Source organism: Pseudomonas spelaei, from assembly GCF_009724245.1.
Classification (GTDB): domain Bacteria; phylum Pseudomonadota; class Gammaproteobacteria; order Pseudomonadales; family Pseudomonadaceae; genus Aquipseudomonas; species Aquipseudomonas spelaei.
In genome coordinates this window covers 1-56,563 of sequence record NZ_WNNK01000016.1, presented here as the reverse complement: position 1 = coordinate 56,563, position 56,563 = coordinate 1, and the positions used below count along the sequence as shown (strand labels likewise).

General features: G+C 60.9%; 50 protein-coding genes (1 of these 50 cut by a window edge). 15 read left to right on the top strand and 35 right to left on the bottom strand.

Annotated features, from left to right (window positions below):
- The 6 genes from GNF76_RS18700 to GNF76_RS18675 form a co-directional block, all read right to left on the bottom strand.
- A protein-coding gene (locus tag GNF76_RS18700; RefSeq protein WP_155584606.1) for a hypothetical protein crosses the window boundary here: on the bottom strand, positions 1-232 show its 5' portion. It extends 98 nt beyond the left edge of the window; only the first 232 of its 330 coding nucleotides appear in the window; the start codon lies at positions 230-232; its stop codon lies off the left edge, out of view.
- A 549-nt stretch (positions 233-781) separates the two neighbouring features.
- A complete protein-coding gene (locus GNF76_RS18695) occupies positions 782-1,627 on the bottom strand; it encodes an NAD-dependent protein deacetylase (RefSeq protein ID WP_155584605.1) in 846 nt (281 codons plus the stop codon).
- Between the two features lie 7 nt (positions 1,628-1,634).
- Positions 1,635-2,075: a CBS domain-containing protein gene (locus GNF76_RS18690; protein WP_155584604.1), complete on the bottom strand. Its 441-nt coding sequence runs from the start codon at positions 2,073-2,075 to the stop codon at positions 1,635-1,637.
- A gap of 134 nt (positions 2,076-2,209) precedes the next feature.
- The gene (locus tag GNF76_RS18685; RefSeq protein ID WP_155584603.1) at positions 2,210-4,159 is read right to left on the bottom strand and encodes a DNA topoisomerase III; all 1,950 of its coding nucleotides are present in this window, start codon (positions 4,157-4,159) and stop codon (positions 2,210-2,212) included.
- A gap of 236 nt (positions 4,160-4,395) precedes the next feature.
- Complete coding sequence (locus GNF76_RS18680) at positions 4,396-6,018, bottom strand: MFS transporter (protein WP_155584602.1); 1,623 nt, start codon at positions 6,016-6,018, stop codon at positions 4,396-4,398.
- A gap of 64 nt (positions 6,019-6,082) precedes the next feature.
- Positions 6,083-7,729, bottom strand: coding sequence for a GMC family oxidoreductase (locus GNF76_RS18675; RefSeq protein ID WP_155584601.1), 1,647 nt, complete (start codon positions 7,727-7,729; stop codon positions 6,083-6,085).
- 129 nt (positions 7,730-7,858) lie between these two features.
- On the opposite strand from GNF76_RS18675, the gene GNF76_RS18670 reads away from it, so the two are divergent.
- Entirely contained in the window at positions 7,859-8,749 is an 891-nt protein-coding gene (locus tag GNF76_RS18670; RefSeq protein ID WP_155584600.1) for a LysR family transcriptional regulator, read from the top strand.
- Between the two features lie 129 nt (positions 8,750-8,878).
- Here GNF76_RS18670 and GNF76_RS18665 read toward each other — a convergent pair whose 3' ends face one another.
- From GNF76_RS18665 to GNF76_RS18635, 7 genes are all read right to left on the bottom strand, one after another.
- On the bottom strand, positions 8,879-10,738 hold the full coding sequence (locus GNF76_RS18665; RefSeq protein ID WP_155584599.1) for a DUF3857 domain-containing transglutaminase family protein: 1,860 nt from the start codon (positions 10,736-10,738) through the stop codon (positions 8,879-8,881).
- Between the two features lie 145 nt (positions 10,739-10,883).
- Positions 10,884-11,987 carry a DNA alkylation repair protein gene (locus GNF76_RS18660; RefSeq protein ID WP_155584598.1) on the bottom strand — a complete coding sequence of 368 codons (1,104 nt, stop codon included), beginning with the start codon at positions 11,985-11,987 and terminating at the stop codon, positions 10,884-10,886.
- Positions 11,988-12,117: 130 nt separating this feature from the next.
- Positions 12,118-13,464 (bottom strand): type I glutamate--ammonia ligase, encoded by a 1,347-nt coding sequence (locus GNF76_RS18655; RefSeq protein WP_178123402.1) that lies wholly within the window; start codon positions 13,462-13,464, stop codon positions 12,118-12,120.
- Between the two features lie 33 nt (positions 13,465-13,497).
- The gene (locus GNF76_RS18650; protein WP_155584597.1) at positions 13,498-14,055 is read right to left on the bottom strand and encodes a helix-turn-helix domain-containing protein; all 558 of its coding nucleotides are present in this window, start codon (positions 14,053-14,055) and stop codon (positions 13,498-13,500) included.
- A gap of 240 nt (positions 14,056-14,295) precedes the next feature.
- Entirely contained in the window at positions 14,296-16,464 is a 2,169-nt protein-coding gene (locus GNF76_RS18645; protein WP_246211938.1) for a WG repeat-containing protein, read from the bottom strand.
- Positions 16,465-16,501: 37 nt separating this feature from the next.
- Positions 16,502-18,403, bottom strand: coding sequence for a M48 family metallopeptidase (locus GNF76_RS18640; RefSeq protein WP_155584595.1), 1,902 nt, complete (start codon positions 18,401-18,403; stop codon positions 16,502-16,504).
- 21 nt (positions 18,404-18,424) lie between these two features.
- Entirely contained in the window at positions 18,425-19,024 is a 600-nt protein-coding gene (locus GNF76_RS18635; RefSeq protein WP_155584594.1) for a LemA family protein, read from the bottom strand.
- Between the two features lie 176 nt (positions 19,025-19,200).
- Here GNF76_RS18635 and GNF76_RS18630 point away from each other — a divergent pair, with 176 nt between their 5' ends.
- Positions 19,201-20,385: an MFS transporter gene (locus GNF76_RS18630; RefSeq protein WP_155584593.1), complete on the top strand. Its 1,185-nt coding sequence runs from the start codon at positions 19,201-19,203 to the stop codon at positions 20,383-20,385.
- A 101-nt stretch (positions 20,386-20,486) separates the two neighbouring features.
- Here the strand turns inward: GNF76_RS18630 and GNF76_RS18625 are convergent, their stop codons facing one another.
- The 3 genes from GNF76_RS18625 to GNF76_RS18615 form a co-directional block, all read right to left on the bottom strand.
- On the bottom strand, positions 20,487-20,756 hold the full coding sequence (locus tag GNF76_RS18625; protein WP_155584592.1) for a DUF1652 domain-containing protein: 270 nt from the start codon (positions 20,754-20,756) through the stop codon (positions 20,487-20,489).
- 10 nt (positions 20,757-20,766) lie between these two features.
- Positions 20,767-21,018 (bottom strand): CsbD family protein, encoded by a 252-nt coding sequence (locus GNF76_RS18620; protein ID WP_155584591.1) that lies wholly within the window; start codon positions 21,016-21,018, stop codon positions 20,767-20,769.
- Positions 21,019-21,147: 129 nt separating this feature from the next.
- Entirely contained in the window at positions 21,148-22,644 is a 1,497-nt protein-coding gene (locus tag GNF76_RS18615; RefSeq protein ID WP_155584590.1) for a PAS domain S-box protein, read from the bottom strand.
- A gap of 181 nt (positions 22,645-22,825) precedes the next feature.
- Here GNF76_RS18615 and GNF76_RS18610 point away from each other — a divergent pair, with 181 nt between their 5' ends.
- The 4 genes from GNF76_RS18610 (at position 22,826) to GNF76_RS18595 (ending at position 25,516) form a co-directional block, all read left to right on the top strand.
- A complete protein-coding gene (locus GNF76_RS18610) occupies positions 22,826-23,794 on the top strand; it encodes a hypothetical protein (RefSeq protein WP_155584589.1) in 969 nt (322 codons plus the stop codon).
- 129 nt (positions 23,795-23,923) lie between these two features.
- Positions 23,924-24,544 carry a transglycosylase SLT domain-containing protein gene (locus GNF76_RS18605; protein WP_155584588.1) on the top strand — a complete coding sequence of 207 codons (621 nt, stop codon included), beginning with the start codon at positions 23,924-23,926 and terminating at the stop codon, positions 24,542-24,544.
- A 15-nt stretch (positions 24,545-24,559) separates the two neighbouring features.
- Positions 24,560-24,901 carry an FKBP-type peptidyl-prolyl cis-trans isomerase gene (locus tag GNF76_RS18600; protein ID WP_155584587.1) on the top strand — a complete coding sequence of 114 codons (342 nt, stop codon included), beginning with the start codon at positions 24,560-24,562 and terminating at the stop codon, positions 24,899-24,901.
- A 12-nt stretch (positions 24,902-24,913) separates the two neighbouring features.
- The gene (locus GNF76_RS18595) at positions 24,914-25,516 is read left to right on the top strand and encodes a GNAT family N-acetyltransferase (RefSeq protein ID WP_155584586.1); all 603 of its coding nucleotides are present in this window, start codon (positions 24,914-24,916) and stop codon (positions 25,514-25,516) included.
- 138 nt (positions 25,517-25,654) lie between these two features.
- On the opposite strand, the gene GNF76_RS18590 is transcribed toward GNF76_RS18595, so the two are convergent.
- The 7 genes from GNF76_RS18590 to ctlX all read right to left on the bottom strand — a co-directional run bounded on the left by GNF76_RS18590 (position 25,655) and on the right by ctlX (position 31,588).
- A complete protein-coding gene (locus GNF76_RS18590) occupies positions 25,655-26,152 on the bottom strand; it encodes an Lrp/AsnC family transcriptional regulator (protein WP_038441855.1) in 498 nt (165 codons plus the stop codon).
- A 14-nt stretch (positions 26,153-26,166) separates the two neighbouring features.
- Positions 26,167-27,021, bottom strand: coding sequence for an ABC transporter ATP-binding protein (locus GNF76_RS18585; RefSeq protein ID WP_218585300.1), 855 nt, complete (start codon positions 27,019-27,021; stop codon positions 26,167-26,169).
- A 3-nt stretch (positions 27,022-27,024) separates the two neighbouring features.
- Positions 27,025-27,738, bottom strand: a complete 714-nt coding sequence (locus GNF76_RS18580; RefSeq protein ID WP_155584585.1) for an ABC transporter permease — start codon at positions 27,736-27,738, stop codon at positions 27,025-27,027.
- Positions 27,735-28,436 (bottom strand): ABC transporter permease, encoded by a 702-nt coding sequence (locus tag GNF76_RS18575; RefSeq protein ID WP_155584584.1) that lies wholly within the window; start codon positions 28,434-28,436, stop codon positions 27,735-27,737. Before GNF76_RS18575 ends, GNF76_RS18580 begins: the two co-directional genes overlap by 4 nt.
- Before the next feature lie 131 nt (positions 28,437-28,567).
- Positions 28,568-29,347: an ABC transporter substrate-binding protein gene (locus GNF76_RS18570; RefSeq protein WP_155584583.1), complete on the bottom strand. Its 780-nt coding sequence runs from the start codon at positions 29,345-29,347 to the stop codon at positions 28,568-28,570.
- Between the two features lie 254 nt (positions 29,348-29,601).
- A complete protein-coding gene (locus tag GNF76_RS18565) occupies positions 29,602-30,648 on the bottom strand; it encodes an ornithine cyclodeaminase (RefSeq protein ID WP_155584582.1) in 1,047 nt (348 codons plus the stop codon).
- A gap of 13 nt (positions 30,649-30,661) precedes the next feature.
- On the bottom strand, positions 30,662-31,588 hold the full coding sequence (ctlX, locus tag GNF76_RS18560; protein WP_155584581.1) for a citrulline utilization hydrolase CtlX: 927 nt from the start codon (positions 31,586-31,588) through the stop codon (positions 30,662-30,664).
- A 158-nt stretch (positions 31,589-31,746) separates the two neighbouring features.
- Here ctlX and GNF76_RS18555 point away from each other — a divergent pair, with 158 nt between their 5' ends.
- Entirely contained in the window at positions 31,747-32,640 is an 894-nt protein-coding gene (locus tag GNF76_RS18555; protein ID WP_155584580.1) for a GNAT family acetyltransferase, read from the top strand.
- A 135-nt stretch (positions 32,641-32,775) separates the two neighbouring features.
- On the opposite strand, the gene GNF76_RS18550 is transcribed toward GNF76_RS18555, so the two are convergent.
- The 5 genes from GNF76_RS18550 to GNF76_RS18530 form a co-directional block, all read right to left on the bottom strand.
- The gene (locus tag GNF76_RS18550; RefSeq protein WP_155584579.1) at positions 32,776-33,795 is read right to left on the bottom strand and encodes a branched-chain amino acid aminotransferase; all 1,020 of its coding nucleotides are present in this window, start codon (positions 33,793-33,795) and stop codon (positions 32,776-32,778) included.
- Between the two features lie 244 nt (positions 33,796-34,039).
- A complete protein-coding gene (gene lpdA, locus GNF76_RS18545) occupies positions 34,040-35,419 on the bottom strand; it encodes a dihydrolipoyl dehydrogenase (protein WP_155584578.1) in 1,380 nt (459 codons plus the stop codon).
- A gap of 3 nt (positions 35,420-35,422) precedes the next feature.
- Positions 35,423-36,691: a dihydrolipoamide acetyltransferase family protein gene (locus GNF76_RS18540; protein WP_155584577.1), complete on the bottom strand. Its 1,269-nt coding sequence runs from the start codon at positions 36,689-36,691 to the stop codon at positions 35,423-35,425.
- The gene (locus GNF76_RS18535; RefSeq protein WP_155584576.1) at positions 36,692-37,750 is read right to left on the bottom strand and encodes an alpha-ketoacid dehydrogenase subunit beta; all 1,059 of its coding nucleotides are present in this window, start codon (positions 37,748-37,750) and stop codon (positions 36,692-36,694) included. It lies immediately after the preceding gene.
- A gap of 1 nt (position 37,751) precedes the next feature.
- Positions 37,752-38,987: a 3-methyl-2-oxobutanoate dehydrogenase (2-methylpropanoyl-transferring) subunit alpha gene (locus GNF76_RS18530; protein ID WP_155584575.1), complete on the bottom strand. Its 1,236-nt coding sequence runs from the start codon at positions 38,985-38,987 to the stop codon at positions 37,752-37,754.
- A gap of 195 nt (positions 38,988-39,182) precedes the next feature.
- On the opposite strand from GNF76_RS18530, the gene GNF76_RS18525 reads away from it, so the two are divergent.
- A complete protein-coding gene (locus GNF76_RS18525) occupies positions 39,183-39,668 on the top strand; it encodes an Lrp/AsnC family transcriptional regulator (protein WP_155584574.1) in 486 nt (161 codons plus the stop codon).
- Positions 39,669-39,783: 115 nt separating this feature from the next.
- On the opposite strand, the gene GNF76_RS18520 is transcribed toward GNF76_RS18525, so the two are convergent.
- A complete protein-coding gene (locus GNF76_RS18520; protein WP_155584573.1) occupies positions 39,784-40,647 on the bottom strand; it encodes an MBL fold metallo-hydrolase in 864 nt (287 codons plus the stop codon).
- A gap of 95 nt (positions 40,648-40,742) precedes the next feature.
- Between GNF76_RS18520 and GNF76_RS18515 the strand changes: the two genes are divergently transcribed.
- From GNF76_RS18515 to GNF76_RS18505, 3 genes are read left to right on the top strand one after another with little or no spacing between them, the layout of a single operon-like run.
- Positions 40,743-41,078, top strand: coding sequence for an ArsR/SmtB family transcription factor (locus tag GNF76_RS18515; RefSeq protein WP_010166774.1), 336 nt, complete (start codon positions 40,743-40,745; stop codon positions 41,076-41,078).
- A 52-nt stretch (positions 41,079-41,130) separates the two neighbouring features.
- Entirely contained in the window at positions 41,131-42,375 is a 1,245-nt protein-coding gene (locus GNF76_RS18510) for an NAD(P)/FAD-dependent oxidoreductase (protein ID WP_155584572.1), read from the top strand.
- A 9-nt stretch (positions 42,376-42,384) separates the two neighbouring features.
- Positions 42,385-43,191 (top strand): sulfite exporter TauE/SafE family protein, encoded by an 807-nt coding sequence (locus GNF76_RS18505; protein ID WP_155584571.1) that lies wholly within the window; start codon positions 42,385-42,387, stop codon positions 43,189-43,191.
- A 144-nt stretch (positions 43,192-43,335) separates the two neighbouring features.
- Here GNF76_RS18505 and pvdO read toward each other — a convergent pair whose 3' ends face one another.
- From pvdO to pvdM, 3 genes are all read right to left on the bottom strand, one after another.
- A complete protein-coding gene (gene pvdO, locus GNF76_RS18500) occupies positions 43,336-44,163 on the bottom strand; it encodes a dihydropyoverdine dehydrogenase (protein ID WP_246211941.1) in 828 nt (275 codons plus the stop codon).
- Positions 44,164-44,237: 74 nt separating this feature from the next.
- A complete protein-coding gene (gene pvdN / locus GNF76_RS18495) occupies positions 44,238-45,515 on the bottom strand; it encodes a pyoverdine-tailoring periplasmic protein PvdN (RefSeq protein ID WP_155584569.1) in 1,278 nt (425 codons plus the stop codon).
- Positions 45,516-45,535: 20 nt separating this feature from the next.
- Complete coding sequence (gene pvdM, locus GNF76_RS18490; protein WP_155584568.1) at positions 45,536-46,888, bottom strand: pyoverdine-tailoring dipeptidase-like protein PvdM; 1,353 nt, start codon at positions 46,886-46,888, stop codon at positions 45,536-45,538.
- Positions 46,889-47,062: 174 nt separating this feature from the next.
- On the opposite strand from pvdM, the gene pvdP reads away from it, so the two are divergent.
- Both pvdP and GNF76_RS18480 read left to right on the top strand, forming a co-directional pair.
- Positions 47,063-48,667 (top strand): pyoverdine maturation tyrosinase PvdP, encoded by a 1,605-nt coding sequence (gene pvdP, locus GNF76_RS18485; RefSeq protein WP_155584567.1) that lies wholly within the window; start codon positions 47,063-47,065, stop codon positions 48,665-48,667.
- A 129-nt stretch (positions 48,668-48,796) separates the two neighbouring features.
- Entirely contained in the window at positions 48,797-49,831 is a 1,035-nt protein-coding gene (locus tag GNF76_RS18480) for a hypothetical protein (RefSeq protein ID WP_155584566.1), read from the top strand.
- Between the two features lie 39 nt (positions 49,832-49,870).
- Here the strand turns inward: GNF76_RS18480 and GNF76_RS18475 are convergent, their stop codons facing one another.
- Genes GNF76_RS18475 through GNF76_RS18465 form a run of 3 tightly spaced genes read right to left on the bottom strand, consistent with a single transcriptional unit; the run spans position 49,871 to position 54,413 of the window.
- Complete coding sequence (locus tag GNF76_RS18475; protein ID WP_155584692.1) at positions 49,871-51,259, bottom strand: efflux transporter outer membrane subunit; 1,389 nt, start codon at positions 51,257-51,259, stop codon at positions 49,871-49,873.
- A 7-nt stretch (positions 51,260-51,266) separates the two neighbouring features.
- Positions 51,267-53,240: a MacB family efflux pump subunit gene (locus GNF76_RS18470; RefSeq protein ID WP_155584565.1), complete on the bottom strand. Its 1,974-nt coding sequence runs from the start codon at positions 53,238-53,240 to the stop codon at positions 51,267-51,269.
- Entirely contained in the window at positions 53,241-54,413 is a 1,173-nt protein-coding gene (locus tag GNF76_RS18465; protein ID WP_155584564.1) for an efflux RND transporter periplasmic adaptor subunit, read from the bottom strand.
- Positions 54,414-54,682: 269 nt separating this feature from the next.
- Here GNF76_RS18465 and GNF76_RS18460 point away from each other — a divergent pair, with 269 nt between their 5' ends.
- Together GNF76_RS18460 and GNF76_RS18455 are read left to right on the top strand one after the other, a co-directional pair.
- The gene (locus tag GNF76_RS18460; RefSeq protein WP_155584563.1) at positions 54,683-55,165 is read left to right on the top strand and encodes a sigma-70 family RNA polymerase sigma factor; all 483 of its coding nucleotides are present in this window, start codon (positions 54,683-54,685) and stop codon (positions 55,163-55,165) included.
- A 126-nt stretch (positions 55,166-55,291) separates the two neighbouring features.
- On the top strand, positions 55,292-56,563 hold a 1,272-nt coding region (locus GNF76_RS18455), incomplete at its 3' end, for a lysine N(6)-hydroxylase/L-ornithine N(5)-oxygenase family protein (protein ID WP_155584562.1).

Here is a 56,563-nt window from a genome sequence, read left to right as displayed (position 1 = left end):
CGGCGGCGGCCTTCTTGCCGACATAACCCTGGCCACGGCGGTACATCTTCAGGCGTGCGGCCAGTTCGCGGTTATTCTTGTCGAACTCTTCTTCCACGGTATGGGGCGCCAGGCAGTCAATATGGACCTGGCCCGATTTACCAATCCAGAGGATATGGTCGTCGAGCTTGTCTTTCTGCGCTGCGAACATCTCAGCCAATTCTTCGATAGTTGGTTGGTTGTTCAGATTCATGTGTAAGCCCCTTGACCAGTTGGCGATCTTTAGTTGATTCGTTAAAACGTTTCAGTTGTCTCCGGTTCCGAAAACCGGGCGTCAGCGACTGTCTGCCGAATACGGGCAGGGTCTTGAACCTGATGCATGTAGTCTTGCTGATGAACTGCTACGCAATGGTTTCATAACGAAGACAAGCAGCGTTTGAGCTCCTTGTACCGATCCTTTCGGGCCGGTCAGCTTCATCAATCTGCCTTGTGGGCAGTGCACATCCGGAAAAAACAGCTCGGCGGTCAGACGAGCTTGTTCAAAACGCGTGTTACCAACGCTCCCGATCCGGGAGACGCTTGAATCATGCAATTACAAAATGGTTACGTCAACGGTTATGTAGTGATTATTTTTGAGCACTACATAAATGGCTGTGGGGACGGGAGAATGCGCGAAAAGGTGACTTGTGCGTCATCTTCTGGCCCTGTAGCCGCTGCCGAGGAACGAGGCTGCGATGGGTTTGATGCGGCATCCCGACGCAGCGGCTGCGGACTGCATCGCAGCCTCGTTCCTCGGCAGTGGCTACAGGCGTTCGGCCAGCAGCGGTAGCAAATGCTCACAGTAGGCTTCGATCTTTACTTGTAGCAGATCGTCGCCCCGGGTTTTACCCAGGTTGATGGCGATGACGGGTTTGCCCTGGTCAACCATCGCCTTGCACAGGCGAAACGCCGAGTAAGCCATCAGTGACGACCCGACCACCAACAACCCTTCGGCGTGTTCCACGGCGGCCATCGCTTTGGCTGCGGTGGCTTGGGCGACGTTCTCACCAAAAAACACCACGTCCGGTTTCAGCCGTTGGCCATTGCAATGAGGGCAGTGGGGCACCTGAAAACGCTCTTCGAAGGCTGGGTCCAGCAACGTGTCGCCGTCGGGGGCCTGGATGGCGTCGACACCGGCCAGGTAGGGGTTCTCGGTCTCCATCAGGTGCTGGATCAGACCCCGCTCGCTGCGCAGATGGCAGTCGAGGCAGAGCACTCGGTGCAAGCTGCCATGCAATTCGATCACGTCATGGCTGCCGGCCTGGTCGTGCAGGGTGTCGACGTTCTGCGTGATCAGCCCGGTGATGAGCTGGCGTTCCTGCAAGGTTGCCAGCGCGATATGGGCCTTGTTCGGCTGCGCGAGGCGCACCCTCGGCCAACCGAGCATCGCCCGTGCCCAGTAACGTCGTCGCGCCTGTGCGGTGGCCAGGAAATCCTGGTACATCATTGGCGCCTTGCCCCGGCGCACACCTTCGCTGTCGCGATAATCGGGAATCCCCGAAGACGTGCTGATACCCGCACCGGTCAGGACCAGAAACCGCCGTTCGGCCATGGCCCGGTGCAGGATGTCGAGGTGAATATCGGTTTGATGGTCCAGGGTATCGAGCATGAAGCCCTCATTCGCCGCGAATGTACTGTTCCAATTGTTTGATCAGGTCAGCCTGTTCGGCGATGGCTTCCTTGACCAGGTCACCGATGGACAGCAGGCCAAGGAGCTCTCCGTTCTCTACCACAGGCAGGTGCCGCAGATGTCGGTCGGTCATGATATTCATGCAGGTCTCGACACTCTGGTGAGTGTCGACGGTGATCACCGGTGAGTTCATGATCTCGTGGGCCTTGGTCGTCACAGAGGACAAGCCATGGAGGATCACCTTACGGGCGTAGTCACGCTCACTGATTATCCCGGCTACCTTCCCATCCTTCATGACCGGCAAGGCCCCGACGTTTTTCGACGCCATCACGATCAGCGCCTCAAACACCGTATGGTCATGGGGGATGGTGTGGACTTGCTGGTTTTGCTGGTCTTTGGACTTGAGCAGTTGCGCAACGGTTTTCATCGAGGCCACTCCGGTGTTGTTATCGTTAGGAGGTTAGCAGTCCCTACAGAATCCTAGACCGCCCACGGCAGGGCAAGGTCCAAAGCGGCGTATATCTGGTCGAAAAACGTCATTGTCCCAAATTTTCCTCCCTTTTATACCTTGTTTGCCGGCTTTGCCGTCCGTTTAGGGCTGGCGGTTGCCTTGCGCTTGGCCGGTTTGCGTTTGTTTTTCCATGGAGTGGCGCCACGCCCCGCCGGGCTGGCCGGACCGCTGATGGTCAAGCGCATGCCGGTGCAGCGCGTCACCTGCTTGCTCATCCAGGCTGCCTGTTTGGCGACGAATTCCTCCAGGCTCATCTCCCCGCTCTGGACCATGTCCAGGGCTTGTTCCCAGATGGCCGTAGTGCCGGGGTCGGCAATCGCCCGTGGCACCGCATCGATCAGGCTGAACGCCGCCGGTGTCGCCGACAGGGCCTTGCCGTTTTTCACCAGATAACCCCGGTCCAGCAAGCCCTGGATAATCCCGGCGCGGGTGGCTTCGGTGCCAATCCCGGTGGTGTCCTTGAGTTTCTGCTTGAGCAGCGGGTCTTCCACCAGTTTGGCGACGTTTTTCATCGCCTTGATCAGGTCACCTTCGGTGAAGGGCTTGGGCGGCTGGGTCCACAAGTCCTTGAGGTTGACCTTGGCCACGGCGTAATCATTGCCCTGTACCAGCATCGGCAAGGACTGCGGCGCAGGCGCTTCACGCCCTTTGGTCGGTGCCAGGGCTTCGGGCAATGCGCGTTTCCAACCCGGTTCGACGATGACTTTGCCTACTGCTCGCAAGGCTTCTCCCGCGCAGTCGAAGTCAGCCTGGGTACGGTCGTATTCGTGGTTGGGCAGGAACTGCGCCAGGTAGCGGGCGCGAATCAGGGTGTAGACCGCCCGGTGTTTACCCGCCAGTTGCCCGAGGTCCTTGCCGGCGCCGGTGGGGATGATGCCGTGGTGGGCGCTGACCTTGGCGTCGTTCCAGGCCCGGGAGCGACGTTGCGGCTCGATATGCGGCATCAACGTCTGGACCGTCTGATCAGCCCGGCCCAGCGCCGCAAGAATGCCCGGCGCGTCGCTGTGCTGGCTCAGGGGCAAGTAGCCGCAATCGCTGCGCGGGTAGGTGATGACCTTGTGGGTTTCGTAGAGCGACTGGGCAATATCCAGGGTTTCCTGGGCGCCCAGGCCGAGTTTTTTCGAGCAGATTTCCTGCAGCGTGCCGAGGTCGAAGGGCAGGGGCGCCACTTCGCGCATGCGCTCGGTGCGCAGCTTGATCAACCGCGCGGTAGCGGCGTTGCTCATGGCGGCTGCCGCATCCCGGGCCAGTTGCGGGTTCAGGCAACGGCCCTGGTCGTCACAGGCGTCTTCGGTGGCGCGCCATTGGGCGGTGAAGGTGATGGCGTCGTGGAGCAAATCGACATCGATGACCCAGTAGGCCACGGGCACGAAGTCGGCGATGCTGCGATCGCGGTCGACCACCAGGCGCAGGGTCGGGGTTTGCACCCGGCCGACCGGCAATACGCCTTGATAGCCGGATTGGCGACCCAGCAGGGTAAACAGACGGCTCATGTTCATGCCGATCAGCCAGTCGGCCCGGGATCGTCCGAGGGCCGAGTGATAGAGGCTGAAGGTTTCAGCGCCGGGCTTGAGGGCCGCGAGGGCCTTGCGGATCGAGGCATCGTCCAGCGCCGAGAGCCACAGACGCTGGATCGGCCCGCGATAACGGCAATGCTCTACCAGCTCCCGGGCGATCATCTCGCCCTCACGGTCGGCGTCGGTGGCGATCACCAACTCCTGTGCCTCCCCGAGCAGACGCTTGACCGTCTTGAACTGGCTGGCGGTCTTGGGCTTGACCAGCATCTTCCATTTTTCCGGAACAATGGGCAGGTCGGCCAGCACCCAGCGTTTGTATTTGGCGTCGTAGGCATCGGGTGGGGCGGTTTCCAGCAGATGGCCGATGCACCAGGTCACTGTGACGCCCGGCCCCAGCCAGCAACCGTCACCACGGCGGGTCGCGCCGAGCACGGCGGCGATATCCTTGGCCTGGGATGGTTTTTCACAGAGGAACAGCCGCATGGTCACCCCATTCGAATCGGATTGATGGTGTGCAGGATGCTCAGTACAGCGTGTTTCAGCAACTGTTATCTGTATGGATGTACAGCAATTTATGTGTTCAACCCAAAAACCAAATGTGGGAGCTGGCTTGCCTGCGATGCAGGCGCCTCGGTGTATCAGTTACACCGAGGTGATGCTATCGCGGGCAAGCCCGGCTCCCACACAAGTCCACACATTGGATCTCCCTGGATCATTCCTCAGTTATTGTCGATATCCACATTCCTGGTTTCTTTCAGGCAAATCAGCCCGACAATCAAACTCACCCCGGTAATCACCACCGGGTACCACAAGCCGTAGAAGATATCGCCGGTGTACACCACCAAGGCAAACGACACCGTCGGCAGGAAGCCACCGAACCAGCCGTTGCCGATGTGGTAGGGCAGGGACATCGAGGTGTAGCGGATGCGGGTGGGGAACAGTTCCACCATCAACGCCGCCAGCGGCCCGTAGCACATCGCCGCGATGAGGATCAGCGCGACGATCAGTACCACCACCATGGTTTTGTTGACCTGTGCCACGTCGGCCGATTGCGGGTAGCCCGCCAGCGTCACTGCGCCTTTCAGTGCGGCCTCGTCATAGCCATCGATACGCACGTCACCCACGCTTACCTGAACCGCGCTACCCGCCGGGGCCGCAGCGCTGTGGTAGGGCAGGCCCTGTTTCACCAGGAAGGTCTTGACCTTGTCGCAGGGGCTGTCGAAACGCGCCTTGCCCACCGGGTCGAACTGGAAGGTGCAAGTGGCCGGGTCCGCCAGTACGGTGATGGGCGCCTGGTTTCTGGCCTGGTCCATCGCCGGGTTGGTGTAGTGGGCCAGGCCCTTGAAGATCGGAAAGTACAGCGCCGTGGCCAGCAGCAGGCCGACCATCAGCACCGGCTTGCGCCCCAGCTTGTCCGACAGCCAGCCGAAGAAGATAAAGAACGGCGCACCGATCACCACGCTGATGATCAGCAGCATATTGGCCAGGGCCGGGTCCATCTTCAGGAACTGAGTGAGGAAGAACAGCACATAGAACTGCGCGGCATAAAAGGTCACGGCTTGCCCGGCGTTAATGCTGAACAGGGCGATCAGAACCACCTTGAGGTTTTCCCACTTGCCGAAGGACTCGCGGATCGGCGCCTTGCTCGCCTTGCCTTCTTCTTTCATTTTCAGAAAGGCCGGCGACTCATGCAGGCTCATGCGGATCCAGGTGGAAATCCCCAGCAGCACGATCGACAGCAGGAACGGCAGGCGCCAGCCCCAGACTTCGAATTGGTCACCGGTGAAGTAACGGCAGGCCAGCACGACCAGTAGGGACAGCAGCAGGCCGAGGGTGGCGGTGGACTGAATCCAACTGGTGTGGAACCCGCGCTTGCCGGCCGGGGCGTGCTCCGCCACGTAAGTGGCCGCGCCGCCATACTCGCCGCCCAGCGCCAGGCCCTGGAGCATGCGCAGCGCCACCAGAATGATCGGCGCGGCGATGCCGATGCTCGAATAGGTGGGCAGCAGGCCGACGCAAAAGGTCGCCAGCCCCATCAGGATGATGGTGGCGAGAAAGGTGTATTTGCGTCCGATCATGTCCCCCAGTCGACCGAACACCAGCGCGCCAAACGGGCGCACCACAAAGCCGGCCGCAAAGGCCATCAGCGCAAAGATGAACGCCGTGGTGTCGTTGACCCCGGCAAAGAACTGCTTGCTGATCACCGCCGCCAGGGCGCCATACAGGAAAAAGTCATACCACTCGAACACCGTCCCCAGGGAGGAGGCGAAGATGACCTTCTGCGTATCATTACTGGATCGCACACCGATAACGGGGTCCAGCGGTTGAGCATGTTCTGACATTGGGTAGTCCTCACAGTGATTATTTATTGTTGTTCCACTGTCGACGCCGGATCGGCATCGCTGTTCAGATTGCAGTAACGAGTTCTTTCTCCTGGGCGAGGCTCCTTGTGTTCGGCGAAAGGATCAGTTGCGCGGCTTTTTCCGCGATCATCAGCGTCGGTGAGCAGGTGTTGCCGGAAGTGATGCGCGGCATGATCGACGCGTCGGCGATGCGCAGGCCGGGGATGCCATGAACCCGCAACTGCGCGTCGACCACGGCGTCTTTGTCACTGCCCATGCGGCAGGTGCCTACCGGGTGGAAAATGGTGGTGCCAATCCGCGCGGCGGCTTCGTGCAGCTGTTCTTCGGTTTGCAGGGCAGCGCCGGGCAGGTATTCCACCGGATTGAATGATTTCAAGGCCGGTGCGGCAACGATACGCCGGGTCAGGCGAATGGCGTCGGCGGCCACCCGCAAGTCTTCGGGATGGCTCAAGTAGTTGGGCCGGATCAGCGGTGCATCCTGGGGATCGGCCGAGCGAATATCAATGCGCCCACGGCTTTGCGGGCGCAGGTCACAGACCGACGCGGTAAAGGCCGGGAAGGCGTGCAAGGGTTCGCCGAAGCGCTCCAGAGACAGCGGCTGCACGTGATATTCGAGGTTGGCCGAGGTCTGCTCCGGCCCCGAGCGCGCGAACGCGCCAAGCTGGCTGGGCGCCATGGACAATGGGCCGCTGCGGTCGTAGAGGTAGCGCAAACCCATGCCCATCTTGCCCCACAACGTGCCGGCGACCTGGTTCAGGGTGCGGGCGTTTTCCAGCTTGTAGATCAGCCGCAATTGCAGGTGATCCTGCAGGTTGCCGCCGACACCGGGCAATTCATGAAGTACCTCTATGCCCAACGGCTTGAGCACGCTGGCTGGGCCAATGCCGGAGCGTTGCAGGATGCCGGGCGAGCCGACAGCGCCGGCGCACAGGACGATTTCCTTGCGCGCTCGCCAGGTGATCTGCTGGCCTTGCTGACGCCCGATCACGGCGGCGGCGCGGCCGTTTTCCAGCTGCACACGGTCGACTTCAACGCCAGTCAACACCGTGAGGTTGGGGCGCTGGCGAATCGGCTTGAGAAACGCCTTGGCTGCGTTCCAGCGCACCCCGGATTTCTGGTTGACCTGGAAGTAACCGCAGCCTTCGTTATCGCCCTGGTTGAAGTCGCTGATGTTCTCGATACCGCTTTGCTGGGCTGCGTCGCGAAAGGCATCGAGGATTGGCCAGTGCAGGCGCTGCTGTTCCACGCGCCATTCGCCGCCGTCACCGTGAAACGGCGAGTCGCCGGCAAAATGGTTTTCGCTCTGCTTGAACAGCGGCAGCACGTCATCCCAGGCCCAGCCGGGGTTGCCTTCAGCCGCCCAGCCGTCGTAGTCCCGGGCTTGGCCACGCATATAAATCATGCCGTTGATCGAGGAGCAGCCGCCCAGCACCTTGCCACGTGGGTAGCTCAGGGCACGGCCTTGCAGACCCTCCTGGGCTTCGGTCTTGAAGCACCAGTCGGTGCGCGGGTTGCCGATGCAGAAGAGGTAGCCGACGGGGATATGAATCCAGGGATAGTTATCACGACCGCCGGCTTCAAGCAGCAGCACGCGATGGGCAGGGTTGGCAGAGAGTCGATTGGCCAGCAGGCAGCCCGCAGGGCCGGCGCCTACCACCACGTAATCGTATTGCGCAGCTGCAATGGGCATCTGAGGTCTCGCTTGTTTTTCTTATTGGCTCCATCCTAGTTGTTAGTTTTCGTCTTAAAAATGTTAGTTTTTACCCACCTGCTGTGCGTTTTTAGACAGCGCTGCGCTTATGGAGTGAGGGGAGGCGAGATGTTCGACTGGAATGATCTGCGGTTCTTTCTTGAGTTACAGCGTAGCGGACGCTTGCTCACTGCCGCGCAACGCCTGAAAACCACCCACGCCACGGTGGCGCGGCACATCGAGGCCATCGAAAAAAGCCTCGGCACCGCGCTGTTTGTACAGCACGCCCAAGGCTATGAGTTGACGCCCTCCGGCGAAGCGCTGCTCAAACACGCCGAGGCCATGGAAAACGTCGCGCTGCTGGCCGAGGAAGAACTGACTCATTCCGCCGCACCCCTGGGCAAGATTCGCCTTGGCGTTGCCGAAGGGTTGGGCGTGATGTTTCTGGCCGGACGCATGGGCGGCTTGTTCGAGCGCTATCCGGGGCTGGAAGTGGAACTGGTGGCGGTGCCACGCTTTGTCAGCATCCTCAACCGCGAGGCGGAAATCAGCATCCACCTGGAACGGCCCAGCGTCGACCAACTGGTGACCCGCAAACTCACCGACTACCGCCTGGCTCTCTACGCCAGCCGCAGCTACCTGGACCGAACGCCACCGATTGAAAAGCGCGAAGACCTGGCGGTACATGCCTGGATCGATTACGTCGATGACCTGCTGTTCAGCCAGGAACTGAAATTCCTCAGCAGTTTTTGCCGCAACCCAAAGGTGGTATTCCACAGCACCAGCGTCATCGCCCAGCACCAGGCGGCGCGCTCGGGGTTGGGGATTGCCGTGTTGCCATGTTTTATGGCGGCGGGAGATCCGGACCTGGTGCCGTTGTTGCCGGGGGAAAGTATCCAGCGCAGTTACTGGATCAGTTCCCGGCGCGAGCTGCACAAGTCGGTGCGGTTGCGGGTGTTGTGGGATTACGTGGTGGAGTTGTGCGCGCGGGAGCAGGGGTTGTTGTTGGGTGAGACGTAGCTGGCGAAACCGGATCCATAGGTGGGAGCTGGTTTGCCTGCGATAGCGGTCTGACGGTCAACATTGATGTCGCCTGAGACTCCGCCATCGCAGGCAAGCCAGCTCCCACACTGGATTTGTGGCGAGGCTTTAGAGCTTCACCACCTGACGCACCTGCTCCCCACAGGCGCGGGCCTCATTGAGCATTTTCTCAAACGGTGCACTGACGATTTCATCATGGATCAACCAGCGTTTTTTCTGCACGAGCGTGTAGTGATAGCGCCAATCGCCTTTGACTCGCTCACCTGTCAGGTCGAGGTCATACCACGGTGAGCGCACTTGGCAGCCCGGGATATCCTTGTCGATTCGGCCACCGGAAAGGCTGATGGTGTAGTCGAGGGTTTCGGGATTGCCCATGTATAGATCCCCCAGCTGAGCATTACGCCGGTAGTTGAGCAGTCCATCCCAATTGTCTTGCAGCAGGCTGTCGGTGTAGAGGTGGTCGCCGCCCAGCGGCTCCATCGGACGCAGGTCGGTCAGGGTTGCGCTGACTTTGTAGGTGGCCGGGACCGCAAACGCGGTGACGGGTCGTTTGACCTGGCAGTCGGTGATCTGCTTGCCGAAGTTGTCGCAGATGTTCTGGTCAGTGGCTGTGGTGCCTTGCTGGCGGTCGGCGACGCTCAGTTGCATCAGTGGCAGGCCGCGGAAGTCGATGGTGGCCGAGACGCGGGCGTTGCCTTTGGCATCAAAGCGTTCATGTTTGTCGAGGATCAGCGTGGTGTCGGCGGCTTGCAGCGGGATGTGTTCTTCACGCACCTGGCCCTGGGCGTCGCTCACCAGTACCCAGCGGTCCTGGATGTCGGGCAGGGTCTGGCCGGGGGCGAAGACCGGGTTGGTCGGGTCCAGCCACCACACCTGGCCGTCGATTTCGGCACGGACGATCGCATGGTTCGGCGCATGGGTGCCCGGAATCAGCAGGGACTCGACCACATCGCCACGGCTGACCCAGGCGGTTTCGGCCTTGATTCCGCTGGCCCTGAGCATCGCTGCGAGCAAGGTCGACAGGTCTTTGCAGTCGCCGTAGCCGTGCTGTTCGATCTGCGCCAGGCTGAAGGGTATATAACCGCGATCCGACGCGCGCCAGTCGCCCAGGTAACGGTAGTGGTCGTTGATGTGCTGCATCAACACCGAGACTATTTGCGCGGGCGGCAAGTCGCGAGTGCTGGCCACGGCGGCGGCGCTCTGGGGCGGCAAGCTCGCGCCGAGGATTTCGTTGTAGCGCTGGGCAAAAGGGCCAAAGTACTGCTGACGGTCCAGGGAACTGCCCACTTCGATACGCGGGTTCACGCGGATGTAGGCGTTAGCGGACTCGTTGATGTAGTTGACGTAGGTCGGGGCTTTTTGCACCACGTCCAGGGTCTTGCGGTTGGCCGACGGCGTGATGGTGAAGCCATCCATCAACTCGCTGCGCCACTCGATGGGGCGTTCGGCGGTGAAGCGTATCTTGAACCGGTCACGGCGTGCGGCGCTGGGGCCGAACTGCAAGGCGTAGTGGAACTCGGTTACCAAGGGCTTGGCGGCGTGATGCTCGCGCACTGTGTAGCGTACTTGCGTGCCGACCCGCAGGTTGGGGAAGGCCAGGGACGTTTGTTTCTCCCGGGAAAAGCCCTGGTCCGGGTTGGGAGCGGTGCGGGTATCGATCTGTGTCTTGTCCAGGGGAACCGGCTTGCCGCCGGGCGCTATGGATTCAGCCTTGATCAGTTCGACCCCGTCGCCTTCCGGATAGCTGAAATCGATCCGCGAGAGCATTTCCCGGCCGTTGGGTTTGAGAATCGTGTAGTGGTAGGTGGTGGTGCAGTCACTGCTGGCGTCGCGGTTGAAGTGGCAATGCACTTCGGTGTCACTGGCTACCGGCGCTTCGGCCACGGGTTGCAGTGCGGCGAAAACAGAATGGCTGACAAGCCCCAGACTGGCGCAAATCAAAGGGCGGTAAAACGGGAAACGGTGCATGGGCGCCTCAAGTGGAACATTGTCACAAGTACCTTGCCGGTACCGAGAAGGCACTAGATGATAATGGCTCGCAAATGATAATGCCAGCATTGTCCGACAATTTATTGCACTGAAAGGCCCGAGATAGAGCCTTTTGTTACGTAGGCTAAGTTTGATTTTGCAGTTCGAACTCAGTGCTGGCCAGCTTTTCGCCATTAACCAGTACATGCACCGCATGTTTGCCGGGGTAGTGCTTGCGGGTGGTCAACTCTCGTAGGTGTTGGGCTCGGGTAATCGCGTGGTGCTCACCGCTGCCTAAGGTGAAGGTCTTGAGCTTGAACACTTTGGCGGAGCTATGGCCGGCGCTTTTCACGTAGTCGATGGCGTAATCCACCACCAGTTTCTGTGGGGCGTTGGCGATCGACTCCAGGGTGAAGGACAGGTTGATTCGCTCACCCAGTTTGACCACCGCCGGCGTCACCTTCAGGTGCCGGATGTTCACCTCGGCCTTGGCTCCCGCGCCCATGATCGTCAGCGCCCGGGTGTTGCCTTGCTTGATCAAACTGCGCAGGGCATGGCGGGCGATCCAGGCGGTGTGGGGATTATCCAGCGACCAACCTTCGATCAGGCTCAGCACCCAGTCCGGATGGTCCTTGGTGATGTCGTTGAGGTGATTGGCCACTGATTTGCGTACGTAAAGGCTGCTGTCGGCCTTGAGGTTGTCGAGGATCGAGGCGCAAAGCGCTGGGTCTGCCTGCACCTGGGCCAGGCGAAACGACCAGGGCAACCTCGGCCTGGAACCTTCACTGGCCAAGCGTCGCACGTGTTCGTTGGCATCCAGCGACCACTGTTGCATCACCGCCAGGGTGCGTTCGAAGTCCCGTAGCAGGAAATGCCGCACGGCAAATTCGGCGGAACCAAAGGTGGTGAAATACTTGAGGGCCGCCATGGAGCGCTTGAAGTCATCGGCGCCGTAGCTCGCCACGAAGTGAGGCAGGAACAGGCTGACAAAGCTGCTGTTGATCCGCGGCGCGAGGGCATACAACAGTTTTAGCGTCTGCGGGTAATCCAGCGGGATCACCGCGTGCAGGCTTTCGCTGACCCGGGCCATGCGCTGCATGACCGACAACTCAGCCAGCCCGGCCTTGGCGTACTTGAGGAAGCCCTTGGCGTTGAACGCCGGGTACACCGCGGTCATCTCAGTGGCGATGTGTTGCAGGCGTTCGACGTTGAAGATTTCCTTGAGGGCCGGGGCGCTTTGGTCGGTCATGGGCAAGTCCTTATTGTGTAGCCGCTGACGAGGCACGAGGCTGCGATGGGTTGCGCAGCGACCCCCGAGGGCGGTCCTGCGGACACGCATCGTAGCCTCGTACCTCGTCAGCGGCTACAGGTTCACAGGTTTACAGATACCAGCGATATTCCCGCGCATGGATCTCCTGCTGGAAGGCCAGATGATCCTGGCGTTTGTTTTCGCAATAGACGTCGACAAACTCCGCTCCCAACCCTTCGCGCAACACCGGTTGATGCTGCATGGCACGCACCGCTTCGAGCATTTCCAGAGGGAAATCCGCACCGCTGTTACGGTCTTCATTCAACGGCGCGATGGGCTCGCGACCGGCGTCCAGGCCGTGCTCCAGGCCCACCAGAATGGCCGCGAGCACCAGGTAGGGGTTGGCGTCGGCACTGGCCAGCCGATGTTCGATCCGCAGGTTGCGCGGGTCGGACTCAGGGATACGCACACACGCATCACGATCCTCAAAACCCCAGCAAGCACGGGTCGCGGCGTTAACCGTACCGCCCAGGCGGCGGAACGCGTTGTGGTTGGGCGAGAAAATCGGCATGCAATGGGGGAGCAGCTCCAGGCAACCGGCCACCGCGTGACGCAACGGTTGCTGCTGATGGGCCGCCAACAGGTTGTTACCCACCGGGTCATACAGGCTGACATGCACATGCATGCCACTGCCCGGATGCTGCAAATACGGCTTGGCCATGAAGCTGGCGCGGTAGCCGTGCTTGAGGGCCACCCCACGGGTGCTGCGACAGAACAGGGCGGCCCAGTCGGCAGCGCGCAGACCGTCGTCCAGGTGGCCGAAATTGATTTCAAACTGGCCCGGGCCCAGTTCGGCGGTGATCACCGTGATGTCGATACCCTGGGCCTTGGCGGTTTGCGCCATGTCGTCCAGCACCGTGCCAAAGCGCGACAGGCGCTCGATGTGCAGGTTGGGTTGGTCGTCGCTGTCATCGCTCAACGGATCACGGGCAAATTGTGGCAGGCCATCTTCGAGTTTTTTATCGAACAGATAAAACTCCAGCTCGAAGGCCACCACCGGGTGAATGCCTTTGCGGTGCAGGCGTTCCAGGACCTTGGCCAGCACCTCGCGAGGTTCGAACTCGATGGGCGCCTCGGTGCCGTCCGAGGTGATCAGCATCTGCCCCAGGGGTTGCGCCTCCCAGCTCACCGGCTTGAGAGTGCCGGGTACCAGGCGGCGATTGGCATCCGGGTCGCCGTCGTTGAAGCAATAATCGCCAATCTTGAACAACCCGCCCTGGGCGCCGAGCAGCACGGCGTTCTGTGGCAGCTTCAGGGGGCTGCCGGCGGCAACTTTTTCCAGCATCTCCACCGGGTAGCGCTTGCCGTAGAAGTGCCCGGGAATGTCCAGGGCGATCAGGTCGACGTAGCGCACGTCGGGATGGTTCTGGCGAAACGTCCGGACTTCAGCCAACAGTGTGGAAGACTTGCTTTGCACGGGTGACGCTCCTTTGTGTGCCGTGATCGGCGCTCAGTTATAGACCCACAGGACGCGGGCGGGCAGATCGGTCAGGTTGCCGTAGCGGCAGTGGGCGAAGGCGGCCAGGTGAAAGCTGTCGCCGGGGCCCAGGGTCACCGAATCGGTTTCGCCCTCGACCCACAGCGTCAACTCACCCTCCAGCACGTAGCCGGCTTGTTCGGCACGGTCGCTCATGGTTTGTTCGCCACTGTTGGCGCCGGGTGCCAGCAAACTGTCGAGGATCGAGAACGCCCCCTGCATGCTCGGCGAGACCAGAATGTCGGTGATACCGTTGGCGTAATACACCGTGCGCCGTTCGTTGGGCCGGGTGATCCACTCCACTGCCTTGGGTTTGGACAGGCTGTAGAAATAGGTGGTGGGCACATCGAGGGCATGGCTGATGGCGGTCAAGTCGGCCACCGTCGGCCGGGACAGGCCGCGCTCGACCTGGGACAGGAAACCCACCGACCGGTCGATTTTTTGCGCCAGTTGGGTCAGGGTGAGTTTCTTGTGCTTGCGCAGGTCGTGGATCAGGATCGCCAGGGCGGCCAGTTCTTCTTGTTTGTCCATGGGGTGGTTTCGTGAAATTTTTATCAAGAAATTTCATGAAAAATTACACGATTAATTTCACGAGCGCAATAATTGGAGAAAGTGGGTGGTGGATTGGCTTTTCTGTGGGAGCTGGCTTGCCTGCGATGAGGGCGGCACATCCTGCACCTCAACGTCTGATCTGCCGCTATCGCAGGCAAGCCAGCTCCTACACGTAAACGGGGCTCTTTTCAGAGAACAGGTCGGCTGACACCCGCTCCCTCACTCGCGCACATAACTATCCGTCTGTTTACCCTCGGCATCAAACACATTGATCCGGTTTTCCTCCTTGGCATCCCAGACCTGATAGCTCGCATCATTGCTGTTGGCGCCGACATGGGCGGAGAGTTCGTGGCCCAGTTTTTTTACCAGCGTGTTGTCCTTGTCGATCAGCACCAGGCCATCGAACCCTTCCATTTCGGCAGCAGCGAGGTTCTTTTGAAAAGCATTGATCGATTTATAGGTGGGCGGTACCCGCACCTTGCCGGTCAGGTCAATGGCGCCGTAACGCTCATCCTTCCGGATCACCGCCATGCCATTGGAAAAGCTCTCGACGTTATCGTACGGCAGGCTGATGGGCAGGGTTTTGCCCTGGGTGTCGATGAAGGCGAACTGGCGGGTCTTGCGCTCCTGTATCAGCAGCGGCTGGTCGTTGTCGAAGACGCCGAGTGCAGTGAAACCTGGCGGGGTGATCTTTTTCAGGGCCAGGTCGTAGACATCATTCTGATCCCTGTCGGTGGAGGTGGTGTAGATAAACCCATCCTTGGCACTGATGGAACGATAGCGCGGTGGCAGCAGTTCCTTGCCCGAGAGGGACCAGATGCCGTAGTTGGCCTCGGTCTTGTAGGTCTTGGTACCAGGCCGGGCAATGAACAGTGAGCCCACCACCTCTGGATTGACGTATTTCATCGGCACCACGATCTGCTGCTGCTTGATGTCGAAGACACCGTAGGGGCCATTGGTGATCTGTTCGACGACGATCAGGTCGTCGTTGATCTGTTGCTCGATAATGTCGAACGGCAGTTGCTTGAGGGTGTTGGTGCCGGGCGTGAACATGAAGTATTGGGTGATGAGTTGCCGCCACCCGTCATCGTCACCGTCACCGAGGGGTTTTGCACCCACCACCATGTTGTAGATGCCCGGCACCTGGCTGTAGTCGACCCGTTCAAAGCGTGGTTTCACCACCCAAACGCCATTCTTGTCGATGAAACCACTCTTTTCGGTCTTGTTGTCGTAGGCGATGTAGCGCTCCTGGGCCGCCACGCTGTTGTTCATGTCCAGCGTCAGCGTCTGGGGTTGGGCCGGGTCCAGCAGGTAGATCACGATGCTTTCGGGGGTGTCTTCAAAGCGGTAATGAGCCTGGATGTTGTTCAGGTCGCTGTCGGTACTCGGCAGGTTCTTGGCGAACTGCTCCAGGTGATCCTGCACGGCTGCGGCACTCTTGAAGCTCGAAAAGTTGTCTTCCATACGCAGCAACTCGTCGTAGTACTTGCGCAGGTTGGCCTTTTGTCCGGTGGTAGGCGAGGAATTGGAGCTGTTGCCCCCACTGAACAGAGGCTTGCCGTCGGCGCTCAAGCCTTGGATCACATAGGTTTTACCCTTGGGCGTGGCCAGCAGCAGGGACGCGCTGGCGTCGGCCAGGGCGGTCAGTTGATACACTTCGCCACCGTCAGCGGTGACTTTCGGATGGGCCTTGTCCAGCACCACCTTCTTGAAACCGGGGTAGCTCTGGTAAGTGAGTGCGACGCTGATGCGCTCCACCGGTTTATTCAGCGAGAGCTCCACTTTGGTGGTGTCCTGTTCTTGCTCGTCAGCGCTGCTGTCCTTGACCGCTACCTCGGCGAAGGGCTGTTGCGTGCCGTCGCGAAAATAAACGGTCTGGACCTGATAGCGATCCTCTACCCGCTGATCCGGCAACGCGCCGCGTTTGAGCACATCGCGAATGGGCTCGACCGCCAGTTTCAGCCCGGACTGGTTGTCGAAAAACAGTTGCTGGAACTGCACCGGGGTTTGCTTGAGGGACACCAGTGCGGTTTGTAGATCTTGAGTGGGGAAGGGCACAAATGGCTGCTCGTATTGCAGCTCTTTTTTCTCCTGGGGATCCGCTGGCGTGGCTTTAGCCGAGGAAATCTCCAGGCGCATGCCCTCGATCATCGCGATACGGTTAATGCTGTCGCGCACGTCGAGGACCAGGTAGTTGAGGCGTTTTTTCGCTTCCGGCAGCGACAGTGCCTTGAGGTCCTCGACGCCGCCTTCGTTGAGCTGTTCCTCACTGTACTCAACCCCGGTAAGCAGGCCATTGTCCGCACGCCTTTCCATCAGGTAATACGCCGAGCCGCCGATCACGGCGATGACGATCAGGGAGCTGGCGAGAAGCTTGGTTCGGGTCATGGCTGTTTTCATTGTTATCAGACTCGATGATGGGCGGTCAGGGGGTTGCCAATAATGGCGGCATCGGGCAATCCAGTACATCGGCCACGGCGCGCATCAACTCGGCTTCTGCCGGCGTGATCTGGCCGTCCTGCTCGATACACACGGCCATGGCTTTGAGCAGGGTGGGCTTTTCCAGGGGCTTGAGTTGGCGCAGGCGGTTGAGGGCGGTTTCAAGGTCTTGCCATTCGTTGGCTCCGGCGGCATTCAGCGTCAATGCCGGCAATGGCAGGCTGGCGCTGGCCTGATCGAAGGCCTGGCGGACCAGAGCAGGTTCGCTGTTGCCGGCACGTGCGAGTGAACCGAGCAGCAAGGCGATGTCGTTCGCCACCTGGTCGAGGCTGTATTTGGCGCTGACCTTGGGCGCGCCCAATACGTTGCGTTCAACGATGCGCAGCAGGGTCCACTCCAGCAGGTCGATGCGGTCATCCGCCAGGATCAACAGGGCCAGCTGGCTTCTGAAGGTCTTGAACTGTTCGACGCTCAGTTGCTTGAGGGCAGGGATCGCCAAGTCGATAAGCGGCAGGCGCAGGTGCTGATCCAGGTTGGCCAGGGCAGGGCGCAGGGCTTCCAGGGCCTGGGCGATATCCGGTGCAAGCTTGGGCAGCAAGCGCTCCAGTTGCTGGGTCTGTAAGAACGCAACCGGATCCAGTAGCAGTCCGCAGATCAAGGCCTGGGCACCGTTACTGCTATGGGCGGCGTCTCGCAAGGCGTCGGGCAGGTTGTTCAGGGCCGACTGTGCGTGGTCCAGATGTGCAGGACCAGGCTCACCAATGGCGGCGATGGATTGCTGGATGGCCAACAGGTCGAACACCAATTCCTTGGCGGGGGCAGGTTCATTCAAGCCGGCCTGGAAACCGGTGCTGGGCGGTGGTGCCTCTCCCAGGAACTCCACGGCGGGAAACTGCCCATCCCACTGCGGGTCGACCCGCTGGATACGCACTTCCAGTGGCGGGTGGGTCGCCATCATGCCGCTCATGGCGGCCTTCACCCCGGCACCAAAATACAGATGGCTGAACTCAGCCGCGTGGGCCGCCTGCAATTGTGAACCCTGGGCGTGACCGCCTATCTTCTTCAGCGCGCCGGCGATGCTCTGGGGGTTACGGGTGAATTGCACCGCCGACGCATCGGCGAGGAATTCCCGCTCGCGACTGACGGCCGCCTTGATCAGGTTGCCGAAAAACGTCCCGGTATACCCCAGCACCCACAGCGCGCCGCCGACGGCCATGATTGCCATCGCCCCATTATTACCGCTCTTGTTGCTGCTTGAAGATGAACCGCGATAGGACACCCCGCGCAGAATCAGCGCGCCAATCAACCCCAGTAGCAACAGCCCGTGGATCACCGCCGTCAGACGGGTATTGAGGCGCATGTCACCGTTGTAGATATGGCTGAACTCGTGGGCGATCACCCCTTGCAGCTCTTCGCGATTGAGCAGGGCCACGGCACCGCGAGTGACGCCGATCACCGCGTCCTGGGGCGTTAATCCGGCGGCGAAGGCATTGATCGAATTGTCATCCAGCACGTACACCGCCGGCACCGGGGTGCCCGAGGCGATGGCCATTTCTTCGACGATGTTGAGCACTCGGCGTTCGTCCAGGCCTTGCGGGTCGAGGTTGATCAGCCGGCCACCCAGGCGTTCGGCAATCACCTTGCCGCCCGCCCGCAACTGGATGGTTTTGTAGAGGCTGCCCAGCAACACCACGGCGAACACCACAATGGAGACGTCCAGCAGCAGTTGCCCGTTGGAGAAGTTCACCGACAGGTCTTTCTGGCTGCGCAGGATCACGATCAGCACCCCGCTGGTGACCACGATCAGGCTCAGCACCGCCGCACCCATCAACAGCACCAGGCGCCCGGTGTGGCGCCGGGCGCGGTCTTGGTGTTCGAAAAAGTTCATCGGGCCATCCGTGGGCGAAGGTTAGTTGAACGACACCTTGGGCGCGTCCTGGATCTGTGCGCTGTCGGCAAATTCCAGCAGGCTGGCATCGGCGCTGTGCCCGAACAGGTTGGCGAACAGCACTGGCGGAAACGTCTGCTTGTAGGTGTTGTAGGCCATGACCGAGTCGTTGAACGCCTGGCGCGAGAAGGCCACCTTGTTTTCGGTGCTGGTCAGTTCTTCGCTCAATTGCTGCATGTTCTGCGAGGCCTTGAGGTCCGGGTAGGCTTCCATGGTCACGTTAAGGCGGCCCATGGCGCTGGTGAGCGCACCTTCTGCCTGGCCCAACTGAGCCATCGCCTGCGGGTTGCCCGGTTGGGCCGCCGCTGCCTTGAGGCCGGCCAGTGCGGTATTACGCGCCGCGACTACCGCTTCGAGGGTTTCGCGCTCATGACTCAGGTAGGCCTTGGCGGTTTCCACCAGATTGGGGATCAGGTCGTAGCGACGCTTGAGCTGCACTTCGATCTGGGCGAAGGCGTTCTTGAAGCGATTACGCAGGGTCACCAGCTTGTTGTAGATCCCGATGGCGTAGAACACCAGCAGGGCGACGATGACCAGAATCACGATAGTGGTGACAGACATGGGGATATCCTTATCAGCGGCGAGGGAGTGAGCGATCTTAGCTTATAAATAGTGCATTTTATTTTTGCATAAATGCATAAGTCAGCCTTTTTTGTCTTTCATCTTGGGTTAAGGTACATCCGCCCGTCGGCCGCACCAGCGTCCTTGAGCGGCGCCCTTGAAAGAATGAGAGCAGGATGCTGAAGACAATAAAAAACTACCCCCGTGCCGTGAATCTGTTGCTGTCGGCCACGTTGATCCTGACGTTGGCCAGGGCGATTACCTTTCCGTACCTGGTGATTTACCTGACCGACCAGTTTGCCCTGAGCATCAGCCAGGTTGGCCTGGTGATTGGCAGTTCCTTGATCGTCGGCTCTCTGCTCAGTGTGTACGGCGGTTTCCTGGTGGACCGGATCAGCAGTTATCGGCTGTTGCTCGGTTTGAGCCTGGTGTTTGCCATGGGATTTTTCGGGACGGTACTGGTACGGGGAATCGAATCGTTCTATGCCTGCCTGATCCTGATTAACCTGGCTTACTCAGTGATCGACATCGCAGTCAAAGCCGGCTTTGCCAGCCTGCTGCCTGAAGACGCACGCAGTGAAGTGTTTTCCATCAAATACACCCTGACCAATATCGGCTACGCGGTGGGGCCGTTTTTTGGGGCGATGGTGGCTAAGGTCGATATCAGCCTGCCATTTATGATCTCGGCAGGCCTGGGGGTGGTTTTTTTCCTGCTGTATTGGCGCTGGGGCGACAAGACCCTGGCCACCGTTGAGGTTGCGCAAAAGCCGGTGCCATTCCTGGCCGTTCTGCGGGTGTTGCTGCGGGACCATCGGTTGGTGTGCTTCACCCTGGGCTGCTTGCTCAGTGCGGTGGTTTTTGGCCAGTTCACGGCGTACCTGTCTCAGTACCTTGTAACCACCAGCACGGCGGACTACGCCTACAGCGTCATCAGCGCGGTGCTCACCACCAACGCATTGGTGGTGATTGGCTTGCAGTACGTGATTGGCCGGCGCATCTCCCATCGTCACCTGAGCCGCTGGCTGATCCTGGGCCTGGGCATGTTCATGCTGGGAGTGATCGGATTCGCGTTGTCCACCCACCTGTGGTGGTGGGTGGCGGCGATGGCGATTTTCACGGTGGGGGAGATCATCGTGATTCCGGCCGAGTACATGTTTATCGACCGGATTGCCCCGGACCACCTGCGGGGCATGTATTACGGGGCGCAAAACCTGTCCAACCTGGGTGCCGCCCTGGGGCCGGTGTTGTGCGGGCTGGTGCTGGCCAGCCTGCCGGCCCACTACATGTTCTACATGCTGGTGGCGTTTATTGTCGGTGGCGGGGTGTTCTACTTTATCGGGGCGTCACTGAAGGCCCGCTGACCTGTAGCCGCTGCCGAGGCACGAGGCTGCGATGGCCTGCGCAGCAGGCCCCCAAGGGCGGTCCTGCGGACACGCATCGCAGCCTCGTGCCTCGGCAGCGGCTACACAGGGGCGAGGGGCAAGTCATCCAGATTGACCCGGCCTACCGTGTTGCTTTGCAGCTCGTAACGCAGCTCCTCGACCATCGTTTCCACGTCTTGCGGGGTTTTCAGTTTGTTGACGCTGATCCCCGTCACCACCAGGTCCACTCGGCCGGTTTCGGCATCGAAGACCTTCAGGGTCAATGACGCGTCCCTGCACAGGGTGAACTCGCAGGTCAGGGGCAGCAAGGCTTCCTCGATGCAGTTGCGCAGTTGCGAGAGGCTAAACATTCAGGCCCCCTCAGCGCCGACGCAGCAACAGGCCCAGCAACAGACCGACGCCGGCCACAATGGCCACGGTAGCCAGGGGTTTGTTTTTGGCAAAGTCACCGACGGTGTCCAGTGCATCGCCGTAGGTTTGTTGCAATTGGCCGGCCGCCTGACGGGCCATACCTTCGGCTTGCAACTGTTCATCGCCGGTCAGGTCACCGATAAAACCCTGAGCCTTGCCGGCCACTTTTTCGACGGCGCCTTTGACGTGTTCGCTTTTCATGGTGAATTCCTTAAAGGGCAAAAACGCTTTGGCACGGGATTCAATCCCTGTGCCCACCCTTCAAGGTTAAGGAGTGCATCCTCACCGGATAAGGCGAATTTGCACCGGTCGTACTAGTGCATTTGCACTCTATTTCTTCGGCTTCACCCGGTGCTCGCCGGCGAATAAACCTCGTTCCCGTGCCCAGACAATGGCCGCACTGCGGCTATGCACCCCAAGTTTGGAATACACCGTCGCCACATGGTTACGCACAGTGTTCGGCGCCAGTTTCAGGCGTGAGGCGATCTCTTTGTCGGCCAGGCCTTCGCAGATCAAACCCAGCACATCGCGCTCCCTCGCGGTGAGATCGGTGAAGGAAACGCTGGGCAGGTTGGGGCTGTTGACGCTCTTGGCGTTGGCCAGTTTCTCAATCAGTGTCTGGCTGAACCAGGAGGCGTCCTGCATGACCTCTTCAATGGCTGCCACCAGTTCCAGCTCCGAGCGCTTGCGTTCGGTGATGTTCATCAACACCAGCAGGTAGCAGGGCACGTCCTGGATGCTGACGGTGTCGGCGGACAAGACGCAGTCGATCACTTCGTTGCCTTTCTTGCGGATCTTCAGGTCCAGGTTGTCGACATTGCCGGCCTTCTCCAGAGCGGCGAACACCCGGGTGCAGTTCTGGGCACCGTCGATAAAGTCGATCTCGGCCACGGATTTACCAATCAGTTCTTCACTGGTGTAGCCGGTGGTGCTCATGAAGGCTTCGTTGATGTCCACCACTTGCTGGTTGTCGGCGCTGCACACGAGGGTGGGCACCGGCGTCAGGCGAAAGGACTTGGCAAACCGTTCTTCGCTCTGGCGCAACGCGGTTTCAGCTTTGCGCCGGGGTTCAAGGTCGGTGAAGGAAAACAGCATGCAGTCTTCCTCGTTCATGTCCAACGGTTGGCCGGCGACGATCACCAGTTTGCTGCCACCTTCGGGCAGCTTCAGTTCCGCCTGCATCTGCGGGATGGTCGCGCCTTCCCCCAGGCGCTGGATCGCCAGGTCCTTGCGTTCGGCCTGTTCCAGTACATCCAGCTCATACACCGAGCGGCCGATCACTTGGTCGCGGTTGTAGCCGGTCATCTCCAGGAAACCCTGATTGACCTTGATATAACGCAGGTCACTCAGGCGGCAGATCACCGCAGGCGCCGGGTTGGCGTTGAACGTCTTCTCGAAACGCTGCTCGGCGCTGGCCCATTCGGTGGCATCGCTGAGGATCAATACCAGCAATTCCGGTTCGCCGGACGCGTCGTTGAGCACCAGGCTGCGCAGGCGGTGAACCCAGGTTTTTTCGTCGTCGCCAGTGGGTGTGACTTCCACGACCACGTCGCTGAATTCTTCCCCGTCCGCTACCCGGCTCAGCGGGTAATTCTCCAGTGGCAACGGGTGATTGTTGCGGTAGCGCAAGGCAAAGCGGGTCGCGTATTCCTTGGTGTTGGCACCCAGGGCTTCGATGTGGTCGACCCCGTGCATGGTCAGCGCGGCTTCGTTGGCCCACAGGATCGTCTGGTCGATCTCGGCAAGAATCACCCCGTCGGATAGCCCGGAGATGATCTGCTGCAGTTGGCGGCGGTTGGTTTCTTTGGCGAGGACGGCCTGGCTCATGGTTTCTCCGGGGGAAGGTCGCGTGAGAAGTACGACACCTGGGGCTCAGGATAGTGCAGGGAAAGTCCCGGGCGCGGGGTGCGAATGCACCAGTGCGCCTGGTGCAATTGTGCCGAGACCGCAGAACGCGGGCTCGACACACTGAGCTGGTCTGTACTTACTCACTGTCAAAGGATCGATCATGACCACTGTCTATGAAAGCAACCGTTCACTGTTTCGCGTGTCCTGGAGCTCGGTGTTGGCCGGTAGTGCAATTGCCCTGGTGACCTACCTGGTACTGAGTGTGTTGGGCACCGCCATTGGCGCGAGTGCCGTCAACCCGATGGCGGCCGGTAACCCGTTGAGCGGGTTCGGCACCGGCGCGGGGATCTGGCTGTTTGTCTCGACCTTGCTGGCCATCGGCGTCGGCGCATTCGTGGCCGGGCGCACCGCGCCGGATCGCGGCGGCTTGCATGGCGTCCTGAGCTGGACCATCACCACGTTACTGACCACCTGGTTGCTGGCGGCGCTGGCCACCAGTGTGGTGGGCGCTGCCGGGAATGTGCTCGGTAAAGGCCTGTCGGCTGCCGGCAGCGGGATTGCCGCCGTGGCACCGGGCATCAGCGACAGCGTCAAGCAGCAACTGGACGAGAAGGGCATCAGCCTGGATTGGAACAGCCTGCAAGGCCAGTTGGACACCTTGCTCAAGCAAACCGGCAAGCCTGAGCTGGACCCGGCCAATGTCGGGCATAAAGCCGACCAGGCTGCAGCGGATGGCAAGCAAGCGGCCAGCGACGCCGCCACAAACCCGGCCCAGGCCACCGAAGAGCTGAAACAGTGGTTCGAGCGGGTCAAGGCATCCGGTGAGCCCGCCTTGAATGCGGCGGACAAAGAAGCGCTGGTCAACATCGTCGCCGCCCGTACCGGCAAGAGCCAGGCCGAAGCCACTCAGATCGTCGACAACTATGCCCAGGCCTATCAGCAGGCGGTGCAGAAAGTTGAAGCGCTGAAGAAGCAAGCCGAACAGAAGGCGCGTGAAGCCGGCGAAGTGGCCGCCAAGCAATTGTCCCGTGCCGCGTGGAGCACCTTGCTCATGTTGCTGCTGGGTGCAGCGCTGAGCTTCGGTGTCGGCCGGATGGCGATTTCCACCCGCAAAGTGCCGTTGGCCTGATGCACCACCGTGCAGGCGCCGGCCTGGTTCCTGCACGGTGAACAAGGCAAATTGATGTCTTATCGGCATCACCTTCCGTGAACGCGTAAACTGTCGACTTTTTTACGCGCATCACGCGAAGGTGAGCTTTTGAATCTGGCAAAAACCATAGCCCTCTTACTACTGACCTCCCTGCTGGCAGCCTGCGGTACTTCGCCGCCACGCACCCCCGATGACCTCTGCGGCATCTTCCGGGAAAAAGACGATTGGTACGACGCGGCCAAGGTCACCCAGAAGCGCTGGGGTGTACCGATCCAAGTGCCGTTCGCCATCATGTACCAGGAATCGGGCTTCCGGCAGAACGCCAAGACCCCGCGCAAATACCTGTTGTGGATCATCCCCTGGGGCCGCGTCACCACCGCTGCCGGCTACGCCCAGGCCAAGGATGAAGTGTGGAGCGACTACCGCAAAAGCACCGGCCGTAGCTGGGCCAGCCGCCAGGACTTCGACGACGCCATCGACTTTGTCGGCTGGTACATGGACAAGACCACCACCATCAATGGCGTGTACAAATACGACGCCTACGGCCAGTACCTGAACTACCACGAAGGCTGGGGCGGTTATCGTCAAAGAACCTATGCCAGTAAAGCGTGGCTGTTGCCGGTTGCCGGGAAGGTCAAGGCACGCTCGGATATGTATGCGCGGCAATATGCGGGGTGTAAGGCGGACTTGGATCGGGGCTTCTGGAGCCGGTTTTGGCATTGGTTGTGAGTGAGGTCTAAAGGTATGAACAACGAACTACACATCACCGACACCCGCCTGGGCGACGGCAAAGCCGTGGTCAAGGGGGCGCTGATCACCACGCAATACACCGGCACCCTGGAAGACGGCACGGTATTCGATTCTTCCTGGGAGCGAGGCAAGCCGTTCCAGTGTGTCATCGGTACCGGTCGCGTGATCAAGGGCTGGGACCAAGGCCTGATGGGCATGAAAGTCGGCGGGATTCGGACGCTGTTTGTGCCGGCGCACCTGGCTTATGGCGAGCGCAGTATGGGGGCGCATATAAAGCCCAACAGCGATTTGCGTTTTGAGATTGAGTTGTTGGAAGTGTTGACGCGGGACGAGTGAGGCGTGGCAAACATGGAGGTTTCGACAATATTGCACCTGCCCATCAGTTCCGTCGCCGGCATTCGCGTGGTCGAGCTGACAATCCGTGACGAGGCTGAGCTGCAGCAGTTGTTTGAAGACAGTCCGGGCTATTTTCTGGCGGTCAATGGCGAGCCCGCCAGGCCGTTGGAGGCTCGTGAAGAGCTGAGTTTCCAACTGCCCGATGATTGGCCGCATACACGCATGTATTGGTTGGGCTATCGCGACACCGAGGGCGTACTGGTAGCCGTGGTGAATGTGGCATCAGACTTGTTGGCGACCGGGGTTTGGCATATCGGGTTGTTGTTGGTGGCCACCTCGCTGCATGGCACTGGGCTGGCCAATCGGTTGCATGCTGATCTTCAGGACTGGGCAATGAACCTGGGAGCTCGCTGGCTGCGGCTGACGGTGGTAGAGGGCAACACCAAGGCCGAGCGATTCTGGCCCAAGCTTGGGTATGTGTCGGTGCGGGCCCGGGAGGGAATCAAGATGGGGCGGCAGGTGAATCGGGTGTTTATCCAGGTCAAGCCGTTGGATGGTGCGGATATTGAAGGTTATCTGTGTTTGGTCTCGCGGGATCGCCCGGATGCTCCGTGAATCTGAACACGGTTAAAATGTGGGAGCTGGCTTGCCTGCGATAGGGGTGGACCAGTCAAATCAATGTTGTCTGACCCACCGCTATCGCAGGCAAGCCAGCTCCCACATTTGATCTTCTTTGTCTCAGCGAATGGGGGGTTAAGCCAGTTCAGTCGCGGTGTTTTTCACCACCGCCAACTCCGGATGCGCCACCAATTTATCAATGTGCAACTCGTCATTGTTCAACCAGGTTTCCGTCAGTACCCGGTAGTGTTCCATGTCTCGGCAGCGCATGCGCAGGCTGTAGTCGAACGGCCCGCTGATCAGTTGGCATTCGAACACCTGGGGGCAGGTTTTGACGCAGGCTTCGAAGGCTTTTTGCGCCGAGCGTCCGCTCTGGTTGGAGAGGGCCACCAGCACCAGCAGTGACAGCCCCGGCGAGACCATCTGTACATCGATGATCGCGCCATAACCGCGGATCACCCCCCGGCGTTCCAGTTTGCGCACCCGTTCCAGGCAGGGCCTGGGGGTCAGGTGCACCAGTGACGAGAGTTTCTCGTAGGTGATACGCCCCTGATGACGCAGCACATCAATGATGGCCTCGTCGATGCGATCCAGCGCAGGGGAGGAATGGGGTCCGTTGGCCTTGGTATCCATGGTTGGCTTCGTGTTCACTTCAAACGGTTGGAAAGAAATTGCTGCAGGCGTTCGCTGTTGGGGTGGTCAAGGATCTCGGCGCCGCCGTGTTCCTCGACTCGACCCTGATGCAGGAACAGCACCTGGCTGGACACCTGTCGGGCAAAGCCCATTTCGTGGGTGACCATGAGCATGGTACGACCTTCCTCAGCCAACGTCTGTATGACTTTGAGCACTTCTCCTACAAGTTCAGGGTCGAGCGCCGAGGTGGGTTCGTCGAACAGGATAATCTCCGGTTCCATGGCCAGCGCCCGGGCAATCGCCACCCGCTGTTGCTGGCCGCCGGAGAGAAACGCCGGGTATTGATCGGCCACCCGGCCCGGCAGGCCGACCTTGTCCAGGTACATCCGCGCGCGTTTTTCCGCCTCGGCGGCGCTCACGCCGAGCACGCGTCGGGGCGCCATGCAGATGTTTTCCAGCACGGTCATGTGGCTCCACAGGTTGAAGTGCTGGAAGACCATGGCCAGGCGTGTACGCAGGTTTTGCAGTTGGGCCTGGTGCGGCGCCTGGACGCCGGAGCGGCCCTGGCGCATTTCAATACTGATGCCATCCAGGGTGATCACCCCGGCGTCCGGCTGCTCAAGGAAGTTGATGCAGCGCAGCATCGTGCTTTTTCCGGAACCGCTGGCGCCGATCAGGCTGATCACATCCCCATTGCGTGCATTCAGCGAAACGCCTTTGAGCACCTCGTGTTCGCCATAGCGTTTGTGCAGGCCTTCGACCTGGAGTTTGACGTTGGCATTTTCCGCCACCACGGTGGGCCGGGGAGCGGAGCGGGTGTCGATGACGCAAGTGGGATGTGCGGCCAGGGCCTGCGCGGACTGATTCATGGGTTAGCCTCGGGTAGGAACAAGAAAACGCATCCAGCGACGTTCGGCCAGTCGGAACAGGCCCACCAGTGCAAAGGACAGCAGCATGTACAGCAGGGCCGCAATGCCGAAGGCCTGGAAGGTCAGGAAGGTCTCGGCATTCGCATCGCGGGCCACTTTGAGGATGTCGGCGATGGTGGCGGTAAACGCCAGGGACGTAGCGTGGAGCATCAGGATCATTTCGTTGCTGTAGGCCGGCAGCGCACGGCGCAAGGCGGCGGGCACTACCACAAACAGGTTCAACCGCCAGCCGTGCAAACCATAGGCCCGCGCCGCTTCGATCTCGCCGTGGGGGATGTTGCGAATCGCCCCGGCGAAGATTTCCACGGTGTAGGCGCAGGTGTTCAGTACGAAGGCCAGCAGCGTGCAGTTCAGCGCGTTACGGAAAAACTGGTTGAGCAGGGCGTTGTCTTGCACCACGTCCAGGCCGTAGAGCCCGGTGTAGCAAATCAGCAGTTGGATATACAGCGGCGTGCCGCGAAACAGGTAGGTGTAGACCTCCACCGGCCAGCGAATCCAGAAGTGCTCCGACACCCGCGCAATCGCCAGCGGGATCGACAGGAAGAAGCCCAGCACCACCGAGATAATGAACAACCACAGGGTCATCGCCACACCGGAAAAGCCGTTACCGTCGGTGAACAGGTAGGCCAGGCCGTATTGCTGGATCAGTTCGATCATCGCGCCATCCCCTTGATACCGATGTTGTAGCGCCGCTCCAGGCGTTTGAATACACGGTTGGAGAGGGTGGTGATCACCAGGTACACCAGGCCCGCGAGGATCAGGAAATACAGCGGGTTGTTGGTGGTCTTGCCGGCGTTCTGCGCGGCCTTGACCAGGTCCGACAGGCCGATGATCGACACCAGCGCCGTGGACTTGAGCAGCACCAGCCAGTTATTGCCCAGGCCCGGCAAGGCAAAGCGCATCAACTGCGGGAACAGCACCAGACGAAAGCGTTGCCAGCGGCTCAGGCCGTAGGCGGTCGCGGCTTCGAGTTGGCCTGCCGGTACGCTGAGAATCGCCCCACGAAAGTTCTCGGTGAAATACGCACCGTAGATAAAACCGAGGGTCAGCACGCCGGCGGTGAACGGGTCGATTTCGAAGTAGTCCCAGCCGAGCATTTCGCTCAGATCGTTCAGCCACAGTTGCAGGCTGTAGAAAATCAGCAGGATCAGTACCAGGTCCGGCACGCTGCGAATCAGCGTGGTGTAGAGCGTGGCCGGGACCCGCAGCAGCTTGACGCTGGAGAGCTTGGCACCGGCGGCGATCAGCCCCAGGGACAGGCTCAGCACCAGCGCCAGGAACGCCAGCTTGACCGTCATCCAGGCACCCTGCGCCAGCAGCGGGCCGAAGCCCTGCAAGTTGAGGAATTCATTCATGGGGAGATCTCGATGGGGCGCAGACATTTACTGTGGGAGCTGGCTTGCCTGCGATGAGGCCATTGGGTTCAGCGCAATGCTTTAGGCCGCCATCGCAGGCAAGCCAGCTCCCACAGGGGCGATGATGGATATCATTCGTGGTAGATATCCTGATCGCCGAAGTACTTCTTCTGGATCTGCGCGTAGGTGCCATCGGCCTGCACGGCGGCGATGCCTTTGTTGATCAGCGCCAGCAATTGCTGGTCGTTCTTGCGCAGGCCCATGGCGATGTCGAGCGGCAGGGTCGGGTCCTTGAAGGCCGGCCCGGTCTTGAAGTCGGCGCCTTCGGGCTTGGACAGGAAGTTGAGCTGGGCTTCGAGCTTGTCGGTCAGGGTGGCGTCGAGGCGACCGTTTTGCAGGTCGGCGTAGTTCTGCTCCTGGGACTGGTAAGCCTTGATCTGCGCGCCGAGCTTGGCCAGGTGCGCACGGGCGTAGGCTTCTTGCAGCGAGCCTTGCAGCACGCCGACCTGTTTGCCTTTCAGCGATTCAGGGGTGTCGCCGAAGTCGGCGTTTTTGCGGGTGATCACCGAGGTCGGGCTGAGGAACAGGCGGTCGCTGAAGTCGATGACTTTCTGGCGGGCCGGGGTCACGGCCATGGAGGACATGATGGCGTCGAACTTGCGAGCACGCAGGGCCGGGATCATGCCGTCGAATTCGTTGTGGACCCACACGCACTTGACCTCAAGCTTGGTGCAGATCGCGTTGCCTAGCTCGATATCGAAACCTTGCAGACTGCCGTCGGCGGCGACTGATTCAAAGGGTGGGTATTCGGGGAAGACCCCAAAGCGGATTTCTTTCCATTCCTGGGCCTGGGCGGCGCAGGCGCACAACGGCAGGAGCAGCGCAGCGAAAAGTGATCGGAGCGGAGTCATGTGTATTCCCTATATTTTGTAATTGATGTCAGGGCAGTAAAAGGTGAAGCACGCATTCATTTGCTGACTCTTTGGTCGCGCTCAGAATGCTTCATGAAGGTGCGTTTTTTGTGTCGTTTACCCCTGTTGTGGCGCTCGGAATGTGCTGTTAAAACGCGGATGTCAGCGGAATCGGCTGCATCACCCGCAAAATCGGCTTTTTGCACGCTGGTGTCTGGCCCGCCCTGTGTTCAAAGCGGCAGGCCAGAGCGGTCTCAGGCGCGCTTTTTGTGCTGTGCGGCAGGCCGTTGCGCAAGACGGGCAAACAGGTCCTTCGGGTTCGCCAGCTCGGGTACCAGTTCCAGGGTGCTGCCAATGTCCAGCACCTTGGCCACGTCCAACACGTAACGCAGGGCCGAGTAGTCTTCGATGGCAAAACCCACCGAATCGAACAGGGTCACCTGGCGCGCATTTTCCCGGCCGGCCACCTGGCCGTTGATGACTTGCCACAGTTCGGTGACAGGGGAATCTTCCGGCATGTGCTGGATTTCGCCTTCGATACGGCTTTGCGGCTCGTATTCGACGATCACCCGGGCGCGTTCGACGATGCGCCGGTCCAGTTCGGTCTTGCCCGGGCAGTCGCCGCCCACGGCATTGAGGTGCATGCCGGGTTCAATCATTTCGTCCGTGAGGATGGTGGCGTAGGCCTTGTCGGCGGTGACGGTGGTGACGATGTCGGCACCGCGCACCGCCTCGGCGACGCTGCCGGCCAGGATCACCTTGATCGCCGGGAACGCCTTGAGGTTGGCCGCGAGCTTGGCGGTGGCCTTGGCGTCGATGTCGAACAGGCGGATTTCGTTGATACCCAACATGGCGTGGAAGGCCAGGGCCTGGAACTCGCTTTGCGAGCCGTTGCCGATCAGCGCCATGCTGCGGCTGTTTTCACGGGCCAGGTAGCGGGCGACCAGCGCCGAGGTGGCGGCGGTGCGGATCGCGGTGGTCAGGGTCATTTCGCTGAGTAGCACCGGCTCGCCCGTGTCGACATCCCCCAAGGCGCCGAATGCCATGACCGTGAGCATGCCGCTTTGGGTGTTTTTCGGGTGGCCGTTGACGTACTTGAAGGCGTACAGCGCGGCGTCCGATACGGGCATCAGTTCGATCACGCCTTCCGGCGAGTGGTTGGCCAAACGTGCGCACTTTTCAAAGTCCTGCCAGCGCAGGTAGTCGGCGCGGATGTACTCGGCCATCTCGCTGATGCAGGTTTGCAGACCTTTTTGCGACACCAGGTAGCTGAGGTCGTTGACGTCGATATAACGGGTCATGGCAAGACTCCTTTTATTGGAATGAAGGGCGGGCGGGCAAATGCACTTCCGCCAACATGCAGCGGGCACTACCGCCGCCGATGCGTTCGATGTGCTCGATGTTCACCACCACAGGCCGCGTGTGGCGTTCCACGTGCTGGCGCTGGGCAGGCTTGAGGGATTGCCAGGCACTGGCGGACATCACCAGCAGCGGCTGGCCGTCGCGGTCGTGGACTTCCAGCATGTTGCCGGCGAAAGCCTCCAACTGGCCGAAGTCCAGGGCGAGGATGTCTTTACCGGTGTCCCGCAGGGAGCGCTCCAGGGCCAGGCGTTCCTGGTCCTCGGGCAGCGCTTGCAGGCACACCACGGACAGGTCGCGGCCGACGCTCATCATTACGTTGCTGTGGTAGATCGGCGCGTGGTGACGGTCGACGGCGTGGAACACGCAGACCTGATAGTCGAGGCGCTCGGCAAATTGGCGCAGGGCATCTTGATGGGTACGCCCGGAGTGGCAGGCGTAGCTGATGCGGTGCTGACGGTCGAGGACCATGCTGCCGGTGCCTTCGAGGAAAATGTTCTGTTGTTCCAGGTGACTGAGGTCGATGGTGTCGCGGATCGCGAAGCGCTGCTCCAGGACTTGCAGCACGCCTTTATTGCGCTCCAGTCGTCGGTTCTGGCCTTCCATCGGGTACAGCACCAGGCTGCCGTCGGCGTGGCTGCTCCACCAGTTGTTGGGGAAAATCGAATCCGGGGTGTGAGGTGCCGGGGTGTCCTGTACCACCAACACTTCAACGCCGTGCTTGCGCAGGGTGTCGACATAGCCGTCGAACTCTTCCAGCGCTTTCTGCTGCGCGCCGAGCGGGTCCAGGGGCGGGCGCTGGAAGCGGTTGTTGATCGCGGTGTCCGGGTTGAAGGCAAAGCGCGCCGGGCGGATCATCAGGACGGTGTTGGTGGTTTGCATGGGGGCACGGGTCCATGGAGTTGGGCATTGAGGCTATTTTGTGCGCTGTAGCGGAAGAATCCCGGCTGAAACAGGGGGGTGGTTCAGCCGGGAAAGCTGAAAAGTGGGGTATAACAGCGCAATCGGCTGCAATTTCGATTCTGGAGGAATGAGTGCCTATGCCCACTGAAGTCCGTCTCGCCCAAACCACCGATGCCGAAGGCATCAGCCAGGTAATTCTGGCGGCTCTGCATGACAGCAACGCCCGGGATTACCCGGCCGACGTCATCGCCCGAGTGGCGAGCAACTTCACCCCCGACGCCGTACTGGCGTTGCTCCAGCGCCGAACGGTGCTGGTGGCGGTCCTCCAGGACGAAGGAATCGTCGCTACCGCCGCCCTTGATGGCAACGTGGTGCGCTCGGTATTCGTCAATCCGGTGTTGCAAGGGCAGGGCATCGGTCGCCTGCTGATGATCGAAATCGAACTGCGCGCCCGGGAGGCCGGCGTCACGGTACTTAATGTGCCGTCCTCGCTGACCGCCGAGCCGTTCTATACCAAGCTGGGTTTCCATACGGTACGCGACGTCTACCACGGCAACGAACGCACGCTGGTCATGGAAAAGGCCCTGTCGTCACGCCATCCCATCGGTCTGTATCGCGACCGTCAGCACCGTGGCCAAGTGATAGCGTTGTGGCAGGCGGCCTTTGGTTATGACACCGCACACAATATGCCGGCCTTGGCGATTGATAAGAAACTGGCGGTCAACGATGCCTTGTTCTTTGTCGCCACGGACAAGAAAGCCGTGATTGGCACCATCCTCGCCGGTTATGACGGCCATCGTGGCTGGTTGTATTCGGTGGCAGTGCATGCCGACTATCGCCGCCAGGGCCTGGGCGCCTCGCTGGTGCGGCATGCAGAGCAGGCCTTGATTGCCTTGGGCTGCATGAAGATCAACCTGCAGGTCACCAGCGGCAACGAAGCGGTGGTGGGGTTTTATGAGGCGTTGGGGTATGGAGCGGAGCCGAGAATCAGCATGGGCAAGAAGATTGTGGAGAATATTTCGAAAGACTGAGCGCTGTTCTTCAGACACCGGAAATGAATGTGGGAGCTGGCTTGCCTGCGATGACGGTGCGTCAGTCAAATAGCTGTTGACTGACACTCCGCTATCGCGGGCAAGCCCGCTCCCACATTTGTGCAGCGGTGTTGGTCAGACCTTGACGATCCAACCTTCAGGCGCTTCAACGTCACCGGACTGCACACCTGTCAGCTCTTTATAGAGCTTCTGGGTGACGGGGCCGACGTCTTTCTCGCTGTAGAACACGTGCAGCTTGTCCTTGTACTCGATACCACCGATTGGCGTGATCACCGCAGCAGTACCGCAGGCACCGGCTTCCTTGAAGTCCGACAGCTTGTCGACGAACACATCACCTTCAACCACTTTCAGGCCCAGGCGGGACTTGGCCAGCTCGATCAACGACAGGCGAGTGATGCCTGGCAACACCGACGGCGAGTTCGGGGTGACGAACGTGTTGTCGTGGGTGATCCCGAAGAAGTTGGCCGAACCGACTTCCTCGATTTTCGAGTGAGTTTGTGGATCCAGGTAGATGCAATCGGCGAAGTTGGCTTTTTTCGCCAGGGAGCCCGGCATCAGGCTCGCGGCGTAGTTGCCACCAACCTTGGCCGCGCCGGTGCCGTTGGGCGCGGCACGGTCGTAGCCGGAGATCAGGAAGTTGTGCGGGGTCAGGCCGCCCTTGAAGTAGGCGCCGACCGGGATGCAGAAGATCGAGAAGATGAACTCGGGTGCAGTGCGCACGCCGATGTTGTCACCGGTACCGATGACGAACGGACGCAGGTACAGCGCGCCGCCAGTGCCGTACGGCGGGATGAACCGCTCGTTGGCGCGGACCACGGCCTTGCAGGCTTCGATGAAGGCTTCGGTCGGCACTTGCGGCATCAGCAGGCGTGCGCAGCTGCGCTGCATGCGCAGGGCATTCTGGTCCGGGCGGAACAGGTTGATCGAGCCGTCCTTGCAGCGGTAGGCCTTCATGCCTTCGAAGCATTGCTGGCCGTAGTGCAGGGCGGTGGAGCCTTCACTGATGTGCAGCACGTTATCTTCGGTCAGGGTGCCTTCTTGCCAAGCACCATCCTTCCAGGTCTGGAGAAAACGCTTGTCGGTCTTGATGTAGTCAAAACCCAGCTTGTCCCAATTGATGCTTTCGTTACCCATGACACCCTCTATCTCTTGTCAACCGCCTGGTCGAAGGCAGGCGTGTGGTTTATTTCTGGATGGGCGCAACAATACTTCATTCCGAGGCGAATTCGCAGCCTTGGCGTGCGCAATCTGACGTGATCCTCTGTAGCCGCTGCCGAAGGCTGCGATAAGGGCCGCAGGACCTTCAGCAGTTTAAGACCCTGACGCCTGCTTCGCAGTCGATCGCAGGCTGCGCCAGCGGCTACAGAGTTGGTGCACGTTACAGGTGCAACGCATGCCCCAACGCCCGCAGTGCTGCTTCCTGCACCGCTTCACCCAGGGTCGGATGGGCGTGAATGGTGCCCGCCACATCTTCCAGGCGCGAGCCCATTTCCAGGGACAGGCCAAATGCCGTGGACAACTCCGACACGCCAGCCCCCACCGCCTGCCAGCCGACGATCAGATGATTGTCACGCCGTGCCACCACCCGCACGAAGCCGGTTTTCGACTCCAGGGTCATGGCTCGGCCATTGGCGGCGAACGGGAAGCTGGACACGATGCAGTCCAGACCGGCCGCTTTCGCTTCATCCGGGGTCTTGCCGACCACCACCAGTTCCGGGTCGGTAAAGCACACCGCCGGGATCGCCGCCGGGTTGAATTCGCGGTGTTTGCCGCTGATCAGCTCCGCCACCATTTCACCTTGGGCCATGGCGCGATGCGCCAGCATGGGCTCGCCGCTCAGGTCGCCGATGGCCCAGACATTGCGCATGCTGGTCTGGCAGCGGCTGTCGATCTTGATCGCCGAGCCATTCATGTCCAGGTTCAGCGCTTCCAGGTTCCAGCCTTGGGTGTTGGGTTTGCGACCGACGGCCACCAGCACCTGGTCGGTTTCCAGGGACAAGGTGTCGCCGTTGGGATCGCGCACTTGCAGGGTGTTGTTTTCAAAACCGGTGACACTGTGTTTCAGGTACAGCTTCACCCCCAATTGTTTGAGGGATTCAGCCACCGGTTGCGTCAGTTCAGCGTCATAGGCCGGCAGGATGCGATCCTGAGCCTCGACCACACTCACTTCGGCACCGAGCTTGCGATAAGCGATGCCCAACTCCAGGCCGATATAGCCGCCACCCACCACGATCAGCCGCTTGGGCACGCTTTTCGGCGCCAGGGCTTCGGTGGACGAGATGATCGGGCCGCCAATCGGCAGCATCGGCAGGTTGACGCTTTTCGAGCCGGTGGCCAGCAATAGGTGCTCGCACTGGATACGTTGCTCGCCGACTTCCACGGTCTTGCCATCGATGACCTTGGCCCAGCCGTGGATCACCTGCACCTTGTGTTTCTTCAGCAGCGCCGCGACGCCGGTGGTCAGGCGATCGACGATGCCGTCTTTCCATTCCACACTTTTGCCGATGTCCAGGGTCGGTGCGGCGACCTTGATCCCCAGGTTCGAACCCTGGCTGTGGTGCACGGTTTGCTGGAACTGCTCGGCAACGTGAATCAGCGCCTTGGACGGAATGCAGCCGATATTCAGGCAGGTACCGCCCAACGATTGACCTTCCACCAGAACGGTCGGGATGCCCAGTTGGCCGGCACGAATCGCCGCCACGTAACCGCCAGGGCCGCCGCCGATAATCAGCAGCGTGGTATTCAATGTCTGCGACATGACTTACTCCAGAAACAGGCTGGCGGGTTGTTCGAGCAGGCCACGGATGGCCTGGATGAATTGCGCCGCGTCCATGCCATCGACCACCCGGTGATCGAAGGAGCTGGAGAGGTTCATCATCTTGCGGATCACGATCTGCCCCTTGATCACCATTGGCCGCTCAACGATGCGGTTGACGCCGACGATGGCCACTTCCGGCAAGTTCAGCACCGGTGTGCTGACAATCCCGCCGAGCGCGCCAAGGCTGGTCAGGGTGATGGTCGAGCCCGACAGTTCATCGCGGCTGGCCTTGCCATTACGTGCGGCGTTGGCCAGGCGGGTGATTTCTTCGGCCGTGCCCCACAGGTTGCGGGCCTCGGCGTGACGCACCACGGGCACCATCAGGCCGATATCGCTTTGGGTCGCGACGCCGACATGCACTGCGCCAAGGCGGGTGATGACTTGGGCTTCGTCGTCGTAGCGCGCGTTGATTTGCGGGAAGTCCCGCACGGCCACCACCATGGCCCGCACCAGGAACGGCAGCAAGGTCAGCTTGCCGCGCGTGGCGCCGTGTTTTTCATTGAGGTGTACCCGCAACTCTTCGAGGGCGGTGACGTCGATTTCTTCCACGTAGCTGAAATGCGCGGCACGCTGGGTGGCGTCCTGCATGCGCTGGGCGATCTTGCGGCGCATGCCGATCACCGGGATTTGCTGCTCGTCGTTGCGCTCGGCGTAGGGGCTGGCCGAGGTAGAACTTTTTACGCTGCCTTGCTGCAAATAGGCCTCAAGGTCTTCATGCAAAACGCGACCGGCGGGGCCGCTGCCCTGGACCAGACGCAGTTGGATGCCGGCATCCAGCGCATGCTTGCGCACGGCCGGGGAGGCCAGCGGACGCTCATCGGCGTCGCGTGCTACCGGTGCCTGAGCCACAACCGGCTTGGTGGCTGGCTTGCTTTCGACGACCGGCGCCTTGGCTTCAACCTTCGGCGCAGGTGCAGGCGCCGCCTCTTCGACCACGGCCGACAACGCCGACTCCTTGGTATTGCCCGCGCCTTCCACTTCAATGCTGATCAAAATACTGCCGACCGCCATGACTTCGCCCGGCTCGCCACCGAGGGAGATCACCTTGCCATGCACCGGCGAAGGAATATCCACCATGGCCTTGTCGGTCATCACATCCGCCAGCACCTGATCCTCTACCACCAGGTCGCCGACCTTGACGTGCCACACCGACAATTCAACTTCCGCGATGCCTTCGCCAATGTCCGGCATCTTGATAACGTGCGTGCCCATTCAGACCTCCATAACCCGATGCAAAGCCGCGCCCACTCGGGACGGGCCAGGGAAATACGCCCACTCTTGCGCGTGGGGATACGGCGTATCCCAACCGGTGACGCGCTCGATCGGCGCTTCCAGGTAGTGGAAGCAATGCTCTTGCACCAGCGCCACCAGCTCGGCGCCGAAGCCGCAGGTGCGTGTGGCTTCGTGGACGATCACGCAGCGGCGGGTTTTCTTCACGGAGTTGACGATGGTTTCCAGGTCCAGCGGCCACAGGCTGCGCAGGTCGATGACTTCGGCATCAATGCCGGTCTCTTCGGCGGCCACTTGCGACACATACACGGTGGTGCCGTAGGTGAGGATGGTCACGTCCTTGCCCGGGCGGGCGATGGCGGCGACATCCAGCGGCACGGTGTAGTAACCGTCCGGCACTTGTGCCTGCGGGTGTTTCGACCACGGGGTTACCGGGCGGTCGTGGTGGCCGTCGAACGGGCCGTTGTACAGGCGCTTGGGCTCCAGAAAGATCACCGGGTCATCGTTTTCGATGGAGGCAATCAGCAGGCCCTTGGCGTCGTAGGGATTGGACGGCATCACCGTGCGCAGGCCGCAGACCTGGGTGAACACCGCTTCAATACTCTGGCTGTGGGTCTGGCCGCCGTAGATGCCACCGCCGCAAGGCATGCGCATGGTCAATGGGGCGGTGAACTGGCCGGCGGAGCGATAACGCAGGCGTGCGGCTTCGGAAATGATCTGGTCGGTGGCCGGGTACACGTAGTCGGCGAACTGAATCTCGGCAACCGGGCGCAGGCCATAGGCGCCCATGCCCACGGCGACACCGATGATCCCGCTTTCGGAGATCGGTGCGTCGAACACCCGCGAGGTACCGTACTTGGTCTGCAAGCCTTCGGTGCACCGGAACACGCCGCCGAAGTAACCGACGTCCTGGCCGAACACCACGACGTTGTCGTCGCGCTCAAGCATCACATCCATGGCCGAGCGCAAGGCCTGGATCATGGTCATGGTGGTCGTGGTCATGGCGGTTTCCAACTGGATATTGTTGTTGTGATCGTTCATGTCAGATTCCCAGTTGCTGGCGTTGGCGCTTCAGGTGCTCGGGCATTTCCTTGTACACATCCTCGAAGATCGAGGCGGCGCTAGGGATCTGGCCACCGGCGAGGGTGCCGTACTGCTCGGCTTCTTTCTGGGCCTTGATGACGTCGGCTTCAAGCTCGGCACTGACTGCGGAGTGTTCCTCTTCGGACCACTGGCCGATACGGATCAGGTGCTGCTTGAGGCGGGCAATCGGGTCGCCCAACGGGAAGTGGCTCCAGTCGTCGGCGGGACGGTACTTGGACGGGTCATCAGAGGTGGAGTGCGGGCCGGCGCGGTAGGTGACCCACTCGATCAGGGTTGGCCCCAGGTTGCGACGGGCACGCTCGGCGGCCCAGGCGGAGGCGGCGTACACGGCGACAAAATCGTTGCCGTCCACACGCAGAGAAGCGATGCCGCAACCCACGCCGCGTCCGGCGAACGTCGTGGCTTCACCACCGGCGATGGCCTGGAAGGTGGAGATGGCCCACTGGTTATTCACCACGTTGAGAATCACCGGCGCCCGATAGACGTGGGCGAAGGTGAGGGCGGTGTGGAAGTCGGATTCAGCGGTGGCGCCGTCGCCGATCCAGGCCGAGGCAATCTTGGTATCGCCCTTGATCGCCGAGGCCATGCCCCAGCCCACGCCTTGTACGAATTGGGTGGCGAGGTTGCCGGAAATGGTGAAGAAACCGAAGTCTTTTACCGAGTACATGATCGGCAACTGGCGGCCCTTGAGCGGATCGCGCTCGTTGGACAGCAGTTGGCAGATCAGGTCCACCAGCGGCACTTCCCGGGCCATCAGGATGCTTTGCTGGCGGTAGGTGGGGAAGCACATGTCGTCGATGTTCAAGGCCAGGGCCTGGGCGCTGCCGATGGCTTCTTCGCCAAGGCTCTGCATGTAGAACGACATCTTTTTCTGACGCTGGGCGACCACCATGCGGTTGTCGAAGATCCGCGTCTTGAGCATCGCGCGCATGCCGGTGCGCAGGATGTCCACCGGCACGCCTTCGGCCCACGGGCCCAGAGCCTGGCCCTGATCGTCGAGCACACGGATCAGGCCTTTGGCCAGGTCGGCGGTGTCAGCGGGTTCTACGTCGATTGGGGGTTTGCGCACCAGGCCGGCGTCGGTCAGGCGCAGGTAGGTAAAGTCGGTCTTGCAGCCTGGGCGGCCCGAGGGTTCGGGAACGTGCAGGCGCAGCGGTTCGTACGGCTGAGTCATGGCTTTCTACGCTCTATCTTGTGAATTTCTTGTAGTGGGCGCGCTAGCTGACAGTCAGTCTTCGGGTAGAAGAAATCTTGTCCTACAAACATCATAGGCTCGGCTTGGGAGAATATTTATCTCTGTTTCGTTGCGCTGGAGATCATTTGAGGATAAAAAAACTGCATAAACATAATAAACAGGTGGTTTTGTCTCATGCGCAAACTGGACCGTATCGATATCGGCATTCTCAACGCCCTTCAGGAGAATGCCCGCATCACCAACGCCGACCTCGCTCGCTCGGTCAACCTGTCGCCCACGCCGTGTTTCAACCGGGTCAAGGCGATGGAGGAGTTAGGGTTGATTCGCGACCAGGTGACGTTGCTGGATGCCGACCTGCTGGGGTTGCACGTCAATGTATTCATCCATGTCAGCCTGGAAAAGCAGAACGAACTGGCGTTGCAGCAGTTTGAGGGGGCGATTGCCGACCGCCCTGAAGTGATGGAGTGCTACCTGATGGCTGGCGACCCGGACTATCTGATTCGGGTGCTGGTGCCGACCATCCAGTCCCTGGAGCACTTCATGATGACGTTTCTGACCAAGGTGCCTGGGGTCGCGAACATACGATCAAGCTTTGCCCTCAAGCAGGTGCGCTACAAGACGGCGTTGCCGTTGCCGGCCAATGGCATCAACCTCGGTTAGTGTGGGAGCCGGGCTTGCCCGCGATAGCGGAGTGTCAGGCAGCCGATGCATCAGCCGATAGATCGCTATCGCGGGCAAGCCCGGCTCCCACAGGGAACTGTGTACACCCTCCAGATTAAAGTTGGTTGAGGGGGATCTTCAGGTACACCACGCCGTTATCTTCCGCCGGCGGCATATGCCCGGCGCGCACGTTGACCTGAATCGCCGGCAGCAACAGCGTCGGCATGCCCAGCCCGGCATCCCGCTCGGTGCGCATCTTCACAAACGCTGCTTCATCCACCCCGTCATGCACATGAATATTCCCCGCGCGCTGCTCGGCCACGGTGGTCAGGCACTTGGCCGCACGGCCTTCGGGTGGGTAGTCGTGGCACACATACAGGCGGGTTCCGGGCGGGAAGGCCAGTAGCTTGCGCATTGACGCGTAGAGCTGGTGCGCGTCACCCCCGGGGAAGTCGCAGCGAGCAGTGCCGACGTCGGGCATGAACAGGGTGTCACCCACGAGGATCAGTTGCCCTTCGATCAGATAAGCCATGTCTGCCGGTGTGTGGCCGGGGACATGCAGGGCCTGGGCCTTGAGGTTGCCGATCTGGAACTGTTCGTTGGGCGCAAACAGGTGATCGAACTGGGAACCGTCGACCCGAAACGCCGGTTCCAGGTTGAACAGGTGCTTGAACACGTCTTGCACCTTGCTGATGGACTGGCCGATGGCGATCTTGCCGCCCACTTGCCGGCGCAGATACGGCGCAGCAGACAGGTGATCGGCATGGGCGTGGGTTTCCAGCAGCCATTGCACCTGCAGGCGATGTTCGCGCACAAAGGCGATGACCCGGTCAGCCTGGGCGGTGTCGGTACGCCCGGCAGCCGGGTCGTAATTGAGCACCGAGTCGACAATTGCACATTGGCCGCCGTCGTGTTCATAGACGACATAGGTGTAGGTCGACGACGCCTCGTCCAGAAAGGATTGAATCAACGCTGGCATAACGGCTGTCCCAAGTGGCGTAAATAAGTAGTTACAATCACTTTACGTTTACACATAATGTTTTGAGCTTAAGTGAGAGAGAGAGTCTGAAGCAAATGGAATCGAACCTGAGTGAAGGCGAAGTCGCCCAGTTGCGCGCGTCGGCCTCCAAGGCTTGCGCCTTGCTCAAGGCCCTGGCCAATGAGGACCGGCTGCTGATTCTCTGCCAGTTGACCCAGGGCGAGCGCAACGTCGGCGAGCTGGAAACCATGACCGGTGTGCGCCAGCCCACGCTGTCCCAACAATTGGGCATCCTGCGTGATGAAGGGCTGGTGGCCACCCGCCGCGAAGGCAAATACATTTTCTACGGGCTGGCCAGCCACGAAGTGATCCAAGTGATGAAGACCTTGTCCGGCCTGTATTGCGGGGCGGTGATCAAAAGCTGGGCGTGATGCCATACGGCAGCGACCCTTGTGTGCATTGACCATTAGAAAGGCGAAGACCATGAACGACCAACACTGGGGACCTACCATCAGTGGCGACATCGTTGTCATCGGCGGCGGCTCGGCAGGCATCGGCTTGTTGGCCAGCCTGCTCAAGCGCGACCCGCACCTGAACATCACCCTGATCGAACCCAACGACACCCACTATTATCAGCCCGCCTGGACCCTGGTGGGCGGCGGCGCGTATGACGTGAAGAAGACCGCGCGGCCCATGGCCGACGTGTTGCCTGATGGCGTCACCTGGGTGCAAGCGAGCGTCGCCGAGTTGCTGCCCGATGAGCAGACGCTGGTGCTCGACAGTGGCCAGCGCGTGACGTGGAAGAACCTGATCGTCTGCCCCGGGCTGCGCCTGGCCTGGGAAAAGATCGACGGCTTGGCAGAAACCCTTGGCCAGAACGGCGTCACCTCTAACTACAGCTACCAGCACGCCAGCTACACCTGGCAACTGGTCCGCCAGCTCAAGGGCGGCAAGGCGATCTTTACCCAGCCGGGCATGCCGATCAAATGCGCCGGCGCGCCGCAGAAGGCGATGTACCTGTCGTGCGATCACTGGCTCAAGCAAGGCGACTTGAAAAACATCAACGTTGAATTCAACCTCGCTGGCGCGGCACTGTTTGGGGTGGCGACCTTTGTGCCACCGTTGATGAAGTACATTGAGAAATACTCGGCGCGGCTGGCCTTCAATTCCAATCTGGTCAAGGTCGACGGCCCGGCGCGCAAAGCCTGGTTCGAGATCAAGGACGCTGAAGGCAACGTCACCGTCGAAGAAAAACCCTTCGACCTGCTGCACGTCGTGCCGCCGCAAGTCTCCCCGGACTTTATCCGCCAGAGCCCGCTGGCCGATGCCGCCGGCTGGTGCGAAGTGAATCCCCAGAGCCTGCAACATGTGCGCTATCCGCACATCTTCGGCCTCGGTGATGTGTGCTCCACCACCAACGCTAAAACCGCCGCTGCGGTACGCAAGCAGATTGTGGTGGTGGCCGAAAACCTGCTGGCCCTGCGCAAACAGGCACCTATGCTTCTCAAGTACGACGGCTACGGTTCGTGCCCGCTGACGGTAGAGAAGGGCAAAGTGGTGCTGGCCGAGTTCGGCTATGGCGGCAAGTTGTTGCCGACGTTCCCCCTCGATCCGACTGTCGCCCGGCGTTCTGCGTGGTTCCTCAAGGCGACGTTGCTGCCGTGGTTCTACTGGAACGGCATGCTTAAAGGTCGCGAATGGCTGACCAGCCTGTCCAAGGTGGATTGAGAAAACCCTATGTTGCTGGCAAGTTTTTTTGGCGTGCTCATGGGCTTGATCATGGGGCTGACGGGGGCTGGCGGCGGCATTCTTGGCGTGCCGGCCCTGGTATTGGGGCTTGGCTTTACCATGACCGAGGCGGCGCCCGTGTCGTTGTTTGCCGTGGGCGCTGCGGCAGCCGTCGGTGCGATTGATGGCTTGCGCCATGGCCTGGTGCGCTACCGGGCGGCGCTGTTGATCGCGTTGCTCGGCGCACTGTTTTCACCGCTTGGGGTGTTCTTCGCCCATCAATTGCCGGACAAGATCCTGATGGGCCTGTTCAGTGCGCTGATGGTGCTGGTGGCCTGGCGCATGTTGCAGCGCGAGAAGGTCGAGGCCGGGCCCAGTGACCATGGCACCGCGTCCTGGGGCCAGAAGAACTGCATGCTCGATCAACAGACCGGACGCTTTTCCTGGACCGCCAAATGCACGGCAACCTTGGCCGCCCTGGGCGCGGTGACGGGGGCGGTGTCGGGGTTGCTGGGGGTCGGTGGCGGGTTCTTGATTGTGCCGGCGTTCAAGCAACTGACGGATGTGCAGATGCGCGGGATTGTCGCGACGTCGCTGATGGTGATCAGCCTGATTTCCCTGATCGGCGTAGTGGGGGCGTTTCATGCCGGGGTGAGCATTGACCGGATGGGCTGGGTGTTTATTGGGGCGAGCATCGTGGGGATGATGGTGGGGCGCAGGCTGTGTTCACTGATCCGGGCGCGTACCCTTCAAATCGGTTTTGCCGCGCTGTGCCTGGGGGTGGCAGCCTGCATGCTGTTGAACGCCGTGATCTAGCCGCTGCTGAGGCACGAGGCTGCGATGGGCTGCGAAGCGGCCCCTCCGAGGGCGGTCCTGCGGACACGCATCGCAGCCTCGGCAGCGGCTACAACACAATTGACCGTTCCCACGCGTGGGAACGATCGAAATTGGCGTTGCCGTTCAAAGCTCCCGAGCCACCCTGAACCCCAACCAATCCCCTCGCGTGGTCGCCGGTCGATCATTGCGATTACCCGAGCGCGAGAAAATCGGCGCCTCGCCCCAATCGTTCCCGCGGATATGCCGGGTTTCGCAGTTCTTGTCCTGCCACGCACTGCCATCGGTCGGTGCGCCGACGTAGCTGTCGTGCCAGCAATCGGCAACCCACTCATACACATTGCCATGCATGTCATACACACCAAACGCATTGGGCGGATAGCTGCCGGCCGGGGATGTGAAGCTGTAGCCGTCCTTCGGTCCGTAGGTATTGGCGTGCTGGCTGATGCCGTATTCGGTGTCCGGGTCCATGGGGAACGGGAAGGACCCGGTACTGCCGGCGCGGGCGGCGTATTCGCGTTCGGCTTCGCTGAGCATCCGGTATTTCTGGCCGGTCTTTTTCGACAGCCAGGCGACATAGTTTTCGACGTCCTGGAAGTCCATGCACACCGCCGGTTGTTTTGGCCCTTGGGCGTACGTCGGCTTGCTGGCCTTGCACGCACGGCCGGGGCGAGTGTCGCCGTCGGCGATCTTGACGCCACTCTGGCGGATATAGGCGTCCCATTCGCTGGCCTGGACCTGGAAGCGGCTGATGGCAAACGGCTTGGCAAAGGTCACGGTGTGCAGCGGACCTTCGTCCGACTGGCGGCCCAGTTCATCGTCCGGTGTGCCCATGACAAAACTGCCAGCCGGCAAGACCACCAGCTCCGGGCAGCCATCCTTGCAGTCCTTGAACACCTTGCCCGGCGCAGGTGTTGCGGCGTGGGCGCTGCCTACGGCCAACGTGGCGAGCATCACGCCCAGGGACAGGCGATACAGTGCGGTTCGAGACATTATTTGCAGCCTTCTCGTCAGTGTCAGGAAAGGGTTCAGTATTTGTTCGTCAGCACAGCCATGGCCCGGTCGATTTCCTGCTCGGTGTTGAGCAGGCCTGGTGCGAAGCGCACCACTGGGCCGACGTCACGGTCTACGGCATCCACCACAATGCGGTTCTGGTTCAGGTAGGAGGCAACGGCATCGACGTCCTGGTCCTTGATCCGGAAGAAGGTGAAGCCGGCCGAGTACTGCGGGCTGTCGGGCGTCACCAGCTCGATGCCCGGATGCTCTTTCAGGCGCTGCTTGAGGTAGGTGTTGAGCTGATGGATGCGTGCCTGCACCTCGGACTTACCCAATTGCAGGTGCAGTTTGAATGCTTCGCCCAACGCCCAGCGATGTTCGAAGGCGTGATAGCCGCCGGGGGTCATGATGGTGCCGAAATCCTTGTTTTCCGAGAACGTCGGGAAGGTCGGCGTCAGGTCGCTCATTTGCTCCGAGGCAGCGCAAATGATCCCGGTGCCCCGTGGGCCAAACATCCACTTATGGGTGCCGGCAATGAAGTAGTCGCACTTGAAATCAGCGAAGTTCATGTCCTCGACGCCAAAGCCATGCACGCCGTCGACCACATAGATAATCCGGTCCTTTTCCTCGCGCTGGCGATTATGCTCGCGCACCAGGTCGCCAATCTCGCCCACGGGCAATTTGACCCCGCTGCCCGACTGCACCCACGTCATGCCCAGCACCCGGGTTTGTGGGCGGATATTGCGCGAGATGTTGCCCAGGACTTCATCGCTGGAGACGCTGCGCGGGTTCTTGAACAGGCTGATCTTGCGCACCTGGGTGCCTTCGCGCTTGACCCGGAAATTCAAGGTGTTGCGGGTGGAATAGTGCTCGTGTTCGGTGGTGAGGATTTCCTGGTTGGGGTTGACGTGCAGCCCGCCGTAAATCATCACCAGGCCTTCGGTGGTGCTGCCGGTCAGGGCAATCTGGCGTGGCTTGACGTCCAGGTAGCGCGCCGCCCAGTCCCGTACTTCGCCTTCGCGTTTCCATTCGGCCTGGGTTTCCCAGTCGACCCACTTGGCCGGGTTGAGGTCCAGCTCGGCGCGGTAGCGGTCAATGGCGTCCTGTACCGGTTTTGGGTGCGAGGTGATGAGGAAGTTAGCGAAGTGCGCGTAGTTCGGGTCGAGCTTGAACAGTTGGCGCAGGGCCTGCCATTTATCGGTGGCGACAGCCGGCGTAGCGGCTGCGGCGGTGGGTATCAAGTGACTGCTCAACGGCAGGCCGGCCGCAAGCACACCTGCGGTTTTCAGAAAGGTACGGCGATCGGTCATGGCAAGGTTTCGCTGCGGATTCAAGGTTGGGGGAGGGCGACAGGCTGGGCGGCTTTTTGCACCTGGTCCCAGACCCTGAGGAAGTTGCCGCCCCACAGCTTGGCGATGTCCGCTTCGGAGTAACCGCGGGTAATCAACTCGGCGGTCACGTTGCGAATCTCGCTGACGTCCTTGAAGCCTTTCACGCCGCCGCCCTCGTTGAAGTCCGAACTGATGCCGACATGATCGATGCCGATCTTTGTCACCGCGTAATCGATAGCGTCGCCCAGGTCCTTCAGGCTGGCCTGGGGCTCTTCATCGAGGATGTCGTACAGCGCGCTGGCGTACTGGCCGAACTTCTGCGAGGGCCACGCGGCAATGATCGGGTCGCCGGGCATCAGCGCCACGTGCAGGTTGGGCAGCGGCGGCAGGTCGAACTTGGCCCGCAGGCGGTTGAGTTTGTCCTGGGTGGCTTGGGTCAGCGGGCGCAAGTAGGCGGAAAACGCCACGATCTGCACCACACCGCCACTGTTTTTGATCAACTGCATTTCCTTGTCGCTGAGGTTACGCGGGATATCCACCAGCGCCCGTGGCACGGAGTGTGAAGCGACCATCGGCGTACGGCTGAGCTCGGCCACTTGTTCGAGGGCCTTGGTCGACATCTGCGAGACATCGATGATCACCCCGAGGTCGTTGAGCCGGTGCACGGCACGCTTGCCCAGGTCCGACAGACCATTGAAGGCGTCGGGTGTGTCATTGAAAAATGGCAGCGGTCGCGATGAGTCGGCCCACGGGTTGTTGCCCACGTAGCTGAAGCCGAACATGCGCATGCCGCGCGCGGTCCACAGGTCCAGTTGAGTGATGTCTTCGCCCAATGGGTAGGCGTTGAGCATGCTGATGAATACCGCGAACTTGCCTTCACCGTGCAGGCGCCGGAAGTCGTCCGGGGTGTAGGCGATGCCGACCTGATTGGGGAAGTCGCGGACCATCCCGGTGATCGCTTTGTAGCGTACTTCCTGCTGCTGGCGGGACTGGTCGACAAAGGCAGCGGTGGGTTTGTGCGGGGCGTTGGGGCCGTTCCACATTTCCGGCCAGCCAAAAATCGTCAGGGCCGCCCCCGAGAGGCGCCCGCGCTGGGCCTTGACCAGGTCGAACTTGTCCAGGCCGTCCTTATCCGCTTCGTCACCCTCGCTGCCGAAGCGCAGGGGCAGGGTGATATGGCTGTCGAAGGAAATGATCCGGTCCTGCAACTCATCGGCCTGCTTCATGACCTTGAGCGGATAACCCGCGTTGTCGTACAGGTATTTCCAACCCAGGAAACCGCCGCCGGCGGCAATCGCCAGTGCCAGGGGCAGGCCGATCAGAAGAGCTTTTTTCGAGCGCGTTTTGGTCATTGCCATCTCAGTGTCGCTTTCCGGTGGAGGAGGTGCAGGCGAGGCCTTTGCTATCTGGGAAGAACGAGCGGTGGAGAGGGAAATTTAGGCGCTTGCCCGTGCCCCTAAATTTGTTCGCGCAATGCTCGTTCTAGCTTGGATAAAGCCAGCTCCATGGCTGACACAGGTAGGGCAATGACGATTTCTCGACGAGGCTTCATCGCGGGCCTGGCACTGACCGGCGCCGCAGTGCCAGCGGCCTATTACGCCCACCGTCAATTGACGCAGCCGGACGAACCGATTACCCCGGGTGAAGCCACGGTGGACCTGCCGGACATGGCCGGCCAGCAGATGGCCAATGCCTTGCGGGGCGTGTGGGACATTCGTCTCGAAGGCCGTGACGCCGGGCTCGATGGCGTGCCCGGTGAAGGCCTGGAACTGTTACTGGATATCGCCGCCCGGGGGCGTGGCGTGCGCGGATATCTGGACAGTGCGCAGGTATTACGTACCGATGCTGCGCCGCGCTATGAAGTCCTGGGCGACCTGGCGGACGTCAAGCAAGGACAAATCAGTTGGCGGCTGATGGACAGTCGCACCGGTATTATTCGGTATCAGTTTATTTCCACCCTGGATGAGGTCTGGGCCGCTTTCGGCAATGCTGGCACCGCTTCGCTCAGTGGGCGCGTGTTGCGTATGGATCGCGCCCTCGGCTTGCCCGAAGACGACAACCGGTTTGTGGCGATCAAGCGGCTGTTCCCCGAAGCCCGTGAGCGCGCGCTGCTCAATCCGACCCTGGAGGACTGGCTGATTTCGCCGGAGCATCGGCTGTTTCACCAGCTGTGGCATGCGTCCCGGGACAAGTGGCACAAACTGCCCGAAGACAAGCGCGAGGCCTTGCGGGGGATCGGCTGGCAGCCAGGCCCCCGTGACCGTGAGCGTGATGCTCGCGGGCCGCGCAAGGACCGCAACGGTTCGGGCATCGACTTCTTTTTCATGCACCGGCATATGTTGGGCACGGCGCGTTCGATGCAGGACCTGCCGTCCTGGCCGCGCTTTCCGTTGCCGCAGCCGGAGCTTGAGCGTGATCGCCAGGGGTTTATCCGTTACTTCGACAATCACGATGGGTTCTCGGTGCCGCCGACCTGGGTTTCCCGGGGGGATGACACCTTTACCCGGTGGGTCAGTGATATCAAAAGCGCCGAGACCTATTGCAGTAATTTCCAGGTGTGGGAGTCGCAGTATCGGGACCCGGCTTATCTGTCGCGCATGACGTTGGGGCAATTTGGTTCGGAGGTGGAGCTGGGGCTGCACGACTGGTTGCATATGCGCTGGGCGTCGGTGGCACGTGATCCGTCCAATGGCGCACCGGCACCGCTGGCCCGCGATCCGGCGGACTTCGCCGGGCGCTGGTTCGGGCCGGAGAACGACTTTCTCGGTGATCCGTTTTCGTCCCATGTGAACCCGGTGTTCTGGCATTTTCACGGGTGGATTGATGATCGGGTCGAAGATTGGTTTCGTGCCCACGAGCGGTTTCATCCGGGGGAGGTTCAACGCCTTGAGGTGAACGGCGTTCCGTGGTTTGCACCGGGGCGTTGGGTGGAGGTGGATGACCCGTGGTTGGGGCCGGATACCCATGGCTGCAGTACCACACCGGGATTGCAGATGGGGCGGTCGATGGAGATGGATCCGGAGACGATGAAGTTGGCGTTGCGGATTACGTTTGGGGATGAAGAGACGGTCAAAAGCTTGTTCAGGAAGGTGCCGAGACGGCCTTGGTATGCGCGGCACTTAAAGGTCTAGATGGCGGCATCGAAGGATTGGATTGTTACTCTTTGTGTCGCGACTGGAAGATGAAAATGGATGGTGGCACAATGTCACTATCGGGCCTCTTTATCGTTGGCTGTGAACCGAATTTGGCGTTATGGATTTATGTTTTCGAATCAACTCCTCTATCTGCTCTATGGCGACAAATCTGTTTACCGACACGAAGCAAAGTTCAGCATTTTGTCAGCCCTGCGTCACAGGAAAGATCCGGCCAGTTTCACGATCACAGTGATGACGGATCAGCCCGAGGCCTTTGATGGTTGGCCGATCACCGTACTGCCTCTTGACGCGCAGACGCTGGATACCTGGAAAGGTGCTGGAGGCTATTACCATCGACGTAAGGCCTGTGCCATCCAGGCCGGTGCTCAACTCGCCGACAAAACCATCTTCATCGATACCGATACGGTCTTCTTCAAAGATCCTGCCGAGCTATTCGGGCGTGTGACGGACCATCAGTTTTTGATGGATGAGTTCGAGTGGAGTTGGGCCCAAGCGTCCCAGCGTTCGGAGTACCGCGCGTTCGTCGAAGAGGTAGAGGCCGGAAATCAGCGCCCGGCACCGTCGTTGAAACTCTTCAACAGTGGCATCTGCGGGCTGACCAGGGCCAACGTCGCGATGCTCGATGGCGCTCTCGGTTTGATTGATCAATGGGCTCATCATGGCGCCACACTGCTGACCATTGAGCAGATTGCCGTATCGTTCATGCTGGACGGCAAGAAAGTCGTCGAGGCCAACGACTGCATCAATCACTACTTCTCAGTGAAGAGCTATCACCATGCAATGTTAAAGGTGTTCTTTGACCTGCATGGCGAGGACTATCGCGATACCTTGCCGCAGATGACATTTTTGGTGCCTGATGGCCTTCCAAAAAATGCCCTCTACGATCGACTGCGCCTGAAATGGAAGCTCAAGGGCCAATGCACGACTTCTCGAAAGGTCGCCAAATTCTATCTGCTGGGCAAGCAGGCCAAGCGGTGTACCTACCTGAACGCCTGCCGGCCGCTGTGGTGGGAAAAGGCGCTTGAAGAGCTGAAGACGCTGGAGGCCGGTGACGAAACCCGGGTGAAGCTGGATTCGTTCTGGCGCGCAGACCCGGAGTTTGCGAGCTTCGCAAAGGAGCAGGTCGCAGAACCGGTGTGATTGCCCGGCAGGCCATCAGGTGTGAATCCCCTGATGGCCTCACAACACTTGCCACCCACCGCCTAATGCCTTGTACAGCGCAATACTTGCCTGCACTCGCGCCAACCTGAGCTGCACATTCAAATCCTGCGCCGCATACAGTGTTCGCTGCGTCTCCAGCACCGTCAGCAGATCCTCCGCCCCCGCCTGATACCGACTCTGGGCAATCTCAAACGCTGTCTGCGCCTGTTGCAATTCCTCAGCCTGCCACTGGCGCTGCTGATCCAGCCCGGTAATGCTGCTGAGGGCCTTTTCCACATCCGCAAACCCATTGATGATCGAGCCGCGATAAACCTCGAGCAGTTCCTCCTGGCGCGCCCTGGCCCGATCGCGCTCGGCACTCAGGCGCCCGTTGTTGAACACTGGCCCCACCAACCCCGAGGTGAGGGTATAGAACGGGCTGCGCAACACATCGGCCGCCTTGCTCGACCCCGATCCTAATGATGCCCCGAGGGTCACCGTTGGCAACATCGCTGCACGGGCCACGGTGACATCCGCTTGCGCCGCCGCCATTTGCGCTTCGGCGCGGGCAATGTCGGGACGGCGCGTGAGCAGGTCGCTGGGGACTCCGGCGCCAATGGTTGGCCAGGTCAGGGCCTGGAAACCCTCGGTGCCCAGGTTCAGTGCTTGCACTGGCTGGCCCAGCAGAGCCGCGAGGGTGATGAGGGATTCCTCGGCCTGTTGTTGAATCAGTGGCAGTTGTCGTTGTTGGCTGGCCACCAGGCTTTTCTGCTGGGCCAGCTCCAGGGCGGTTGCCGAACCTGCGTCATAGCGAGTCTGCACCAGGTCGAGGACGTTGCGCGCGTTGGCCAGGTTGAGTTCGGCAATCTGCCGACGTTGTTGGGCTGACAAGGTCTGCGCATAACGGTCGGCGACGTTGCTGAGCAACGTCAGCTCCACCGTCGCCTGATCGAACTCACTGGCGCGCACGGTGTGCAGCGCGCTGTCGCGAGCGGCCGCGCGGCCGCCCCAGAAGTCCACTTCATAACTGGCGGTGAGGTTGGCGCTGTAGCTGTTGACCGTGCTGCTGGTGTCCGCGCTGTCCGAGGTGCTGCTGCCACTGATGCGTTTCTGGCGATTGGCTTTGAGGTTCAGGCCCACCTCCGGCAACAGCGGCGCACCGGCAATCACCGCGCTGGCCTGGGCCTGGCGCACTCGGGCCATGGCTGCCGCCACGTCGTAGCTGTCGCGGCGGGCCTGGTCGATCAGGCGGTTCAGTTGCGGGCTGCCAAACTGCGTCCACCATTGTTGATGAGTGGACTGGTTTGCCTGGCGCTTGGCGAATTGCCAGGCCGTGGGCGGTGCAATACCGGTGTCGGAAGAGGGCGCAGTGCCGGTGCAGGCGTTGAGCAGCAGGCACAGGCTGAGCAGGGACAGTCGTGGGGTCATGGATCGTTTATTCACTGGTCAACGCCTTTACCGGATCAAGCCGGGCAGCTTTGCGGGCCGGCATGAAGCCGAATACAACGCCGGTGACGAGTGCGCAGCCAAAGGCACCGAGCACGGCCAACAGGGAAAACTGGACCGCCACTTCGGCGAGGATCAGTACGCCTCCGACGATCAGCGCCAGGGCAACACCGCACAGGCCGCCGACCACCGAAAGCATCACGGCTTCGGTAAGGAACTGACGCAGGATGTCGCGCTGGCGTGCGCCGGTGGCCATGCGGATGCCGATTTCCCGGGTGCGTTCACGCACGGTCATCAGCATGATGTTCATCACGCCAATCCCGCCTACCAACAGAGAAATGGCGGCAATCGAGCCGAGCATCAGCGACAGGGTGTTCTGCGTGCGCGCCTCGGCCTGGATCATGGCCGCGTAGTTAGTCACCACGAAGTCGCGGCGGCCGTTGTGCAAGCCCAGCATCAGTTCATCAATGGCCTGTTCGGTCTGCTTGACCTGGGAGGCGTCGGCGGCCGCGATGGCTACGTACTGGGGGTTCTGGCTGCCAAACAGGCGAATGCTGGCGGCGGAGTAGGGCACGGCGATCCGGTCGTCGCTGTCCTGGTCGCCCGAGCTGGCGCCTTTTTCCTGGAGCACGCCGATCACTTGGAATGGCACGTTCTCGATCAAGATGTACTGGCCGATAGGGTCGCTGAAGTCCTTGAGCAGTTTGTCCCGCACCTTCTTGCCAATGACGGCCACGGCGGTGGCGCTGTCTTCGTCGGCCTGGGTGAAGTAACTGCCTTCGACCACCGGCCAGTTGAAGATTTCCGGGAAGTTGATGCCGTTGCCGCCGACATAGCTGGCGTGGTCGGCATTGCCGAAGCGCACGGTGGCCTGCGAGCCGTTGACCGGCATGATCATCTTCACCTGGGGCAGCATGGCCACGGCGGCGACGTCGGTCAGGCTGACGATGCCCCTGGGCGCCCGCGGGCTGGAGGACAGGCCACTGAGGTAGAGGATGTTCGAGCCAAAGGCACCCATCTGCGCCATGACCTGGCGTTTGCTGCCTTCGCCAACGGCCAGCATCACCACCACCGAAGCCACGCCGATCACAATGCCCAGCAGCGTCAGGGCGGTGCGGAAGCGGTTGATCCACATCACGCGCCAGGCCGCATGTACGGCGTCCACCAGTTCACCTTTCCAGGCACCGTTGTGCTCGCTGCCGTCTTCCAGGCGCTGGCGCAGGTCGACGGCTTGCAGGGCGTCGGCGTTGGCGCTGTGTTGTACTTCGGGATGCTCGGTGGCGGTGTCGCTGGTGATCAGCCCATCGCGGATTTCGATGACGCGCTTGGCCCGCGCCGCCACTTCACGGTCGTGGGTAATCAGGATCACCACATGGCCCAGGGCGGCGAGCTCGTCCAGCAGTGTCATGACTTCGGCGCCGCTGTGGCTGTCGAGGGCGCCGGTGGGTTCATCCGCAAGAATGATGTGGCCGCCGTTCATCAAGGCGCGGGCAATCGACACCCGTTGTTGCTGGCCGCCGGACAATTGGTGCGGGCGATTGGCAGTGCGCTCGCCCAGGCCCAGGCGTTCCAGGAGGGCGGTGGCTCGGGCGTGGCGTTCGGCGGCGGGAATGCCGGCATAGATGGCCGGCATCTCGACGTTTTCGCGGGCCGACGCGGCGGGGATCAGGTGGTAGCCCTGGAACACGAAGCCGAAGGCTTCGCGTCGCAGCCAGGCCAACTCATCACTGTCCAGTTGCGCGACGTTTTCCCCGGCAAACAGGTACTCACCCGAGGTTGGGCGGTCGAGGCAGCCGAGGATGTTCATCAAGGTCGATTTGCCGGAACCGGACGCACCGACAATTGCGACAAACTCGCCGGCATGGATCGACATATCAATCCCGCGCAGCACTTCCACCAACGGCGCATCGCCGCCGCCGTAGGACTTACGGATACCCGAGAGGGTGATCAGGGGCGTTTGCATTCAACCTCCGCTATTGGCGGTGGGGCCGATCAGCAAATGTTCGCCCTCGGTGAGCCCTTCAACCACCTGAATACGCAGCCGGTCGCTGAGGCCGGTGCGTACCTGGCGTTGTTCGATATCACCGTTTTTCGCCACCACCCGGGCCTGCTGCAGTTCGGTCCCGGTGCCGCCTTTGAGGGCAGCTACCGGCGCGGTCAACACGTTCTGCGCACGGCCGGCGACGAAGAACACCTGCGTAGTCATTTCGGCCATCAAGGCGTGATCCGGGTTGTCGACGTCCAGCAGCACGGTGTACAGCACCACGCGGCCGCTGCCGCTTTTGCTGCTGCTGGCGGGGCTGCCGTTGCCTTGGCTGGTTTCGTTCAGCGGCTTGGGCGGTACCGGCAGGATCTGCCGCACGGTACTGGTCCAACGCCGGGCGCCGCCGCTGAGGGTGGTGAAGTAGGCATGCATGCCCGGTTTGACGCGGCCGATGTCGGCTTCGGAAACCTCGGCCCAGACGGTCATCGGCGACAGCTTGGCGATACGCAGGATCAGTGGTGTCTGTTGCTGGGCGTTGAGGGTCTGGCCTTCTCGCGCATCCACCGCAACCACGGTGCCGCTCATCGGCGCATAGATGCGGGTGTAGCCCAGCTCGGCTTCGTCGCTGCGCAAACTGGCCTGGGCCTGGCGGATCTGCGCCTGGAACATGTCGACCCGGGCCTGGGTGGCGCTCAGTTCGGCCTTGGCGGTTTGCACGTCCTCTTCACGGGTGGCATTGCCGGCGGCGAGTTTTTGCTGGCGCTGGTACTTCTGTCGCGCCAGTTCATGCTGGGCCCGTTGTTCCTGCAACTGGGCTTGCAGGTTTTCGATGGCGTAGCGGCTGGCATCCAGCTTGGCCTTTTGCGTGGATGGGTCGATCTCCACCAGCAGTTGGCCTTCCTTGACCTCGGCGCCAGCCTCCACGTGGATTTTCTGGATCTGCCCCGAGGCCTGGGCGCCGACGTCCACATAACGCCGGGGTTGCAGGGTGCCCAGGGCGGTGACGCTGCTTTCGATATCGCCACGGGTTACGGTGACGGTTGCCAGTTTGTCCCGGCCCGGTGGCAGGACCTGCCAGGCGGCGACGGCGATAACGGGGATCAGACACGTCATGACAAACAAGGCGCGCCGGGCGGGTCGAGGACGTTGCATGCTTGGGTTCCAGCCGGGAAAGATCGGGCCGCAGGTGCGGGAAGCTGCAAGGTAAACGAGAAAATTGCCCGACAATTTAGGCTGTTACATATGCGGTTACAGGTGTCGCAGAGAAATAAATGGGCCGTTGATACAAGTCTTGTTTAAATCTAGATGAGAATTACTATAAATTACGCATATTCAAACTGCCACCATCCAGCCGTATCGCTGAATCGGCTGTCGTCTTCGCACTCAAGGACCTAATGCCGCCCTCCAGGCGGTCGGGAGTCATGTTGGAAAACTACTATCGCGAGCTGGTGTGTTTCCTTAACGCCAAGCTGGGCAACCGCCAGGTGGCCGAGGATGTGGTGCATGACGCTTATGTGCGGGTACTGGAGCGGGCCAGTGATACCCCCATCGAACAGCCCCGCGCGTTTCTTTACCGCACGGCCCTGAACCTGGTGATCGATGGCCACCGGCGTAATGCCCTGCGCCAGGTGGAGCCATTGGAGGTGCTGGACAGCGAAGAGCGTTTTTCCACGGCGTCCCCTCACGCCAGCCTGGATCACGGCCAGCGCCTGGAGATGTTGGAGCGCGCCTTGGGGGAATTGCCGGCGGCCTGTCGTGACAGTTTCATGCTGCGCAAGCTCGAAGGTTTGTCCCATCCGGAAATTGCCGAGCGCCTGAATATTTCCCGCAGCCTCGTGGAGAAACACATCGTCAACGCCATGAAGCACTGCCGGGTGCGGATGCGTGAGTGGGACATGCACTGATCGCATCCCGGCTAAATTTTTTTTCATTGTCCTCGTTTCCTATCAACACACGACCTGTTGTTCTGCCTACAGGTCTCTCAGGCTTTCCCGCCCCACCGCCACGGGGCTTATCCAGAGGACACTGGAATGACACAGGCAATTGCATCGCCCGCGGTTCACGACCTGATCGGTATCGGTTTCGGCCCTTCGAACCTGGCGCTGGCCATCGCCCTGCAAGAGCGCGAGAAGGCCCAAGGCAAGCTGGACGTGCTGTTTCTCGACAAGCAGGCCGACTACCGCTGGCACGGCAATACCCTGGTAGCCCAGAGTGAATTGCAGATTTCCTTCCTCAAGGACCTGGTCACCCTGCGCAACCCCACCAGCCCTTACTCCTTCGTCAACTACCTCAAGGCCCACGGCCGCCTGGTGGACTTCATCAACCTGGGGACCTTCTACCCGTGCCGCATGGAGTACAACGACTACCTGCGCTGGGTGTCCGGGCAGTTCCAGGCGCAAAGCCGTTATGGCGAGGAAGTGCTGGCCATCGAGCCGATCCTGCATCAGCAGCAGGTCGAGGCACTGCGGGTGATTTCCCGGGATGCCCAGGGTGAGCAACTGGTGCGCACGGCTCGTTCGGTGGTGGTCAGCGCCGGCGGGACGCCACGCATTCCTCCCGCGTTCAAGGGCCTCAAGGAGGATGGCCGGGTGTTCCATCACTCCCAGTACCTGGCGCGCATGGCCCAGCAGCCGTGCATCGATGGCAAGCCGATGCGGATTGCGATCATCGGTGGCGGCCAGAGTGCGGCCGAAGCCTTTATCGACCTCAACGACAGTTTCCCGTCGGTGCAGGTGGACATGATCCTGCGGGGCTCGGCCCTCAAACCGGCCGACGACAGCCCGTTCGTCAACGAAGTGTTCTCGCCGGAATTCACCGACCTGGTGTTCCAGCAAGCCAGCGGTGAGCGTGAGCGCCTGGTCAACGAGTACCACAACACCAACTATTCGGTGGTGGACCTGGACTTGATCGAGCGTATCTACGGGATTTTCTATCGTCAGAAAGTCTCCGGTATTGCCCGTCATGCTTTCCGGACCCTGACCACCGTGGAAAAAGCCAGCGCCGGTCCGTTGGGTGTCGAGTTGGCCCTGCGCAACAATGCCAACGGGGAAGCCAGCCTTAACCATTACGACGCGGTGGTGTTGGCTACCGGGTATGAGCGGCAGATGCATCGCCAGTTGCTGGCGCCGTTGCAGGAGTACATGGGCGAGTTTGAGGTCAGCCGTGACTATCGCGTGGTGACGGATGAGCGCTGCAAGGCGGGGATCTATATGCAGGGGTTCAGCCAGGCCAGTCATGGTTTGAGCGACACGTTGCTGTCGGTCCTGCCGATTCGGGCGGATGAGATTGCGGCGTCGTTGTAT

What these genes read in the sequence shown, in the direction of transcription:
- GNF76_RS18530 (WP_155584575.1), bottom strand. Translation starts at nt 38,987, where the DNA reads ATGACTCAGCCGTACGAACCGCTGCGCCTGCACGTTCCCGAACCCTCG.
- GNF76_RS18520 (WP_155584573.1), bottom strand. Translation starts at nt 40,647, where the DNA reads ATGCCAGCGTTGATTCAATCCTTTCTGGACGAGGCGTCGTCGACCTAC.
- GNF76_RS18480 (WP_155584566.1), top strand. Translation starts at nt 48,797, where the DNA reads ATGTTTTCGAATCAACTCCTCTATCTGCTCTATGGCGACAAATCTGTT.
- GNF76_RS18620 (WP_155584591.1), bottom strand. Translation starts at nt 21,018, where the DNA reads ATGAAAAGCGAACACGTCAAAGGCGCCGTCGAAAAAGTGGCCGGCAAG.
- GNF76_RS18625 (WP_155584592.1), bottom strand. Translation starts at nt 20,756, where the DNA reads ATGTTTAGCCTCTCGCAACTGCGCAACTGCATCGAGGAAGCCTTGCTG.
- pvdM (WP_155584568.1), bottom strand. Translation starts at nt 46,888, where the DNA reads ATGACCAAAACGCGCTCGAAAAAAGCTCTTCTGATCGGCCTGCCCCTG.
- GNF76_RS18550 (WP_155584579.1), bottom strand. Translation starts at nt 33,795, where the DNA reads ATGGGTAACGAAAGCATCAATTGGGACAAGCTGGGTTTTGACTACATC.
- GNF76_RS18595 (WP_155584586.1), top strand. Translation starts at nt 24,914, where the DNA reads ATGGAGGTTTCGACAATATTGCACCTGCCCATCAGTTCCGTCGCCGGC.
- GNF76_RS18565 (WP_155584582.1), bottom strand. Translation starts at nt 30,648, where the DNA reads ATGACCCGTTATATCGACGTCAACGACCTCAGCTACCTGGTGTCGCAA.
- GNF76_RS18505 (WP_155584571.1), top strand. Translation starts at nt 42,385, where the DNA reads ATGTTGCTGGCAAGTTTTTTTGGCGTGCTCATGGGCTTGATCATGGGG.
- GNF76_RS18535 (WP_155584576.1), bottom strand. Translation starts at nt 37,750, where the DNA reads ATGAACGATCACAACAACAATATCCAGTTGGAAACCGCCATGACCACG.
- GNF76_RS18515 (WP_010166774.1), top strand. Translation starts at nt 40,743, where the DNA reads ATGGAATCGAACCTGAGTGAAGGCGAAGTCGCCCAGTTGCGCGCGTCG.
- GNF76_RS18525 (WP_155584574.1), top strand. Translation starts at nt 39,183, where the DNA reads ATGCGCAAACTGGACCGTATCGATATCGGCATTCTCAACGCCCTTCAG.
- GNF76_RS18510 (WP_155584572.1), top strand. Translation starts at nt 41,131, where the DNA reads ATGAACGACCAACACTGGGGACCTACCATCAGTGGCGACATCGTTGTC.
- GNF76_RS18470 (WP_155584565.1), bottom strand. Translation starts at nt 53,240, where the DNA reads ATGCAAACGCCCCTGATCACCCTCTCGGGTATCCGTAAGTCCTACGGC.
- lpdA (WP_155584578.1), bottom strand. Translation starts at nt 35,419, where the DNA reads ATGTCGCAGACATTGAATACCACGCTGCTGATTATCGGCGGCGGCCCT.
- pvdN (WP_155584569.1), bottom strand. Translation starts at nt 45,515, where the DNA reads ATGACCGATCGCCGTACCTTTCTGAAAACCGCAGGTGTGCTTGCGGCC.
- GNF76_RS18570 (WP_155584583.1), bottom strand. Translation starts at nt 29,347, where the DNA reads ATGACTCCGCTCCGATCACTTTTCGCTGCGCTGCTCCTGCCGTTGTGC.
- GNF76_RS18555 (WP_155584580.1), top strand. Translation starts at nt 31,747, where the DNA reads ATGCCCACTGAAGTCCGTCTCGCCCAAACCACCGATGCCGAAGGCATC.
- GNF76_RS18660 (WP_155584598.1), bottom strand. Translation starts at nt 11,987, where the DNA reads ATGACCGACCAAAGCGCCCCGGCCCTCAAGGAAATCTTCAACGTCGAA.
- GNF76_RS18675 (WP_155584601.1), bottom strand. Translation starts at nt 7,729, where the DNA reads ATGCCCATTGCAGCTGCGCAATACGATTACGTGGTGGTAGGCGCCGGC.
- GNF76_RS18635 (WP_155584594.1), bottom strand. Translation starts at nt 19,024, where the DNA reads ATGTCTGTCACCACTATCGTGATTCTGGTCATCGTCGCCCTGCTGGTG.
- GNF76_RS18615 (WP_155584590.1), bottom strand. Translation starts at nt 22,644, where the DNA reads ATGAGCCAGGCCGTCCTCGCCAAAGAAACCAACCGCCGCCAACTGCAG.
- GNF76_RS18585 (WP_218585300.1), bottom strand. Translation starts at nt 27,021, where the DNA reads ATGAATCAGTCCGCGCAGGCCCTGGCCGCACATCCCACTTGCGTCATC.
- GNF76_RS18695 (WP_155584605.1), bottom strand. Translation starts at nt 1,627, where the DNA reads ATGCTCGATACCCTGGACCATCAAACCGATATTCACCTCGACATCCTG.
- GNF76_RS18640 (WP_155584595.1), bottom strand. Translation starts at nt 18,403, where the DNA reads ATGAACTTTTTCGAACACCAAGACCGCGCCCGGCGCCACACCGGGCGC.
- GNF76_RS18630 (WP_155584593.1), top strand. Translation starts at nt 19,201, where the DNA reads ATGCTGAAGACAATAAAAAACTACCCCCGTGCCGTGAATCTGTTGCTG.
- GNF76_RS18475 (WP_155584692.1), bottom strand. Translation starts at nt 51,259, where the DNA reads ATGACCCCACGACTGTCCCTGCTCAGCCTGTGCCTGCTGCTCAACGCC.
- GNF76_RS18680 (WP_155584602.1), bottom strand. Translation starts at nt 6,018, where the DNA reads ATGTCAGAACATGCTCAACCGCTGGACCCCGTTATCGGTGTGCGATCC.
- pvdO (WP_246211941.1), bottom strand. Translation starts at nt 44,163, where the DNA reads ATGCTCGCCACGTTGGCCGTAGGCAGCGCCCACGCCGCAACACCTGCG.
- GNF76_RS18670 (WP_155584600.1), top strand. Translation starts at nt 7,859, where the DNA reads ATGTTCGACTGGAATGATCTGCGGTTCTTTCTTGAGTTACAGCGTAGC.
- GNF76_RS18465 (WP_155584564.1), bottom strand. Translation starts at nt 54,413, where the DNA reads ATGCAACGTCCTCGACCCGCCCGGCGCGCCTTGTTTGTCATGACGTGT.
- GNF76_RS18685 (WP_155584603.1), bottom strand. Translation starts at nt 4,159, where the DNA reads ATGCGGCTGTTCCTCTGTGAAAAACCATCCCAGGCCAAGGATATCGCC.
- GNF76_RS18665 (WP_155584599.1), bottom strand. Translation starts at nt 10,738, where the DNA reads ATGCACCGTTTCCCGTTTTACCGCCCTTTGATTTGCGCCAGTCTGGGG.
- GNF76_RS18600 (WP_155584587.1), top strand. Translation starts at nt 24,560, where the DNA reads ATGAACAACGAACTACACATCACCGACACCCGCCTGGGCGACGGCAAA.
- GNF76_RS18690 (WP_155584604.1), bottom strand. Translation starts at nt 2,075, where the DNA reads ATGAAAACCGTTGCGCAACTGCTCAAGTCCAAAGACCAGCAAAACCAG.
- GNF76_RS18650 (WP_155584597.1), bottom strand. Translation starts at nt 14,055, where the DNA reads ATGGACAAACAAGAAGAACTGGCCGCCCTGGCGATCCTGATCCACGAC.
- GNF76_RS18460 (WP_155584563.1), top strand. Translation starts at nt 54,683, where the DNA reads ATGTTGGAAAACTACTATCGCGAGCTGGTGTGTTTCCTTAACGCCAAG.
- pvdP (WP_155584567.1), top strand. Translation starts at nt 47,063, where the DNA reads ATGACGATTTCTCGACGAGGCTTCATCGCGGGCCTGGCACTGACCGGC.
- GNF76_RS18610 (WP_155584589.1), top strand. Translation starts at nt 22,826, where the DNA reads ATGACCACTGTCTATGAAAGCAACCGTTCACTGTTTCGCGTGTCCTGG.
- GNF76_RS18540 (WP_155584577.1), bottom strand. Translation starts at nt 36,691, where the DNA reads ATGGGCACGCACGTTATCAAGATGCCGGACATTGGCGAAGGCATCGCG.
- GNF76_RS18645 (WP_246211938.1), bottom strand. Translation starts at nt 16,464, where the DNA reads ATGACCCGAACCAAGCTTCTCGCCAGCTCCCTGATCGTCATCGCCGTG.
- ctlX (WP_155584581.1), bottom strand. Translation starts at nt 31,588, where the DNA reads ATGCAAACCACCAACACCGTCCTGATGATCCGCCCGGCGCGCTTTGCC.
- GNF76_RS18580 (WP_155584585.1), bottom strand. Translation starts at nt 27,738, where the DNA reads ATGATCGAACTGATCCAGCAATACGGCCTGGCCTACCTGTTCACCGAC.
- GNF76_RS18590 (WP_038441855.1), bottom strand. Translation starts at nt 26,152, where the DNA reads ATGGATACCAAGGCCAACGGACCCCATTCCTCCCCTGCGCTGGATCGC.
- GNF76_RS18575 (WP_155584584.1), bottom strand. Translation starts at nt 28,436, where the DNA reads ATGAATGAATTCCTCAACTTGCAGGGCTTCGGCCCGCTGCTGGCGCAG.